The organism is Paraburkholderia silvatlantica, from assembly GCF_003096715.1.
Lineage (GTDB): Bacteria > Pseudomonadota > Gammaproteobacteria > Burkholderiales > Burkholderiaceae > Paraburkholderia > Paraburkholderia silvatlantica.
This window is the reverse complement of the sequence record NZ_QEOL01000001.1, coordinates 56,987-113,068: the sequence shown is the minus strand read 5'-3', so window position 1 is coordinate 113,068 and position 56,082 is coordinate 56,987. Positions and strand designations below refer to the sequence as shown.

Genomic DNA, 56,082 nt, shown 5'->3' with positions numbered 1-56,082 from the left:
GGCCGCGCAGCTCAACGCGCTTTCCGCCGCCCTCAACAACGACGTGATGCAAGACATGAACAAGGCCGTCGATCTCGACGGCAAGCCCGCCCGGCAAGTGGCGGCGGAGTTCCTGCGCACGCATACGCTCCCTTGAAGGAGGCCGCATGAACGTATTCGACTATCTCGCTTCGAACTGGCCCGAACTGCTGCAGCTCACGCTCCAGCATCTCTGCCTCGTGGGCGTCGCCGTGGGCTGCGCGATCATTGCGGGCGTGCCGCTCGGCGTGCTCATCAACCGCCACGACTGGCTTGCGGCGCCGCTGCTGGGATTGGCGACCATCATCCTCACGCTGCCCTCCATCGCGCTGTTCGGCCTGATGATCCCGGTGTTCTCGCGCTTCGGCCAGGGCATCGGCGCGGTGCCAGCCGTCACGGCGGTGTTTCTCTACTCGCTGCTGCCCATCATGCGCAACACCTACCTCGCGCTGCGCAACGTGGACGCGGGCATCAAGGAAGCCGGCACTGGCATTGGCATGACGTCGTGGCAACGACTGCGTCTAGTCGATTTGCCGCTGGCCGTGCCCGTGATTCTCGCGGGCGTGCGCATGGCGGTCGTGATGAACATCGGCGTGATGACCATTGCCGCCGTGATCGGCGCGGGCGGCCTCGGGACGCTGATCATTCGCGCCATCGGCCAGAGCAGCATGATGAAGCTGCTCGTGGGCGCCGTGCTCGTGAGCGTGCTCGCGATCGTCGCCGACCTGTTGCTGCAGATGCTGCAGCGCGCATTGACACCGAAAGGAGTACAGAAGACATGATCGAACTCGACCAACTCACGAAGACTTTCACGCAGAAAGACGGCCAGGCCGTGCGCGCCGTCGACTCGGTGAGCCTTTCGGTGGCCGAAGGCGAGATCTGCGTTTTCCTTGGCCCGTCGGGCTGCGGCAAGACCACCACGCTCAAGATGATCAACCGGCTGATCGAGCCGACCTCGGGCCGCGTGCTCATCAACGGCGAGGACACCACGGGCCTGAACGAAGTGGATCTGCGCCGCCACATCGGCTATGTGATCCAGCAGATCGGCCTCTTTCCGAACATGACAATCGAGGAGAACATCACGGTCGTGCCGCGCCTGCTCGGCTGGAACAAGAAGCGCTGCGCAGAGCGCGCGGCAGAACTGATGTCGATGGTCGCGCTCGACCCGAAGCTGTATTTGAAGCGCTATCCGCGCGAACTTTCGGGCGGGCAGCAGCAGCGTATCGGCGTGATTCGCGCGCTGGCCGCCGACCCGCCCGTGCTGCTCATGGACGAGCCTTTCGGCGCGGTCGATCCGATCAATCGCGAGACCATCCAGAACGAGTTCTTCCAGATGCAGCGGCAACTCAGGAAGACCGTCATCATGGTGAGCCACGATATCGACGAGGCGATCAAGCTGGGCGACCGCATCGCGGTGTTCCGCCGCGGCAGGCTCGTGCAGTACGACCATCCCGATACGCTGCTCGCGCGCCCGCATGACGACTTCGTCGCGCAGTTCGTGGGCCAGGACAGTACGCTCAAGCGCCTCTTGCTCGTGAAGGCCGGCGACGCTGCCACGCAGCCCGAAACCGCACGCGCCGAAACGCCGCTCTCGCACGCGTTCGCCGCGATGGACGAAAGCGATGCGCGCTACCTCACCGTGCTCGACGACGCGCAGCACGCGCTCGGCTTCGTGGCGCGGCGCGCCGCGCGCGGGGCCGAAGGCGTGTGCGGTGATCGCATCACGCCCTTCCCCGCGACGGTTTCCGTCGACGACAACCTGCGCATCGTGCTCTCGAAGATGTACCAGTTCCGTGCCTCGTGGATGCCGGTGCTCGACGCCGAGGGCGCCTACGTAGGCGAGATCACGCAGGATTCGATAGCCGACTATCTGAGTTCGGGCCGCTCGCGGCAGCAGACCGGACAGCCGCCGAGCGCGGTGCTGCGGCCGGCGGCCGCGACTGTGTGAGCGGGGGGTCACGCCAGAACGCGTGCTGGAGCGCAGTGCGCAATCCGACCACGACACTGCGCCCGCCCTCGGGCGCGATGTCGCGTACTACCTGAAGCTGAGGGCCTGGCGCTGCGCGAGCGCTTTCACGGCCTCTTATAATCGGAACTCGAAGCGGCGGCGGGCGTAGTCACCCGCCGCCTCGCATATCGATTTTCCGTACGCGAAGAGGAATGCCGCATGTATATCGCCATGAACCGCTTCAAGGTCGCGCCGGGCTCCGAGGCCGCATTCGAGGAAGTCTGGGCCACGCGCGACACGCACTTGAAGCAAGTACCCGGCTTCATCGAGTTTCATCTGCTCAAAGGCCCGCAGCGCGAAGACCATGTGCTCTATGCGAGCCACACGATCTGGGCGAGCCACGCACACTTCGACGACTGGACGCGCTCCGACGCATTTCGCGCGGCGCATCGAAACGCGGGCAATGCGGGCGGTGCAAACCGTCCGCTCTACTTGAGCCACCCTGAGTTCGAAGGCTTCGAGGTCGTGCAAACCGTGAAATAGAAGGCGCGCGCGAACTCATGAAGTGAATCGGTAAATCTGTGCACGCGCTGCGCCAAAGCTACACGCTCGCAGCGCGCACCACCGCGGTGCCCCGCGCATCCAGCCCCTCTCTCCTCGTCCTTCCCCTGCGCCGGGCCTTTTAGGCCCAAACCTTGCTTGATTCAAGCCCCCGCCCTCGCGCGCAACAGTGTTGGAGGCACGCCCCATCGCGTCCCCAACCGACCAGACCATGAAGAAGAAAACCGCTACCCGCATCGTAGAAGGACAGCCGTTCCCGCTCGGCGCCACCTGGAACGGTCGCGGCGTGAACTTCGCGCTCTTCTCGGCGAACGCTGCAAAGGTCGAGTTGTGTCTGTTCGACAAGAACGGCCTGCGCGAACTCGAACGCATCGCGTTGCCCGAATACACCGACGAGGTCTGGCACGTCTATCTGCCGGACCTCGAACCGGGTGCGATCTATGGGTACCGCGTGCATGGGCCGTACGAGCCGCAGGCGGGCCATCGCTTCAATCCGCACAAGCTGCTGCTCGATCCCTATGCGAAGGCGCACGTGGGCGCGCTGCGCTGGCATCCCGCCGTGTTCGGTTATACGATCGGCAGCCCCGACGGCGATCTTTCGTTCGACACGCGAGACAGTGCGCGTTATGTGCCGCGCTGCCGCGTGGTCGATCAGGGCTTTACCTGGCACCACCCGATGCGCGAGCGTGTGCCGCGCGAGCGCACGATCATCTACGAGACGCATGTGCGTGGCTTCACGATCCGCCATCCCGACGTACCGCCCGACGAGCGCGGCACCTTCGCCGGGCTCGCGCAAACGCCGGTGCTCGAATATATCCGCGGACTTGGCGTGACATCCGTGGAGCTACTGCCGATCCACACCTTCGTCAACGACTCGCACCTGCTCGAACGCGGCCTCACGAACTACTGGGGCTACAACACCATCGGCTTCTTCGCGCCGGACCCGCGCTACTCGGTGGGCGCGCACGGCTCGATCGACGAGTTCAAGAACATGGTGGACCGGCTGCATCAGGCGGGTCTCGAAGTCATACTCGACGTGGTTTACAACCACACCGCCGAAGGCAGCGAACTGGGTCCGACGCTCTCGTTTCGCGGAATCGACAATGCTTCGTACTACCGGCTACCCGAAGACAGGCGCTACTACATCAACGACACCGGCACGGGCAATACGCTCAATCTCTCTCACCCGCGCGTGCTGCAGATGGTCACGGACAGCCTGCGCTACTGGGTGCTGGAAATGGGCGTGGATGGTTTTCGCTTCGACCTCGCGACGATCCTCGGGCGCGAGCCCTACGGCTTCGACGAAGGCGGCGGTTTTCTCGACAGTTGCCGCCAGGACCCGATACTCGCGAGCGTGAAGCTGATTGCCGAGCCCTGGGATTGCGGACCGGGCGGCTACCAGGTGGGCGGATTCCCGCCCGGGTGGATGGAATGGAACGACCGCTTTCGCGACACCGCGCGCGCCTGGTGGAAAGGCGACGAGGGCAAGGCACCCGAACTCGCCACGCGCCTGTGCGCCTCGGGCGACAGCTTCAACCGGCGCGGGCGGCGGCCATGGTCGAGCGTGAACTTCGTCACCGCGCACGACGGCTTCACGCTGAACGATCTCGTTTCGTACAACGAGCGTCACAACGAAGCCAACGGCGAAGAGAACCGCGACGGCCACGGCGACAATCTCTCCTGGAACTGCGGCGCGGAAGGCCCGACCGACGACCCTGAGATCCGGGCGCTGCGCGAGCGCCAGAAGCGCAACTTCCTCGCCACGCTGCTACTCTCGCAGGGCACGCCCATGCTGCTCGCGGGCGACGAGTTCGGCCGCACGCAGCGCGGCAACAACAATGCGTATTGTCAGGACAACGAGGTGAGCTGGGTGGACTGGGAGGGCATTGACGACGCGGGGCGCGCGCTCGCCGACTTCGTGCGCAAGCTCACCGCGCTGCGCCATGCACTGCCGGTGCTGCGCCGGAACCGGTTTCTGATCGGCGAGCACAACGCCACGCTCGACGTCACCGACGTCGAATGGCTCTCGCCCGCCGGCGTGCCCCTCGCCCATGAGCAGTGGGACGATCCGGCCATGCGTTGCTTCGGCATGCTGATCGACGGACGCTCGCAAACGAGCGGTATCATGCGCCTCGCCTCGGATGCGACCATGCTCATCGTGCTCAACGCCTATCACGACGTGGTGGAATTCACGCTGCCTTCCGTGCCGGGCAACGATCAGTGGAGCTGCCTCATCGACACGAACATGCCCGTGCGCGACGAACTGCCCGAATTCGAAGCGGGCGATATTTACCAGGTGACGGGCCGTTCCCTGCTGCTGTTCGCGCTGCACGCGCGTGGCGCGACGCAGCGGGTGTTCGATCGCCTGGAGGAAGATCTCACCGGGTGAGCGGCAGGCTTTTCGCGGATTGGCGGGAAAGCCGCCAATCCGTTGCGCGATGTATGACGCGACTGACAGTTAGTTGCACGACTGAGTGCGAGGACGTCTGCACGATGAGGATTCCTTCGTCTGGTGCGCAAAACGATGCGCCGCTTAAACGTAGATCGACGCAACGGGCGCTTCGCCCACGCGCGCGTAGCCGCGATACATGCCTTCGGTGTTGAACGGCAGGACCACGTTGCCTTGTGCGTCCACGGCGATCAGGCCGCCACGGCCGTCGATGCGCGGCAATTGCTCCATCACGACATTCGTTGCTGCTTCGGAAAGCGAAACACCGCGATATTTCATCTGCGCCGCCACGTCATAAGCCGCGACCATGCGCATGAACATTTCGCCCGACCCCGTGGTGGACACCGCACAGGTAGCGTCGTCGGCATAGCAGCCGGCGCCGATCAGCGGCGCGTCGCCCACGCGGCCCACCTGCTTGTTCGTGATGCCCCCTGTCGAAGTCGCCGCCGCGAGATGGCCGTGCGCGTCGAGCGCCACCGCGCCCACGGTGCCGAATTTGCGGTTCGGGTCGATCGGCTCGTGCGGCAGGCTGTCTGCCGATGCGTTTGCCGCCGCCTTCGCTTCGAGCGTTGCGCCGTCGTGATCGAGCATCGCGCGTGCTTCGCCGCGTGCAAGCAGCCACTGGCGGTAGCGCGCATCGGTGTGGAAATAACCGGGATCGACGAATTCGAGACCCTGTGCCGCCGCAAACGCTTCCGCACCTTCGCCCGTGAAGAGCACGTGCTCGCTCTTTTCCAGCACGCGGCGCGCTGCCAGCACCGGATTGCGCACATGCTTCACGCAGCACACGGCGCCCGCTTCGAGCGTGCGGCCGTCCATGATCGAGGCGTCGAGTTCATGCGTGCCGGCGGACGTGAAGACCGCGCCGTGGCCCGCGTTGAAAAGCGGACAGTCTTCGAGCAGACGCACCGCTTGCTCGACAGCGTCTAGCGCGCTGCCGCCAGCGGCCAGGATGCGCTGGCCAGCCGCGAGAATGCCGCTCAGCGCGTCGAGATACCGGGTTTCGACTTCGGGCGCCATCGAGGCGCGCAGGATCGTGCCGGCGCCGCCGTGGATGGCAATGACTGCGTTCGATTTCATGACTTCGTTTTCGCTGGGGAAGATAGGGCGGCAGGCGCCTGCGCCGGGGCCGAGGTAAGCCACGGCAGCACCGATTCGGTGATGGCCGCCGCGGCGACGACGGAATCCTTCGCGCGCAACGCCACGGCATCGCACAGCGCTTCGATGACGGCCAGCACCGCGGCTTCCGAGTTCGCCGCGAGGCGACGCTCGGAGCGGATCAGCAGCGTGAGATCGGCGAAGCGCGCAAGCGGAGAGTCGATGCTGTCGGTGAGCGCGAGCACGCGCGCGCCCAGCTTCGCAGCGTGACGCGAGAGCTTGATCGTGTCGTCCACGTAGCGCGGAAACGCGATGCCGATCACGAGATCGTCCTTGTTCGCGCCGAGCAGCCTGCGCGCCGAATGCGTGGGCCCGCCGACCGACGCGAGCGCCCGCACGTTGTCGAGGTACGGCAGCAATGCGTTCTCCATGAGCCCGGCGAGAAACGCGCTCGTGCCCGAGCCGATCACGTAGACGCGGCGCGCCGAGAGGATCGCGTCGACGGCTGCGGCGGCCGCTTCGCTGTCGATCGACTGGCGCGACAAACGCAGGTTCGACTCGGCCTGCTCCAGCGAGGCGCCGAACAATTCGGCGCCGCTGGCCGGCGATTCCTGCGCGCTGCGCAGCCGCTCGACCGGCGCGAGCGTGGCCTCGAAGCCGCGCACGAGCGCCTCGCGAAACTGCGCATAGCCGTCGAACCCGAGTGCGCGCGCAAAGCGGTTGGCCGTGGCCACCGACGCGCCCACCGCAGCCGCCAGTTCGTCGATGCGCATGGTCGCGGCGTGAAACAGGTTCGCGAGCACGTATTCGGCCATGCGCCGGTGGCCCGGCGTGAGAACGGGCATCGCGGCGGTAATGCGCGCGACGATCCCGGCTTCGGGCGTTTCGTGCGTATCCGGCGTTGAGGGTGGGGTTGGCACGCGTGGGCAGGCGTTGGAACGGCAAAGCCGTAAATAAAATTACATGGTCGAATCTTAGTGAAAATTTATTTTCATCACGCCCCGCGTTTACCCTGTTCAAGCAAAACAAGGGGAAAATTGGCTTGACCTGGCACAACGAGGCGCCCGGCTGCGCGCCCCGGCCACGTTGCAGGATTTTGGAAGGAGAACCCGGCACAAGCCGGAAAGACGTGCCGCCCGCAGGCGAGATAAGGCGTGCGGCGGCGCGTGGAGCGTGGTGCTGCACTTGCCGCCGGCCAGGCACCGGCGGCAATCGAATCATGAAAACGGCGTGCGCGGCTTCACGACGCCGCCATCGCTTCAGCGCCCGGCGCCAACCGCCACGTATTGCGTCCCGCGCGCTTGGCTTCGTACATGGCCGCATCGGCAAGACCCAGCGGATCGTCGGCCAGCGCCCGGTTCCCGGCTTCGGCCGAGAGCACCGCGCTCGTCGCGTCCACCACACCGGCCGCGCCTGTCACGCCAGTCAGCACGACACCCACGCTCGCGCTCGTCTCGATCACGCGGCCCGCGACGACGAACGCCTTCGACACTTCACGGCAAATGGCCGCCGCGATGCGCTCGCCGGTACGCGCGTCGCGCACGCCGCGGCTTGCCACCACGAATTCGTCGCCGCCCAGGCGGCTCACCACGTCGCCCATGCGCACGGTGGCGGCGAGCCTGCGCGCGACCTCCCTGAGCAAAGCGTCGCCCACATCGTGGCCGTAGCGGTCGTTGATGGACTTGAAGCCATCCATGTCCACGAAGAAGAGCGCGAAAGGCCCACCGCTCGCACGCAGTTCGCGCAGCGTCTCCTGCAGCGCGCGCCGATTCGCGAGCCCCGTGAGCGGGTCGATCAGCGCGCCCTCGCGCAGGCGTTGCTCGGTGCGGCGCTGCTCGGTCACGTCGTGCGCCATCACGTAGAAGCCCGTCACCTTGCCTTCGCGCCTGGCCGGAATGTAGGTGGCCGACCACACGCGGTCGGTATCGGCCCGATAACGCACCTCGTCGCAGGTCACGCGCTCGCCCGCCAGCGCGCGCGCAAACAGCGGCTGCAACTGCTCGAAGACTTCGGGGCGAAGCGTCTCGCTCAGGCGGCGCCCGCGCAACGCTGCCGGCTCCGCGCCAAACACGCGCCTGAACGTCTCGTTGTTGAACTGGTAGCAAAGATCGCGATCGACCACGGCAATCAGCGCCGGCACGTTGTCGGTGATGGTCTGCAGCGCGTCGCGGCTGCGCCGCAGTTCCGCCGTGCGCTCGCGCACGCGCTCTTCGAGCTCGACGTGATAGTTGCGCAATGCCTCTTCGCTCTTCTTGCGGCTCGTAATGTCCTGCACCGCCGCGATGAAATGCAGCGGCGTGCCCGACACGTCGCGCACGAGCGACACCGCGAGACTGACCCACACGGTTTGGCCGTCGGGCCGCAGATAGCGCTTTTCGATAGCATACGTGGCCTGGCGCCCCGCGAGCAGTTCGGCCACTTGCGCGAGATCGGCGGCGATGTCGGCCGGGTGCGTGACCGATGCGAACGTGCGGCGGCGCAGCTCGCTCTCCTCGTAGCCGATGATCTGCGAGAACTTCTGGTTCACATCGAGAAAACGGCCGTCGAGATCGACCACGGCCTTACCGATCGGCGTTTGCTGAAACACGGTCCGAAAGCGCGCCTCGCTGATGGCGAGCGAACGGCGGTCGCGCTCGTGCACCGTTCGCGAGTGGTTCAGCTGCCGGCGCAATTCCAGCTCGCGTTCCACGAGGTGCGCGAAATCCGCGAGCATTGCGGACTGGGCGGCGTCGAACGCGCGCGGCTTTTCGTCTATCAGGCACAGCGTGCCGACCACCTGGCCGTCGGCGAGGCACAGCGGCGAGCCCGCGTAGAAACGGATGTTCGGTGCGCCCGTGACGAGCGGATTATCGAGAAAGCGTTCGTCGTCGAGCGCGTCCTCCACCACGAGCATGCGCTTGCTCAGCACGGCGTGCGCACAAAACGACACGCTGCGCGGCGTTTCGCACGCGGCCAGCCCACAGTGCGACTTGAACCATTGGCGGTCTTCGTCCACGAGCGAGATCAGCACGATCGGCATGTCGAACGCGAAGGCGGCGAGCCGCGAGATGCGATCGAACGCCTCTTCGGGATCGGTGTCGAGTATGTCGAGTTGCCGCAGCGCCCGAAGGCGGACGTCCTCATCCAGAGGAAGCGGAGCAGTGATCATCGTGTGGGAGGCCCGGCAGGGCGGATACGGTTGCGCGGCGCTTCCCGTACCGGCGCGCCTTGATCGGGGTTTACGGCCAGACCAGGCAAAAACTGAAGCACGGGAATGCGCGCACCACACGTGCCGCGCAAGGCTTGCGCGCCAGACATTTCCCCTGTGCGCAAATCGCAGCTTAAGCGTACGAACGTTCGGCATCGAATCGAGGGGCGCGACGCGGTACGCCGCTTGCTGTATCTGCCGCAGGCGGCCAGAACCGCCGCGGCATCGCCTGCCGCCTGACACGGGAATCGTCGGGGGTCTGGCCGGACTCAACGTTGTTCCCTTCCTGTTCGGAGACCATCATGCCCACCTTCACTCCTCCGCCCATGCCAACCGGCAATGGGGTGCGCATCGTCGGCAAGGGCCGCGTGAGCGCGGCGGGGCCTGGCCCCGACGTGATGGCCGCCAGCACGCTCGACAGCGACCGCGTGCTGAGTTCGGACGGCCAGGAAGTCGGCAAGATCAAGGAAATCATGCTCGACGTGCAGAGCGGCCGCGTAGCCTACGTGGTGATGTCGAGCGGCGGCTTTCTCGGCATTGGCGACAAGCTGCTCGCCATTCCATGGAGCGCGCTCATGCTCGACACGAGCCGCAAGTGCTTCCTGCTCAACGTGTCGTCCGAGCGCGTGAAGGAAGCGCCGGGCTTTGACCGCGACAGTTGGCCCTCGATGGCCGACGCGAGCTGGGGCAGCACGCTGCACGCGTATTACGGCGCCGAGCCGTACTGGGCCGCAGTCGAGCCGGTGACGCCGCGCCACTGAGCCGTAGTTCCAGCACACGCCTCCGAGCCGGCAAGCGGGCGCCCGGAGCCGCCCGCCCGATCCGGCAATGCGGCGAACTGGACGCGATATCGCGCCCTGCTCGCCGCATTGTCCGCCGCCCCCCGGTCATAGACTGATCTCGCAGTCGAAGGAACAACCGGGAACACCTTTGGGGGCGGCGATGCGGGTCACGAACTGGATTCTGGTGCTGGAATGCGCGTATATGGAGTTTTCCAGCTGGCGCGGCAAGAACGTGTATCGCCGTACGGTGGCGTACGACAGTGTGGTGTGGTGCTAACCCCTCCCGCAACCATCCAGGCCCCGACGATCGACGCAACGACAATCCTCCACTACAGTCGAAGACTTTACCGTCATCGCTGCTGGAATCGAGGATCCGAACATGCTGTTCCCCGCCGTCGCCACCGTCGCCTTGCTCATCGTCGTGTATGTCCACGCGAACATTCCGCGCTTCACCGAACGCGGCCCGAAGCGCATCGTCGCCCACGCCACGCTGTTGCTGGCTGGCCTGTGTTTCGGCGTGATCGGGGCGATGATGTCCGGCACGATCGCGCCGCCGTGGGCGGTGATCGCATGCGGCCTGGGCGTCGTGCATCTGCCGGCCCTCTGCGTGCTCGTGCTCAAGCGCCTCAGGCATTCGGGGCACAGTTAAAGCGAAACGCGCCCGCCTTCGTCAAGTCCGTGGCGCGCTGAGGCGCGCGCAATGATCCCGATCGACTGGGGAAAACCGCCATTGCACAACGGTTCCCGCGCTGAGCTTCAGTTCCTTCGCCCAGAGCCGTAAACATGTTCGGTGCTTTGCCGCCTCACGCGCGGAGCACGACCGTTTTTCTGCTACGTAGCCCCTCGCGTTCTGGAGCCCTCTTCGTGTTTGCACGACTCTCTATCTCTGTCCGTCTGCGCATCGCGGTCGGCGTGCTGGCCTTGCTGATCGTGGCAGCGGGCGTTTCCGGCCTTGCGGGCATGTCGCGCACCAATACGGCGCTCGGCTATGCCTACTCGAACCAGCTGGCCGCCGCCACCAACATCGGCAAGGCGAACCTGAATCTGACCATCGCGCGCACGACGCTCGACCGCATTCTCCTGCACCCCGACGCGCCCGATGTTCAGCCGTTGCTCGAAAAGGCGCAGAACTATCTCGCCACCTCGAACAGCGCCTGGGAGGTCTACCGCTCACTGCCGCACGCCCCCGAAGAACAAGCGCTCGCCGACGGCGTTCAGGCCGCCTTCACCGGCATGCTGGAGCAAGGCATCCAGCCGCTCATGGCCGCGGTCAGGCAAGGCGACCGCCAGGCTCAGGACGACATCGCGATGAAGCGCATTCCGCCGCTCTCGGTCGCGCTCACCAAGGCGTCGACTGCGCTCGAGGCATGGCAGAAGGCGCACGGCGAGCAGGCGTTCGACCGCGCGCAGGACCGCTATTCGTGGCTGCAGGCCGGCAGCATCGCGCTGATCGTGCTCGGCCTCGCGGTGGCAGGCGTGTGTGCCGTGGGACTGCACCGCGCGATCGCCGCACCGCTCGAAGACGTGCAGGGCGCGCTCCAGCGCATTGCAGACGGCGACCTGACCGCCAACCTCGAAACCCGTTCGAGCGACGAAATGGGGCGCCTCGTGACGAGCCTGAAGGCCATGCAGGACGCGCTCGCGCACACGGTGCGCAAGGTCAGCCACAGCTCCGAGTCCATCTCCACGGCGACGCGCCAGATTGCCGCCGGCAACGACGACCTGTCGCAGCGCACCGAAGAACAGGCGGCCTCGCTGCAGGAAACGGCCGCGAGCATGGAGCAGCTCACCGCCACGGTCAAGCAGAACGCCGAAAACGCGCGCACCGCGCAGACGCTGGCCAACAGCGCGCAGGAAGTCGCCGATCGCGGCTCGCAAGTGGTGAGCAACGCGGTGCAGACGATGGAGCGCATCGACGGCAGCTCGCAGAAGATCGCCGATATCACCGGGATCATCGAAGGCATTGCGTTCCAGACCAATATCCTCGCGCTCAATGCGGCGGTGGAAGCCGCGCGGGCGGGCGAACAGGGGCGCGGATTCGCCGTGGTCGCGAGCGAGGTGCGCTCGCTCGCGCAGCGTTCGGCGGCGGCCGCCAAGGAGATCAAGACGCTGATCGCCGAGTCGGTCGAGCACGTTTCGTCGGGTTCGGAGTATGTGCGCGCCGCCGGCGTGACGATGAACGAGATCGGCGAGTCCATCGGCCGCGTAACGACCATCATGCATGAGATCGCGAACGCGTCCGACGAGCAGCGCGACGGCATCGAGCAGGTCAATCTCGCGGTCTCGCAGATGGACCAGGTCTCGCAGCAGAACGCGGCGCTCGTGGAACAAGCGGCCGCGGCCGCCATGGCGCTCAGCGAGCAGGCCGACGCGCTGCACGACGCCGTTGGGGCTTTCAGGCTCGCGCGCTGAGCGCAGGACAGGCGCTACAGGCGATCGATCAAGGCGCTGCCGGCAAGAACCTGCCGCCTCAATTTCACGCGCTGTTCAGGAAGATCATGCCGTGGATGCTGGCAAGCGCCTGCTGCCATGCGGCGGTGTTGCGCGCGGCGTCGCCTTTCTCGATCAGCGGTTCGAGCATCGAAAGCAGGTTCGTCGGGCGTGAGGTGTCTTTCGGCGTGTTCACGTCGGAAACGAGCACACCTCGTTCGTACTTCGAATCACGCGTATTCTGCGCCGACGACTGAATCAGCGTGGCATTCAGCAATACGCCGCGCGCCGTCGCTATCCGCACCGCGCTTTGCGCGCTATCGTCGATGCGCACGTAATCGTAGTTCTGCGAATCTCTCGACGACGTGAGGACAGGCGCGCCCCCACCCTGCAGCGCCTGATGGTAGCTCGCACTCAAATGCGCCTGCTGGATCTGCGAGATCCTGCCCTCGCGCGCCGAGCCTTCGAGTTGCGTGCTCTGCGCGACCTGATAGGAGAATGAATCGACTTCGCCAGGGCGCATCGGATTGGGCGAAGTGCTCGTGTCCGTGATCGACGCACTGAAGTCGGCGAGACCCGTGAGCATGGCCTGATCCGACTGCTGCAGCGCCGGAGCGTACGCGGCTCCCGGCAACGTCTCGCCCGAAGGCGCGCCATAGTCCTCGTTCATTTGCGCGAAGCCGTCTTCGAACATCGACATCAGCGCGGCATTGCCGTGTCCGCGCGAATTCGCGTGGTCGAACTGCGCCAGATAGCTCGCTATCGATGCCGCGCGCTGCGCGCCGGTTCCCCAAAGTGCGGAATGACGCGTGTCGACCTTGACGTTCATCGCGCCGGCGGCGCTCGTTACGCTCAGGCTGCGCGCCGAACTGTCCTGCGAATAGCTGGCCGAAATATTTCCGTTGCGGTCGCCCGTCACGTTGTAGTGAAAATTCACCGACGCGAGCGCCGACGTGTCGAACTGCGCGAGACCGCTCACGTCGAGTTTGGGCGGCACGGCGCTCAGGCCGTCGATGGCCTGCTGGAAACCGTCCGAGAGTTTCGCCAGCGCGCTGCGTTCGCTCTCGCCAAGCGTGCCGCTGCTCTTGATGCTCACCGAGAGGCCGCCGTCTTCGCTGCCCAGCTCGATTTCGACCGTCACGCCGCTCTTCGTTCGAATCGTCAGACCGATCTGGCCGTTTGGACCATTCGATCCTTGCCCCACTGGCGCAAGGCCGCTTGCCGACGAAACGCTGACCGACTGCGCATAGTCGCCGCCCGTGGTCTTGAAGCGATCGAGCAACGCACTGCCAAGCCCGGCGAAATGGCCAGCCATCGTCTGCGCGGCGTAGTTGCCCATCATCGTGAGCGACACGATATCGCTGTTGTCGCCTGCCCAGCTCAACAGCGGCGCGGTGCCGGTGAGCGTGCCTTCTGGCGTATAGGTTTGGAGCACGGCAAGGCCGCTTGCCGAAGGGATGGTGACAACGGTCGAGGACGAGAGCGCCGCGAGACTGGACGCGACGCTGCCGGCCTCGGCGGCGGGACTGACGCTGCTCACGAGGGGCGCGAGCGCGAGGGTCGTGGCGGCATCCAGGGACGATAGCGTGGTCATGGCTCGATGCGTTCTTGTTGTTCGCCAGGCTGCACGCCCGGCCGTTCGCAAAAAGGCGCTGCACGCCGGCATGCCGGCGCGGCCAACTGCTCTATCGCTCTATCGTCACGTATTACGAAATCTTTAGATTAATCTTTCGCCTGCCCATACGGGCGCATGCGTATGCCCGGCCGTCTGCGGCTCAGCTTGCGCAGGCCAGTTCCCGCATCCGGCGCGACGCGTCGAAGTCCCGGGCCTGCATGGCAGCCGCAGCGCAGCCACGCTTTTCCAGCCGCTCGGCCAGCAGCCAGCAAAATGCGTCCAGCGCGGCCCTGCCGTGCGTCGCGACGAATTCGCGCATGACTTCGTGCACGGCGCCTTCCTGTGTCGCCGCCGAAAGCATGCTGGAAATATGCGACGCGCCGCGCGCGAGTTCGAGCGAATACGCCGCTTCGTAGTAGTACAGACCGCTTTGACGCGGCTTTTTGTGGGCCTTTCTCATGTTTCCCCCGTTTGCCTGGATCTCGCAGGCGCCTGCATCTTTGCAGGTGGCGCATGACGCGGCAATGAATCGGCAGTGCCGGGGGCCAAATCTGTCGCTATGTCTCAAATACTTGTTGTTTTGTCTCACACGCGGCTTGCACGATCCGGGTTTCTGCTCAACGCATCAAGGCCATCCAGTAGCGCCAGTCGTCCGCGCCGGATTCTTTCGCCAGTTCGGTATCGCCGTTGAGCGCCAGCATGCGTACCGCGCGCGGCGAAAGGCCAATCGAGCGGCGGAAGGCGCGCGTGAAATTCGCGGCATCGGTAAATCCGTGCGCGGCGGCAATATCGGCAATCGACATGCCGCGTCGCGCCGGGTCGGCGAGCAACGCGCGGCAGCGCCGCAGGCGGCGCTCGCGCACATAGGTCGCGAAACCGCCCTCCTGCTCGAAAAGCCGGTACAGCGTGGCGCGCGACATGCCGAATGCACGCGCAACCCCTTGCGCGCTCAATTGAGGATCGGTCAGGCGCTTCTCCACATACCGGCAGATCGACACGAACGCGCATTCCTGAACGGCCGGCATATGTTCCGGGCTCACGCTCGCGTTGAGCGCGCTGGCCGCGAGCTGAAGCGTGGCAGGCATGACGGCCTGGGCGTTGGCAAGCGTCATCTGCGGGGCGTGCCGGTAGAGCGCGCCCAGATGCTCGCGCAGCAGCGCGACCGTGGGATCGGCGCCGCGAATCACACGCATGCTCTGCTGGTCGGGTGCGCTCAGCAACGGCGCGAGCAGGCGCCGCGGCACCGCCAGATTGAGGAACTCGCTTGGTGTAGTTTCGGTCGCGAGCGGTTGGGCTGCGTCCACGATGAACATGTCGCCCGGTTGCGTACAGGCTTGCGGGCCGCCGTCGCGCACCCGGCAATGGCCGCCCAGATAGAACTGCAGAACATATTGGTCATGCCCGTCGCGCCCGATCTTCGCGTTCGAGCGGTCGTAGCGCTGCGCACCCGTGCGTATCGAGCCCAGCACCACGTCGCCGAACAGGTAGCCGCTCACGCTGGTTCCAAATCCCGCGTCGCGCGATTCGGCGGTCTGCGTGTCGAAGATGACGCTCACCGCCTCGCGCCACGCGGAAAACTGCTGGTCGCGAGGCAAGCCGCTGGTATCGAACGCGGAATGAGGCAGGGAATTTGGCGTTGGGCTCATGGGCCACCTCGGTATGCGAAACGGCTAGGGGATGGGCATCCTCCACTCGACTACTGCGCTATCGGTTGCGCGCGCAAATTCTTTAGGGTACGCGCGGCAGGGAATTCGACTGGCGCGTGCGCAAGCCGGTGCTTCAGGCCTGGCGTGACGGCGCGCTTACGCACTCAGGCGCGCACCACCGTCACGCCGGCCGCCTCGATCGGCGCGGTGAGCTTCGCGTCCGTCGAACGCTCGACGACGATGGCCTGCGCCATGCCGACCGGACCGATGCAGTACGGCGACGCGGCGTTGAGCTTGGCGGCCGACGCCAATACGACCGTTTCAGCCGCGCGCGCGGCCAGCGCGCGCTTGACACAGGATTCCTCGAAATCGCCGGTGCTCAGGCCGGCTTGCGCGTGCACGCCCGTCACGCCCATGAAGTACAGGTCTGCGTGAATGTGCGCGATCGCCTCCACGGCCGCCGCACCCACGGTGACCACCGAATGCTTGTAGAGCTTCCCGCCGATCAGTATGACCTCGACGGCGGGATGCTCCGCGAGCGCCACCGCGACGCCGGGGCTATGCGTGACGATGGTTGCCTGCAGATCGCGCGGCAGGCACTCGACCAGAAGCGCCGAGGTGGTGCCGCCGTCGACGATCGCCACCTGCCCCGGCGCAATCATGTCCGCGGCCTTTTGCGCAATGCGCCGCTTGGCCGCCACCTCCATGCCGCGCCGCTCGGCAATGGGCGCCACCGCCGGCGAAGCCGGCAGCGCGCCGCCGTGCACGCGCTGCAACAGGCCTGCGGCCGCCAGTTCGCGCAGGTCGCGCCGCACCGTGTCCTCGGAAACGCCGAATTGCGCGCTCAGTTCGCCGGCGAGCACCTGGCCGTCGCGCTTGAGCGCCGCGAGTATCGCTTTCTTTCGTTGATCTGTGAGCATGGCAATGGCACGAACCGGATGGCACGGAGTGACACGAGGTGACACAAGGTGACCCGGGATTGCACGAATTTTCTTGATTTTGCACGAAATTGCACGATACCATGAATGTCGAATGCCGACCAGGGGGAACGAGATGACAGCAACGAAAGACCGCGTGCGAATGATCGAAACCGCCGTGCTGTCGGACGACTGGTATGTGCTGCGCAAAGTGACCTTCGACTTCCTGCGCAGCAACGGCACGTGGCAACGCCAGAGCCGCGAGACCTACGATCGCGGCAACGGCGCGACCATCCTGCTGCACGACCCGCGCAGCGGCAATGTCGTGCTCACGCGGCAATTCCGCATGCCGACGTTCGTCAACGGGCACGACGGCATGATGATCGAGGCCCCGGGCGGGCTGCTCGACGACGCCGCGCCCGACGAGCGCATTCGCGCCGAAGTCGAGGAAGAGACGGGCTACCGCGTGCGCAACCTGCGCAAGGTGTTCGAGGCGTACATGAGCCCCGGCTCCGTGACCGAGAAGCTCTATTTCTACCTGGGCGAATACGACCCCGCCGAGCGGCCCGGCGCGGGCGGCGGAGTCGAGGAAGAAGGCGAGGACCTGGAAGTGATCGAAGTGCCGCTTGGCGAGGCGCTAAGGATGATCGAGCGCGGCGAGATCGTCGACGGCAAGACGATCATGCTGTTGCAACACGCGGCGTTGCGCGGCCTCGCGCGCTAACATACACGCTTCGCCCGCTTTCTTTCGACACCCATGTACATCGTTTCGCTGTTTTATACCGCTTCGCTCGAACGCATCGACGACGCCCTGCCCGCGCATCGCGCGTACCTCGACGCGCAGTTCGAAGCCGGCAATTTCATTGCCGCCGGCCCGAAGATGCCGCGCGACGGCGGCGTGATCATCGCTTCGCACATGCCGCGCGAGCGGCTCGACGCATTGCTCGCCGCCGATCCCTTCGCGCAACAGGGGGTCGCTACCTACGAAGTGACGGAATTCAAGGCTACGCGCCTCGCGCCCGGCCTCAATCTCCCGCGGCCCGAAACGCCGTGAATGTGGCCGCTGGGGGCCGGGCCTGTTCAGTTCGGCGAGCCCGCAACCGGCACCACCATGCCCGACCACACGATTTCCAGCTCCACTGCAATGGATCGCGCGAGCCCGTCGAGCCCCGGAAACAGCGACGCATTCGTGATGTTCATGCGGTAGAGCCACTTCATCGCGTCCATGCGGATGCGCTCGGGCAGCACGATCTTGTGCAGCAGTTCCTCGTGGCTCTCGTAGCCTTCCAGAATGGCCTGCAACGGCTTGTCGATCACGCCCGGCACGACAAACGTGCCCGACTGCGCGACGAGCCTGTCGTCCATCTCCGTGGGCTCGCCCGACCAGAGAATTTCGTTCGTGTTGCTAAAGAAGTAGCGTTCGAAGTTGTCGTGCGCGCGCGGGTCGATGACGTCGCGCGTGAGGGTGGGATTGGCCTTGGGCAGCGCGCGGCTGTTCCAGAGCGCGGGCGTGTTCAGCGCGTAGACGGCCGCGTCGCCGATTGCGCGTTCGAGCGCGAAAAAGGCAGCGACGAACGGGCTCTTGGTGAAATCGAGCAGCCGCGTGGGCGCGCCGTGGTGCTGCATGAGCGCGAGACAGCGCAGGTCGTCCTTGAGCAGGTCCGGATGCGCGAGAAAGTTATGCGCCTTGCGGCGAAACACGCGAATGGCGCGCTCCTCACGTTGGCGCCATTGCAGCCGGTCGCCCACGTAGTCGCGCATGTACCGCGTGAGCGAGCTTTCGAGGTGCCACTGCGCGTTCTGTTGGCCGCGAAACGCCCAGCCGTCGAGCTGCGTCGTCAGCGCCATGAACTGTTGCCAGTCTGTGAGTACCGTGGTCTGCATCGTGGTTCCGGTAGCGTTTGCGTTGCGTTTGCGTTTGCCTTTGCGTTGCGCTCGGTCGCGCGAAGCGCGCGCCCCCGCCGGGCACGCTAGCACATCGACAATGACAACATCGCGAAGGTTCCGCCACGCACCGCGTGCAAACTCAGGCGAAGGTACGCAGCATCGCGATCTGCTCGCGCCAGCGCGCCAGCACCTGCGCGCTCTCGTAGAGCCGGAACGTCACGCCGCTCAGCACCTCGGCATACTTCGCGCGATGCTCGGTGACGGATTCGATTTCCACACGAAATACGCTCAGTGCGAGTGCCGTTTGCCGCTGCGCCACGGCGTGCGAGCGCGCGCGAATCTCCAGCAGCGCGCCGTCGTGCACGAGCGAGAGCGTGAGGCGGCCGTCGCGCATGAGGTTGGCTGTGGTGCCGGACTGCGGCCAGATCGCGATGAGCAGCGTGGTGGCGTTCACGGCCAGGATCTCACCCGCGCTCAGCTGGGCGCCGTGCGGCCAGCCGTCCTCGCCGACGGTCGAAAGGCGAACCGCATCGGCAAGGCGCGCTTCGAGGTGCTCGCCGTCGAATTCGCGCACGAGCGCGGCGGGCAGTTGCGTGACGGGTTTGGGCCACATCGCGGGCTGCATCGCCTGCGGGGCCGGTTCGTTTTGCTGCATGGGGCGTTCCTTGCGGGAGTTGCGCGCGTCGAGTCTGCCGAAATTGGACCGTAGCGCCGCGCCGAAGTCAAATCGCCCCGCCTTTCATCGATCGTTCAACCCTTGGTCGCGCCGAACGTGAGCCCCGCCACGAAGTGCTTCTGCATCGCGATGCGCCGCTGCGTGCCCACCAGATGCTCGAACCGTAGCCGCGAGCGATCCAGCCGGCGGTCTTTGTGATGGGCGCATCGCCCGAGTTATGAAAGCGAATGCGAAAGCCGCTCGGGCTTTGCTGGTAGATATCCCACTGGTCACCGGTTTGCAGATCCTGAGCGACGATCGAAATCGCGGGCGTCTCCTTGAACGGCGCCGCCGAGGGCGAAAGGATAACGAAAGAATCAGCGTAAGAAACCGCACCCGGCGCAAAGAACCGATAAGCAAGCTTAAGGTTCCGCTCCAATCATCCGTTAAACACGATGGCGCTGCAGCTGTGCGCCGCCGCGAAAAACAGATCGAAGATGGCTGGAGAAAAACGAACGTGAAGCGAACAACGTTGAATCAGAAGGCCTGGAGCATCGTCGGGCTGCTGTGGATCTCGCTCGTCGTGCTGGTGTTGGCGAACGCCTTCATGACGCGCTCGGGCATGGTGGCGGACCGCAAGGCCCTCGTCGAGCAGGAGACGCAAACCGCATTGGGCGTGGTCTCGTACTACCAGAAGGAAGCGGCCGCCGGCCACATGAGCGCCGACGACGCGAAGCGCCTCGCCATCGCCACGCTGCGCGGCACGCGCTACGGCGACGACCAGAGCGGCTACTTCGGCATTTACGACAGCAACGCCCTGGCGCTGCTCGTGCCGCCCAAGCCGGAGATGGAAGGCAAGAGCCAGGCGAATTTGACGGACCCGCGCGGCACCCACGTGGCGCTCGAGATCGTCAAAAGCTCGTCCACGGGCGGCAACGGCTACAGCAGCTACTGGTGGCCAAAGCCCGGCAAGAGCGCGCCGGTCGAAAAGATCACGTATTCCGCCCTCGTACCAGGCTGGGACTGGCACCTCTTCACCGGCATCTATACCGACGACATCGACGACGCCTTCCGCAACGCGCTGATTCGCAACCTCATACTCGTGACATTGATCGGCGCAGCCGTGACGCTCGGCCTCACGTGGCTCATCCGCACGATCCTGCGCAGCCTCGGTGGCGAGCCGGAATACGCCTCGCAGATCTGCCAGCGCATCGCCGAAGGCGATCTCACCGCCCACGTGAATCTCGCGCCCGGCGACCAGCGCAGCCTGCTCCACTCGATGCAGCAGATGCAGCGCCAACTGGTCGAAACCGTGCAGCGCATCCAGACTTCGGCTGAATCGATCACGACTGGCGCCAAGGAAATCGCGGCGGGCAACCTGGACCTTTCCTCGCGTACCGAAGAGCAAGCCGCCTCGCTCGAGGAAACGGCCGCCAGCATCGAAGAGCTCACGACCACGGTCAAGCACAATACGGACAACGCGCGCCAGGGCAATACGCTCGCGGTGAACGCATCGGAAGTCGCCGCGCGCGGCGGCGAAGTCGTGCGCCGCGTGGTCGAAACGATGAACGAGATTTCGAGCAGCTCGCAGCGCGTGGAGCAGATCATCGGCGTGATCGACGGCATCGCTTTCCAGACCAACATCCTCGCGCTCAACGCGGCCGTGGAAGCGGCGCGCGCCGGCGACCAGGGCCGTGGCTTCGCCGTCGTGGCGGGCGAAGTGCGCAGCCTCGCGCAGCGCAGCGCGACGGCCGCCAAGGAGATCAAGGACCTGATCGGGCAGTCGGTGGCACAGGTGTCGGAAGGCACGAGGCTCGTCGATGAAGCGGGCAAGACCATCGACGAGGTGGTGGTTTCGGCGCGCCGCGTGGCCGACCTGATGGGCGAAATCGCAGCGGCTTCCGAGGAACAGCATACCGGCATCGAGCAGGTGAACCGCGCCGTCGCGCAGATGGACGAAGTGACGCAGCAGAACGCGGCGCTCGTGGAGGAAGCTTCGGCCGCGGCGCAGTCGATGGCGGCGCAGTCGAATGGCTTGCGCGATGTCGTGACGGTGTTCCGGGTCGGAGCGCAGGCCGAGCCGACGGTTACGTCTGCGGTGGCAGCGCCCGCTCAACGCGCGCGTGCCGTGCGCCCGGTCACACCGCTCACGCGCCCTGCCCCCTCGCCCGCGAAGGCCACGCAAAGCACGCCGGCCCGCAAGGCCGCGAACGCCGCACCCGCGGCACCCGCAAAGGCGGCATTGGCCAGCCCCGTGGCCGCCGCGTCCAACGAAACCGCAGACTGGGAAACGTTCTAAATGCCGGTTGGGATGTGATCACGCAAGGCGCCCGCCCTCACCGGGCGCGCCTTGCTGAGCCCGCCAGGCGGCAAACGTGATCAACCCGGGCGCAAGACCCGGATCGCCGATACGAGTCCAGCTCGTATAGGTATCGTCGAGTCCCGGCGCCGGCTGCGGCGTGGCGAACGCCACGCGCGACATGCCGGGCCGATACGCCTCGTTCGGCCAGTAAACCGGCATGACGCGGCGCGCCGCCATTTCCTTGCGCAACGCTTCGGGGCCGCCCTCGTCGGTCACGACATCGCATTGTGCCGCCCAGTCGTGGCTGTCCCATGCGAGAAACACACCGGCGTTGCCTTCGGCGTCGAAAGTGAGCACCGCATTTTGCTCGGGGCGCCAGTAGTACTCGACGATGCGCTCGCGCTGCGCGACTTCGTGCAGCACCTCGGCGATGCGCCGGTTCGCGTAAATCGCGCCCACGCCATGCACGCCGATATGGCCGCGCCGCGCGCAGAACTTGCGCCTGGCGTCTTCGATCGCGCCGCGCAGCTTGCGGGTCATGGCGGGATCGGACTTCTTCACGTAGAAGTCGATCAGCCCCGCGTTGAACGCCTCCACCGCGCGCGATTCGTCGGCCGTGGCCGTGAGCAGGATGCGCGTGCACGCAACGTCCTTCGCGGCGGCCAGGAATTCGAGGCCGGTCATCTCCGGCATTTCGTAGTCCACGACGAGCACGGCGATATCGCCAAAGCGCGCCGCGTCGGTCATCACGTCCTCGCCCAGTGCGTTGCCGCCGCGCTTCTCGAACTCCGACCATGCGGCGCCCGCTGCGGGATTGCGCGCACTCTGCCGCGCCTCGTGCGAAGCGACGAAGGCCAGCGCCTGGCTCGCGCTCGTGAAGCAGCGGTCCGTGCCCGCGCCTGGAAAGAGGCCGCGCAGCGCATAGAGGAAGTCGGGGCTGTCGTCCAGAAAAACGACGGAGACGGGGTGGTACACCGGCTGTCTGACGATGGAACTCATGCTGGATCTCGGTTAAGCACACTGCGCCTCATGCGGCGCACTCGACACCGGGAGCTGCACCGCGAGGAAAATATGTCGATTATGCGGCGTCTCGCCTGGACACAGCAACCCGAAGCCGCAGGTGCGCGGTCAATGGAGCACGCGCAAACGTTATCGCACCCAGCGAGCATGAAGCGCTTTGCGTATGTGGGGAGCACGGTATTGGACGAAGAGGAACACGAAGAGAATGATGCATGCCTCCTTTTCTCCGGAGGCACGCGCGGCTGCCGCCTGCAGTCCTTATCTGGAGTCATTCTGATGTACGCACGCGAATCCATTCCCGCCGTCCTGTCCCGTGGCACCGCCGGATTCTCCGACGAAATCATGGAAGCTACGCCGACCAAAACGTTCCATCACGTCATCGACATTTACCTGAAGGACTCGAACGCGTTCATGAACACGTATTTCGCCCGCTATTTCGAATGGCAAGGCATTTGCCGCGAACGCTGGTTTCACGAGTGCATTCACAACAATCTGCTCGCCTCGGGCGGCGTGTTCGTCACCAAGCGCGCGCACCAGGAATACGTGCAGGAAACCTTTCCGTTCCAGCGCGTGGATTGCTACCTCAACACCTTCCAGGTGCGTCAGTGCTCCGCGTATCTCGTGTTCCGCTTTTGCGTGGACGGACGGCCCGTTTCGCTCGGGTATCAGCAGATTCTCTTTGCCGGCACCGACAAGCGCATTCGCCGCTTTCCGCCGGGCATCGTCGAGCGCGTGAAGGAATACGAGCTGGTCCTGCCAACGGGTTCGAACTGAACGTCTTGAACCCGGCTGGCTGAACTAGCCCGCGAAATCCTGCCCCGCCGGAAAGCGGCGGGGCTTCGCCGGTGCGTCGTGCAGTGCGCGGTCGGCACCTGTGCCAGGCTCGGGCAGACGGATCGTGAAGGTGGTGTGAACGTGCGGCTCCGACTCGCAGGCGATCGTGCCGCCCAGCGCCTCGGCCACGCGGCGGCAGAACGTGAGGCCCATGCCCGCGCCGCGCCCGTGCGCCTTGGTCGAGTAGAACGGATCGAACACGCGCGGCAGGACGTCGGCGGGAATGCCGCAGCCGTTATCGATGAAACGCAGCACGCAAAAGCCCGCTTCGCTCGTCGCGCTGATCTCCACGTGGCCGACGTAGTCGCTCACCTTGTCGCTTCTTTCGGCCATTTCCGCGTGAATCGCGAAAAGCGCGTTCTTGAGCAGATTGAACAGCACGAACACGACGAGCGAATCGGAACCCGAGAAGCTCAGTCGCGCGTCGATGGGCGCCACTTCGACCATGTCGCGCTCGCCGGTGCGGAACGGAAAGCGCTCGAGCGCGGCATTCACACAGGAGCGCACCGGGTAGGTCTCGAAGCTGCGGCGGTCGAGCCGGTCGAGCGTGAACGAAGCCAGCGACATTTCGACCACCGTGCTCGTGCTGTCCACCTGACGGCGTATCGAGGTGGCGAGCGAGGACAGGCGTTCCGACTGCCCGGGATAGAGTCCGTCCACGCACAACTGGTGCTGCACGGCCAGCTGGTAGCCGCGCATGAGTTCGGGCAGCACGTTGCCGATTTCCTCGGCATGCATGCCGATGGCCGCGAGCGGCGTGGCGACCTCGTGCGCCACCGTGGCCGCGATGAGGTACGGGCGCATGAGGCCGTAACGCACGATCGTGACCGCGAGAATGCCGAGGCTGATCGCGATGAATACCGCGCCCACGGGATAGAACGCGAGCCCGTAGTTCACGGCGTAATCGGTGGCGGCGAGCGTGTAGAGGCCGAGGCTCACGAAGCACAGGTCGAGCAGCTTGCGGCGGTCGTGCGCATGCGTCTGGCCGCGCGCGGCATACAGCAGCCAGGCGCTGCGGCACGCGAGCAGCACGGTCTGCGCCACATGCACGGGATGCAGCACGCCCGCATTCGGATACTTGCCGAAGAAGAACGTGCCGTAGCCGTCCACGACGGCATCACTGAACAGCAGCAGTGCCGCGAGCATCACGCTGAGCAGGTACGAGGCGATGAGGAGCGGGCGTTCGCCGTGCCGCGCGCTCACTTCGATCACGAAGTGATAGAACGTGGTCGGCAGAAAGAGGATGAAGAAGTAGCCGACTTTGACGAGCACCGCAGACAGTTCGGGGTCGGACGTCTGGAACAGAAAGGCCCAGGTGCCCTGCCAGAAGAACGTCGTCGCGCACATCAGGGCGAACGGCACCGAGAGGCGCGTAAAGCCCTCAGTCAGGAGCACGTAGACGCCGAATCCGAGAAACAATGCGGACACGAACGCTGGCAGGATCGAATACATAGTCTGTCGCGTGGGTTTTTGTTCTTACCAACCAGGCTGGCGCGGCGCCTTCCCCGCAGCGTCCCCGTGCGCCCAAAGTGCGATTCGCGGGCCGGATCTCGCCGCCGGATGCACGACGCATGAAATGCGTGCCGATCGAACCGAATTTGCCGATTATCGCCGCTATTCCCGTGCCGCGGCGAAATTTCGCCGCTATCGCGCCGCCGTCATGCGCCGCGCATCCCCGCTGGCCCAATTTCGGTCGAATTGGCAGAAAACCACGGTATCCGTCGATTGAGGACAACCGTGGTGGCGCCCAGAATAGAACGCATCACTCACCCAGACGGAGCCCCAGATGACCCCGACCCTCGCCGATGTCGCCATCCCCGACAGCAAGCTCGCCCGCGAAATCACCGAACTCGTGCGCGACACCGAATCGCCGCTGCTGTTCCATCATTCGAGCCGCGTCTATTATTTCGGCGCACTGGCCGGCCGCCGGCTCGGCCTGACGTTCGACCGCGAACTGCTCTACGCCGGCGCAATGTTTCATGACATGGGCCTCACGCACGCGCACAGCAGCGAGCACGAGCGTTTCGAAGTGGACGGCGCGAATGCCGCGCGCGATTTCCTGCGCGGCCACGGCATCTCGCAGCAGGACATCGATCTCGTTTGGACCGCCATCGCGCTGCATACGACGCCGGGCATCCCGCAGCACATGCATCCGGTGATCGCGCTCGTCACGGCGGGCGTGGAAATGGACGTGCTCGGCATTGCCTACGACCGCTTCAGCGACACCGAGCGCGAGGCCGTGGTCCATGCGCACCCGCGCAGCGAGCACTTCAAGGAGGACATCATCCAGACGTTCCATGACGGCATCAAGCACAAGCCCGCCACCACCTTCGGCAACGTGAAGGCCGATGTGCTCGCCGACAAGGACCCGCATTTCCATGCCGGCAACTTCTGCAGCGTGATCCGCCATTCGGCCTGGCGCGGTTGAGTGCGGCGGCAGCGACAAGCTGCAATGGACGGCTCCCGGCGCGATGGATGGATCACGCATTTTCGGCACCAACGCGCAAGGGCTCACAGGAATCGAGGGCTTTCACCGCGAAGCCACCACGCTGCTCGCGGGCATCGTGCTCGCGCGCGCGATTCGATCCGTATCGGCTCTATGCTGCAAAGGAACGCGGTCGCAATCGCTTCGTTGCAGAGGATTCCAAATCGATCGATTCTGCGCGTTCTTGACGTGTACCCGGCGACCCCGCTGGCCACTCTCATGCGCCACGCATGAACGGCACCGCCGGCGCTTACGGCGCTCGCGCTCACGCACCGGCCGGACAGCATCGCGTCGCGGCCAGCGGAAAGACGCTACCATCGGCGGCGGCGCTTGACGAAGGCCGCACGGCCCCGTCGTTCGCGGCGCCAGAGCCCGACCGTACACCATGAGCAGCCGACTCACCGTCCTGACGACATTTTGTGTCGTGGCGTTCGCCGTCCTGGCAACGCTCACGGCGGCCGTGTACGCGTCGAACGCCATCAACGAACGCCAGTTGCGCCGGCAAGTGGACGTCTTTTCGAATCGCGCGCTGCAGCGCGCCGAACTGGTGAGCGCCGAAGCCGGGTCCGCGCTGCGCCAGCTCATGTCATACGCCGACGCGCCGTGCACGAACGACCACATGCAGCGGCTGCGGCAGGTCGAGGAACAGTTTCGATACATTCGCGAAGTGGCTTCGATCCATGACATGCGGCTGCGCTGCAGTTCGCTGCGCGGCGCCGTCGATATCGCGTTGCCGCCGCCCGAATGGGCCTATGCAGGCGGCTTCACCGCCTGGCATACCGAAGTCGGCAAGCGCGGCAACGAGCGGCAGATGCTCAACGTGCGCCTCGGCAATCACGTCGTGGTGATTGACCCGCGCTTCTACCTCGACATTGTGCCGCTCGACGACACCATCAAGCTGACCGTTCTCGAAACGCAGGACGGCGCCGTCATTGCGAACTGGCCGCACACCGACGATGCCCTCGTACGCGCGGCGCTCGAGCGCACCGGCAGCAGCGCGTATTTCGAAGGACGCTATTACGTCGTCGAGCGCTCGAGCCGTTATCCCATTGCGGTGGTCGCGTACGAGCCCGAGCAACGCATGCGCCGGGACCTCGCGGCGCAGCTTCGAACGCTTCTGCCGCCCGCGCTCGTCCTGAGCGCAATCGGCACGTGGCTCGTCATGCGCTGGCGCCGCAAGCTGCGCACGCCGCGCAACGCGCTTCTGCAGGGCATCCGGCAGCACCAGTTCGTGGCGTGGATGCAGCCGCTCGTCTCGCTGGAAAGCGGGCGCTGCGTCGGCGCGGAAGCGCTCGTGCGCTGGAAGCTCGAAGACGGCACCGTCGTCGCGCCGGACACGTTCATTCCGATGGCGGAATCGCTCGATCTCGTCGAGCCCATCACCGATCAGGTCATACGCTCCGTGTTCGAGGGCGTGGGCGCCACGCTCGCGCATCGCCGCGATCTGCACGTCTCGCTGAACCTCGCAGGCAAGGATCTCGCCGGCACACGCGTGCTCGAAACCCTCAAGGCCAGTCTCGCGAAATATGCGGTGCATCCCGAACAAATCTGGTTCGAAGCGGTCGAGCGCACGCTCATCGACACCGCCAGCTGCGCGCCCGTTCTCGACGCGTTTCGCGCGGCCGGCCACCGCGTTTTCATCGACGATTTCGGCACGGGATATTCTAGCCTCTCCTATCTGCAGGCATTGCCCGTGGATGGCATCAAGATCGACCGTTCGTTCATCCGCTCGCTGGCGCGCGGCGAAGAAATGAACAAGATCGTGCCGCACATCATCGAAATGGCGCGCAGCCTCGACCTGCTGATGGTCGCCGAGGGCGTGGAAACCGAGGCACAGGCGCAGTATCTGCGCGAGCGCGGCGTGCAGTTCGCGCAGGGCTGGCTTTATGCGAAGGCCATGCCCGCCGACGAATTCCTGCGCTATCTGGAGCGTGAAGCCGCGTGCACGCACAAGGCGTGAGCGTGGCGCGCGCTCAGGCGAGCGGACCCGGCGACGTGGCGTGCAACGACCCACCCGTCAAGTGCGGGAATGTCACGCCGCTGCGCGGCGCGGCCGCCTTGACGAGCACCGCGCTGTCGTAGCCGCGACCCGCAAAGCGCACGACATCGACGAGACTGAAGCCTTGTGCGCGATAGAACGCAATGAGGTGGGCAGCGGGGAACGGCGTGTCGAGCGCGAGCTGCGTGTAACCGCGCGCGGCCGCCCAACGCCCCGCGAACGCGAGCAGCGCGCGGCCGATACCGCGGCTTTGCCATTTTGGCTCGATACCGAACTGATGGACCGAAGCCACGCCGCGCTGGCGATAATGTTCGCACTGCGAATGGCTATCGTGACCTTCCACCGTGAGCGTGCCGATGATCCTGCCATTGCAGACGGCGACGAAGCAATCTCCAGCCAGCGCGCGTTCACGCGTGAGGCTTGCCGCCTGATCGGCACATGAGCAGTGCAATCCAAGCGACGCGAGCCGCGAGAACGCGCGATGCAGCAACCGCGTGAGCGCCTCCCATGAGTCGTGGCGCGGATCGAAGCGTCTGAGCACTAGCCGGCCGAGGCCGGGCTGTACGGTAGCGGTCTGCTCATCCGGGCGTTGGCTTGCACGCAAGATCGACATGGCGTCTCCTGTCGTTTCGATGCACCCAGTCTAGGGTTCGCCCGTAAGGGTCACAAGAAAAAATGTCGTAAAAACCAGGGCGATGTGCGTGAATGCCGTGCCGTACAAGCATTACCCTTGCGCCGCCATGCGCTCCACCACGGCGAGCACGATGCGCCTCGCCGAGTGGATATGCGCCACGGTCAAGGCGCGCGCGCTGCGCGCGTTGCGTGCAAGGCACGCTTCGAGGATGGCCTCGTGTTCGTGCTGGAACGAGGGCGTATCGGCAAGCAAGGTATTCTGCAGCCGCTCGTAGCGCTCCACTTGCGCGCGCAGTTCGCGAATGGCCGCCAGTTGACGGGCGTTCCCGCACGCGCCGTAAAGCAGTTCGTGAAACTCGCGGTTGAGTTCGCCCTGCTTCCGCGTGGCGGCCGCCTCGCCCAGCAGCCGGTGGACGAGTTCCGCGCGTGCGAGCGTTTCGTCGTCGATGCGCTTGACGCCGTGAAAGATCGCGTCGCCTTCGAGCAGCGCGCGCAAGCCGTAGATCTCCTCCACGTCCTGCGCCGTGAGCATGCGCACGACCGCACCACGATTGCGGAAAATCTCGACGAGCCCTTCGCGCGCGAGCCGCTGGATGGCTTCGCGCAACGGAATGCGGCTCACCTCGAAACGCTCCGCGAGATCGCGCTCGACAAGACGCTCACCGCTGCCCAGCTCGCCGCTGACGATCAGGTCGCGCAACCCGGACGCAACCGCATCCGCCGTGGAGTCGAATCTTGTTTCCATGCGTGTCATGCCCGGTTCACGGCCGGTTCTCATTTGGATCATTAGGAATAATGGTATACCAAAATTCCAGGTACGGTCATAATGACGTATCCCTTTTCGATGCAAAACGGAGAGTCAGCATGGCGCACGGCGAACACACCTACCGCGTTTCGGTGCAATGGACGGGCAATCGCGGCACGGGCACCTCGGCTTATCGGGATTACGACCGCGATCACGTGATCCGCGCAAACGGCAAGCCGGACATTCCGGGCTCGTCGGATCCGGCCTTTCGCGGCAACGCCGCGCGCTGGAATCCCGAGGATCTGCTTGTGGCTTCGGCTTCGGCGTGCCACAAGCTCTGGTATCTGCACCTGTGCGCCGAGGCGGGCATCGCGGTGCTCGCCTATGAAGACGAGGCCGAAGGCACGATGGCCGATACGCCGCAGCGCGGCGCCTTCACGAAGATCGTGTTGCGCCCGCGCGTGACGATCCGCGCGAGCGACAACCGCAGCCTCGCCGAGCGGTTGCATCATGCGGCGCACGAGCAGTGCTATATCGCCAATTCGGTGAATTTTCCCATTGTCTGCGAGCCTGCCATCGAACTGGCGGCATAGGCGCTTGTGACCGCCCGGTGCGGCTCGGCCTGCCGCGCCGCCTCCCAGCCATGCGATCAAAAGGTCTCGATCGCGACGGATCATCAAAACGATCGATAACGTTTCAGCGGTCGATCTTTCCCTTAAGTGACTCCAGCGACCCCAAATAAATCGCATGCGATTTAATCTTATACGCTTGACATGGCGGAATTTCTCGCCCACTATGCATCGCATGCGATTCGATATCACGCGACGCATACGACTCAACCCCGGATATCATCAAGGAGCGCCTCATGGCAACGATCGACAAAGTGCTGTTCTCGGGCAACACCCACACCACCATCAACCACGACCCCGCGGCGCAACGCGGCGAATTCGGCGTGGTCGACCTCGAGCTTTCGTCTTCAACCGGCGAAACGCTCGACATCGTCGGCACCGAACCGCATCCGCGCGCCGAACAGCTGTTTGCGGGCGCGTGGTCTGCCTGCTACATCTCCGCGCTCGGCATCGCGGCTTCGCTGAAGAAGGTCGCCTTGCCGCGGGACGCCGCGGTGGACATTCAGGTCGATATCGGTCAGACCGGCGCCGCCTGGTTCCTGGGCGCGCACTTCACGGTCAAGCTGCCGGGCGTCGAGCAAAACGTGGCCGAGGCCATCGCGCGCAGCGCCCATCAGATCTGCCCTTACTCGAAGGCCGTCCACGGCAACATCGACGTGAGCCTGACAGTCGTGACCGCGTAAGCGGCAAACGCAATGACTTCGTTCACCCGAACCCACTGAACCTCACCTAGCGAGATCCCATCATGAAAACCCGTCTCATCGCCACGCTTCTCATCGCCCTTTCGGCCAGCGCAGCCGCCCCCGCATTCGCGAGCGGCTACGGCCCGGCCCCGGCCTATCGCCCCGAAGTCGGCGCACCGGCGTCGCAACGCGGCCAGAGCGTGCAAACGCTCGCCGCGGAGCGCACCGAGGCCGGCAACGCAGCCACCGCGTACGGCGGTATGGCCGATGTCACCTCGGCTGCGGGCAGCCGCGTTGCCATGGAGCGAAACAGCCTCTTCGCCCACCATTAATTGCGTCACCGCGTTGTGGCCGTTTCGCCGGGCATCGCGATGGCGATGGGCGGCGAAACCGGTGTCGGCCTACGATATAATCGCAAGCGATTTATTCAGGTTTGCGAGCCATTGAGGCCTTCGTCTGAAGAGGATGACCATGAAACCGACGGACCACCCGGCGCCGGGCGCCAAGCCCGCGCCGCTCGCAGACTATCTTTGCTTCGCCGTGTACTCGACCAATCTGGCGTTCGGCAAGGCGTACAAGCCGATCCTGGACGAACTCGGGCTGACCTATCCGCAGTACATCGCGATCATCGCGCTCTGGGAGCAGGACAACCAGACGGTGAGCGGCCTGGGCGAGAAGCTCTTTCTCGAATCCAATACGCTCACCCCCATGCTGAAAAAGCTGGAAGCGATGGGATATGTGGAACGGCGCCGCGATCCGGAAGATGAGCGCCAGGTGCGTGTGAGCCTGACCGCCAGCGGCCGCAAGCTGCGCGAAAAGAGCCTGAGAATCGCGGACCTCACCGACGCGACCGGGCTGGGTCCCGACGAATTCATGAGATTGCAGAAGGCGATCGTGAACCTGCGCGCCAATCTGATTCGCTCGCTCGACACCGAATAGCCGCCGCACCGGCGCGCCTCGTTTTCGCGGGCCGGTTTCTGTCGCCAATAGTTAGGAATACGATACATACCTCGATTGCCGAGGCGCATACGCACGCCCTGATGCTTCCTGCTTGCCACGGCACGACATCTCTAACAGGAATTTGTATGTCAAACGATCTTCATCCCGCGCTTTCACGCCGGCGCTTCATCGGCGCCGCCGCCACGCTCGCTGCAGGTGTCGCAATGAGCCGGTTCGCCTTCGCAGAATCGAAGCCGGCGGCAAACGGCATCACGCAGATCGCGGCCGGCGATCCGTCTTCCATTCGTCCGCTTCGCGTTCAAGTGCCGGAAACGGCGCTGACCGACCTGCGACGCCGCATCGTCGCGACACAGTGGCCAGAGCGCGAAACCGTCGACGACGCGTCGCAAGGCGTGCAGCTCGCAACCATGCAAAGGCTCGCCAACTACTGGGCCAATGATTACGACTGGCGCAAGGTGGAAGCGAGACTCAACTCGCTGCCGCAATACGTCACGGAAATCGACGGGCTCGATATCCACTTCATCCATGTGCGCTCGAAGCACGAGAACGCGCTGCCGATCGTCGTCACACACGGCTGGCCCGGCTCGATCGTCGAGCAACTGAAGATCATCGAGCCGCTCACCAGTCCGACTGCGCATGGCGCAAGTGTGTCCGACGCGTTCCACGTCGTCATTCCCTCGCTTCCGGGCTACGGCTTTTCCGGCAAGCCGACGAAGACCGGCTGGGACCCGCAGCGTATCGCGCGCGCCTGGGCCGTGCTGATGGACCGGCTCGGCTACAAGCGCTACGCGGCGCAAGGGGGCGACTGGGGCAATGCCGTGACGGAACAACTGGCGCTGCTCAAGCCCGCAGGACTCGTGGGCATTCACACCAACATGCCCGCGACCGTGCCCGACGCGATCGCCAAATCGCTCAAGGACGGCACACCGCCGCCCGCCGGACTTTCGCCGCAGGAACAGCACGCGTATGGCCAGCTCGATTACTTTTACAAGCACGGTCTGGGCTACGCGCTCGAAATGGCGAATCGCCCGCAGACGCTCTACGGCATCCAGGATTCGCCAGTCGGCCTCGCTGCATGGATGCTGGACCACGATGCGAGCGGTCAGGCGCTGATCGCGCGCGTGTTCGAAGGCCAGCCCGAAGGTCTGACGAAGGACGATGTGCTCGACAACGTCACGCTCTATTGGCTGACGAAGACGGCGGTCTCGTCCGCGCGCCTGTATTGGGAAAACAAGCTCAACTTTTTCGAGCCCAAGCATGTGGAGCTGCCGGTTGGCGTGAGCGTCTTCCCCGACGAAATCTACGCCGCGCCCCAAAGCTGGGCGGAACGCGCCTACCCCAGGCTGATTCACTACAGTTGTCTTCCGAGAGGCGGCCATTTCGCAGCCTGGGAGCAGCCTGCCGCGTTCACGGAAGAAGTTCGCGCAACGTTCAGGATGTTGCGTCAGCAAGCCTGACGCGCTCCCTGCTCAAGCTCCCAGCAGCACGCCGCTGCGTATCGGCCGGGTGCCCGTCACGCGTCCGAGCGGCGCACCGGCCGTGACGAAGCGAATCGCCCGTCGCATGTAGAAAACACCTTCCGAGGTGCTCTTCACCGTCGTCGTCTCGCCCGTCATCGGGTCGACGATGTCGAAAAGCGGGTCGTTCTCGCGTATCCAGTCGCCGATCTTCGCGCGGTGCACGAGAATGCCGCTGCACGGCGCGTGGAATTGCGCGCTGCCGGCAAGCGGCGTGGCCGGCATCAGCAGTTCCGGCAGCGGCTTCGCCTCGCCGAGGAGCGCGCCGCGCCAGCGCAGGTAGTCGAGCAGCGCATCGGCGTCCTGCTGCGCGCTTTCCCACGATACGTCGCGCTGGCCGCGGCACTCGATCGTCACCGCGGCGGGTCCGGCGGGCACGGGCTGCGTGGCCGGCATCTGTTGCCGCAGTTGCCACCACAGCAGGCTATGCGCCTCGTCGAACGCCTGCGCGCCCGAGTCGGTGGCGAGCAGTTGCGCCCGCGAGCCGAGATAGCGGGCTAGCGGCTCGATATCGGGCCAGCCGGCCTCGCTCGTGTACACGTGCATGACCGCCTCGAGCGAACAATGCAGGTCGATGATGAGATCGGCGTCGTGCGAGAGCCTCAGCAGCGCCAACTGGAGCGAATCGAATTCCGTGAGCGGCGCCTGCGCGTCCAGCGCTTCGCGCATCAGTTGCCGGATCAGATCGCGGTTGCGCCCGGCGTGGGCGCCGAGCGTCTCCTTCGCGCGCGCGAGCAGCCTGGGAAACGCATGGAAATGACGATTGAAGTTCCTGCCGCTCGCGAGATCGAAGCGGCCGATGAACTGGCCAAGCACGTGCTGATTCAGACCCACGGGATTGGCGAGCGGCACGAGCACCACCTGCGCGGCGAGCGCGCCTTGCGCCTCGAGCTCCGCCAGTTGCGCGCGCAACAACACCGCCGTCAGCATGGCGGGCGTTTCGTCGGCGTGCAGCGACGCCTGAATATAAATCTTCTGGCGCGCGTCGGCGGGGCCAAAATGGAAACTGGTCAGTTCGCGGTGCGTGCCCGGCGTGGCGCTCAAAAGCGGAATGGTTTGCTGGTTCATGGATTCAATGCGGTTTCAAACGAGTGCGTGGCGGCGGCTCAGTTTCCGTACGGATCGAAGTCGAAATAGCGGCGCGCGATCTGCGCGTAGGTGCCGTCCTTCAGCATGCCCGCGATCGCGTCGTTCATCTGCGCCTGAAGCGCGGTTTCGTCCTTGCGCATGCCGATGCCGGTACCGCGGTCGCCCATCGAAATCGGGCCGCCGGCAAACGCAAAGCCGTTGCCCTGCGGCGTGCGCAGGAAGCCGTAGTCGGCTTCGACGTAACCCAGCAGCGCGGCGTCGAGCCGCCCGTTGACGAGGTCGGCGAACACTTCGTCCTGGCTCTTGTAGGTGACGACGTGCACGCCCGCGGGCGCCCAGTTCGCGAGCGCGTACGTCTCGAACTGCGTGCCCGCCTGCACGCCGACCGACTTGCCGGCCAGCGACTGCGCGGTGGCGTCGAACGGGGCGCCCTTGCGCGCGACGAGCCGCGACTTGAACTGGAACAGCTTCGACGTGAAGAGAATCTGCTGCTCGCGCTTCGCGGTGATCGCCATCGACGACATGATCGCGTCGATCTTGCGCGCCTGGAGCGCCGGGATCATGCCCGAGAACTCCAGTTCGACCCACTGGCAATGCGCGTGAATCCGGCGGCAGATCTCGTTGCCGAGATCGACGTCGAACCCTTTGAGCGAGCCGTCGGGCGCCTTGGCGTCCATGGGCGGATAGGTCGGATCGATGCCGAGACGCACGGTGTCGCCCTCGCGCGCGAAGGCATGGCTGCTAAGGGCCAGTGCAAGGGAAAGCAGGATCGACGGGATTTTTTTCATGATGAGCGCGGGGTGGGCGGCGGGAAGCGGGAGTCTCCTGAGCGTCCGATGGTAGGACGCTGCCGCGTTCTGGAAAAGTACTGATTCGTCTATCATGATCACTTCCACCGATCACAACGAATCGTCGCTCAATCGTCATCCATGAGTCTCACGCTTTCCCAGTTGCGCGTTTTCGTCGCCGTTGCCCAGCGCGGCAGTGTGCGGGCAGCTTCGCGCGCGCTCGGCGTGGCGCAAAGCGGCGTGACGCAGCAGTTGCAGAATCTCGAAGCCGAACTGGGCGGCGCGCTGCTCACGCGCACGAATCGCGGCGTGACGCTCACGGTGCTGGGGCAGCGGCTGCTGGTGCGGGCGGCATCGATTCTCGGCGAGTGCGAGCGCGCAAGCGCAGAGGCGCAGCAACTGCGCGGCGACTACGCGGGCGAAGTGGCGTTCGGCCTCACGACCGACCCGCTCATGGACGCGCTCGTGCCCGTGCTCGGCCAGTACAGCACGCGGTTTGCGCGTGTGGCGCTGCGTCTGCGCACGGGGACGTCGCGCATGATGATCTCGTGGATTCGCGAAGGCACGCTCGATTTCGCGCTCGCACTCGTTTCGGACCAGACCGACACGACCGATCTTTCGGTGACGGCGCTTTACCCATCGGATCCGGTGGTCGTCTGCCGCCGCGACCATCCGAAGGCGGGGGCGCGCTCGCTGCGCGCGCTCACGCAGTGCGACTGGCTCGCGACGCGCTCCCCCAATATCGCGGACGCCTTCGCTTCGAGCCGGCTCACGACGTTCTTCGCCGATCACGGCTTGCCGCCGCCGCGCATCGTCGCGACGGTGGAAGGGCTCTTCGAAACGCTGCACTGGGTCAGCGAGACGGATTGCCTCGCGCTGGAGTCGTCGGCGGTCGCCACGCGCGGGCCGTTTGCCGAGCGGCTCGCGCGCATCAGGATCGCCGAGCGGCCGGCGGCACAGCAGGTCTGTCTGCTGCAGCGCGCGGCCGTGCCGCTCACGCCTGCCGCGCAGGAACTCGCGACGATGCTGGCTTCGTATGCGCGGGCACGCCGGGCGCCCCGTTGAAGCGGCAGTTACGCGCCCGGTCCCTGTATATAGGCATTCAGCCCCGACGCCAGCGCCGCAAAAGTCACGGCGCAGCGCGCGCTCGTGCGCAAATCCTCATGCATGGCTACCCACGTATCGAGCGTCAGCGAGAATTCTTCGCGCAGAACGCGGACCAGCTTCGGGTCTCTTGCCGCCAATGGCGACTGGCACCCGCCGATCCCGAAGCCGGCGCGTATCGCGGCCAACTGGGCAAGGTCGCTGTCGGCCCGAAATGCAAAGTTATTGCGGTTGTAGGCGGCAAACCTGGGCTGAACCGAGCGAATGAATGCGTTCTCCTGATCGAAGCCAATGATCGTATGGTGCGACAACGCCTTCATCGACTTCGGCACGCCATGAAGCGCCAGATAGCGTTCGTGCGCGTGCAGCCCGACTTCGATCGCGCCAACGCGTTTGGCGACCAGTGCCTCCTGCGCGGGCCGGAACATGCGCACCGCAATGTCCGCTTCGCGACGCAGCAGGTCGTCCGCCTTGTTCGACAGCACAAGTTCGATTGACAACTCTGGATACTCGCTGCGCAGCGCCGCCAGTATCGGCGGCAGGACCTCGACACCGATCACTTCGCTCGCTGTCAGCCGCACCGTCCCGCGCACGCCCGATCCGTGACTGCTCGCCGCGCGGCGCAAGGCCGCCGTGGTCATCGCGAGGCCGACAGCGTACGGCCTCAGTTCATTGGCCGCGGCGGTCGGCGAAAACCCATCGGATGAGCGAGTAAACAGCGTGAGCCCCAGCACCGCTTCCAGACTTTCGATGTGGCGGCCAACGGTCGGCTGCGTGATGCCCAGCGCACGGGCAGCCGCCGAGAGCGAGCCGCTCTCCAGGACCTGCAGAAAACTCCGGTACCACTCCCAGTTCGGTTCTTTTTCGGCCATTCACCGTCCCCAATCCAGTTCTAACGCTATGCATAAATGTATAGCCTCTCGTCTATTTTCGGTAATTTTTTATTGATGCCAAACGGCGCAGAATGTCCCTCATCACAGCTCGCCCGCAAGGAGATCCAGCATGAACGTCGGCCCCATCACTCGACAGAACCGCGCCCTCGTGCTCGGCGCAAGCGGCGGAATCGGCAGCGAAGTCGCGCGCCAGTTGCAGGGCGCCGGCTGGCAGGTCCGCGCGCTGCGGCGCGGCGGCGCGCCGGCCATGGCGGCGGCCAGCGCCATCGAATGGCTCGACGGCGACGTGCTCTCGCGCGAAGCGGTGGTCCACGCGGCGCAGGGCTGCGCGGTGATCGTGCACGCCGTGAACCCGCCCGGCTACCGGCGCTGGGCGCAGGTCGTGCTGCCGATGATCGACAACACGCTCGCCGCCGCGGCTGCCGTGGGCGCGGCCGTCGTGCTGCCGGGCACGGTCTACAACTTCGGGCCCGACACCTTCCCGGTGCTGCGTGAAGACTCGCCGCAGCAGCCACTCACGCGCAAGGGCGCGATTCGCGTGGAACTGGAGCGGCGCATGCGGGCCGCGAGCGAGCACGGCGTGCGCTCGATCGTCGTGCGCGCGGGGGACTTTTTCGGGCCGCTCGTGGGCAACAGCTGGTTTGCGCAAGGGATCGTGAAGCCTGGCGAGCCTGTGCAGATCGTGCGTCAGCCGGGTACGCGCGGCGTGGGCCACGCGTGGTCGTACGTGCCCGACGTCGCGCGCACGATGCTCGAGCTGATCGAGCGCCGCGAAACGCTGCCCGCGTTCGCGACGTTCCACATGGCCGGCCACTGGGATGCCGATGGCTCGCAACTCGTCGACGCGATCTGCCGCGTCGCCCGGCGTCACGGACTGAAGCCGCAGATCAAGCCCTTCTCCTGGGCCCTCGCACGCGCCATCTCGCCGTTCGTGACGACGCTGCGTGAACTGATGGAGATGCGCTACTTGTGGAGCGAGCCGTTGCAGCTCGACAATGCCCGGCTCGTCCGCGAACTCGGGCGCGAGCCTCATACGCCGCTCGACGAAGCCGTCGAGGCGACGCTCATGGGCCTGAACTGCCTCGGCGCCGAAGGGCGCGCGCCAAAGGCCGCTTGATGCTTACGCCTTCATGCGCCGCGCGATTTGTCAGGGATGCTGAAATTCAGTGCGAATGCCGCGGCACGTCCGAGCCGCGGCAGCCCACCAGGAAGTCGAAATCGCAGCCCTCGTCGGCCTGCAGCACATGCTCGACATAAAGCTTGCGATAACCGCTGCGGTCGGCGGGAATCGGATGCTGATTCGCGGCCCATTCGTCGAGCCGCGCGACGATCGTCTCGTCGCTGATATCCACGCGCAGCACGCCCTTCTCGCAGTCGAGTTCGATCCAGTCGCCGTTGCGCACGATCGCGAGCGGCCCGCCCGCGCGCGCTTCAGGGGCCACGTGCAGCACCACCGTCCCATACGCCGTGCCGCTCATGCGCGCGTCCGACACGCGCACCATGTCGGTCACGCCCTGCGCGAGCAGCTTGGGCGGCAGGCCCATGTTGCCCACCTCGGCCATGCCCGGATACCCCTTGGGCCCGCAGTTCTTCATGACGAGCACGGAATCGGCCGTGACGTCGAGACCGGGGTCGCCAATGCGTGCCTTGTAGTCGTCGAAGTTCTCGAACACCACGGCGCGCCCGCGATGCTTCAACAGCTTCTGCGTGGCCGCCGATGGCTTGAGCACCGCGCCGTTCGGCGCGAGATTGCCGCGCAGCACGCACAGCCCGCCGTCCTGCACGAGCGGATTGTCGAGCGGGCGAATGACTTCGGCGTTGTGAATGGGTGCTTCGCGCACGTTCTCCCAGAGCGTCTTGCCGTTGGCCGTGAGCGCATCGGGATGCGGCAGCAGGTTCGCTTCACCGAGGCGCCGCAGCACCGCGGGCAAGCCACCCGCGTAATAGAACTCCTCCATCAGAAAGCGGCCCGAAGGCTGCAGGTCGACGAGGGTCGGCGTACCCCGCCCGATGCGCGTCCAGTCGTCGAGTTCGAGCGGCACGCCGATGCGCCCCGCGATCGCCTTCAGATGGATCGCCGCATTGGTCGACCCGCCAATCGCCGCGTTCGTGCGAATCGCGTTCTCGAACGCCTCTCGCGTGAGCAGTTTCGACAGACGCAAGTCTTCGAGCGCCATCTCCACGATGCGCATGCCCGACATATGCGCGAGCACGTAGCGGCGCGCGTCCACAGCCGGAATCGCGGCGTTGTGCGGCAGCGTGACGCCCAGCGCTTCGGCCATGCACGCCATGGTCGAAGCCGTGCCCATGGTGTTGCAGGTGCCCGCCGAGCGCGACATGCCCGCCTCCGCCGACATGAACTCGTGGATCGAGATCTTGCCCGCCTTCACCTGCTCGCTCAGTTGCCACACCACCGTGCCCGAGCCGATATCGCGCCCTTCGTGCTTGCCGTTGAGCATCGGGCCGCCCGTCACGGCAATGGCCGGCACGTCGCAACTCGCCGCGCCCATCAGCAATGCAGGCGTGGTCTTGTCGCAGCCCACGAGCAGGACGACCGCATCGACCGGATTGCCTCGTATGGATTCCTCAACGTCCATCGAAGCGAGGTTGCGCGTGAACATGGCCGTGGGCCGCAGGTTCGACTCGCCGTTCGAGAACACGGGAAACTCGACAGGAAATCCGCCGGCTTCGTAGATGCCACGCTTGACGTGCTCGGCGAGCTTGCGAAAGTGCGCGTTGCAGGGCGTGAGTTCCGACCACGTATTGCAAATGCCGATAATCGGCTTGCCGGCGAACTCGTGATCCGGGATCCCCTGATTCTTCATCCAGCTCCGGTACATGAAGCCGTTTTTATCGGCGGTGCCGAACCACGCGGCCGAGCGAAGCTTGGGCTTACGGGTGTTCATGGCTTTGCCCACTTAGTGAGAAAGTCCAATAAATAGCATGACTATATGAGTCAGGCTTATCGGGAAAACGCTAATCGAAACCGTTCATGACGTTGCATATAGTTTGTCTATTGTGGTCAGCAGGGGCGGCCAACGGGATACCGAAAGGATATAACCGGAGGCCAGGGATGGCGCGATACTTCTCGTGATACTGTCCGGCCGTGATGGACGCGGGTGTAGCGCCATGAATTAAAGAAATACAACGCACAGAGCTACATCGGAGACACGCATGAAACTGGCAACTCGCATGGTAAGCGGGCTGGTCGCTGCAGCGGCTGCTTTCTCGTTGGCGGCGGGCGTCGCCCACGCCGAAGACAAGCAGATCACGCTGGGTTTTGCGCAGGTCGGCGCGGAAAGCGCCTGGCGCACGGCCAACACGGTGTCGGTCAAACAGGCCGCCAAAGACGCCGGCATCAACCTCAAGTTCTCGGACGCCCAGCAGAAGCAGGAAAACCAGATCAAGGCGATCCGCTCGTATATCGCCCAGAAGGTGGACGTGATCGCGTTCTCGCCCGTGGTGGAATCGGGCTGGGAGCCGGTACTGCAGGAAGCCAAACGCGCGAAGATTCCCGTGATCCTCACGGACCGCAACATCGACGTGAAGGACCCGTCGCTCTACGTGACGATGATCGGTTCGGACTTCATGGAAGAAGGCCGCCGCGCGGGCAAGTGGCTTGAAGATCACTACAAGAACAACCCCGGCCCGATCAATATCGTCGAACTGCAGGGCACCGTGGGTTCCGCGCCGGCCAACGACCGTCACTCGGGTCTCATGGAAGTGATCAAGAACGATCCGAAGTTCAAGATCATCGCTTCGCAAAGCGGCGACTTCACACTCGCCGGCGGCAAGCAGGTCATGGAGGCGTTCGCGAAGACGTATGGAAACAAGATCAACGTGGTCTACGCGCATAACGACGACATGGCGCTCGGCGCGATCCAGGCCATGGAAGAAGCCGGCATGAAGCCGGGCAAGGACATCAGCGTCGTGTCGTTCGATGCCACCAAGGGCGGCTTCGAAGCGATGATCGCCGGCAAGATGAACGTGGATGTGGAATGCAGCCCGCTGCTCGGGCCTCAGCTCATGAGCGCCGTGAAGGACGTCGTGGCGGGCAAGCAGTTGCCCAAGCGCATCGTGACGAACGAAACGGTGTTCCCGATGGACGTAGCGGCGCAGGTGCTGCCGTCGCGCAAGTACTAAACTTCGCTGCAAGCAGCGCGGTGTGTTTCGTATCCCTTAATATTTAAGAGGCTTACTAAGCACGCCGCGCGCTCGATGGCCTCTTTCACGGTTGCCCATGAGCGTTTCCCCGATACTCGAAACCGTCGGTCTTACCCGAACCTTCCCCGGCGTGCGCGCGCTCGACCGGGTCGATTTTCGTCTGTACCCCGGCGAAATCCATACGCTGATGGGCCAGAACGGCGCCGGCAAGTCCACGCTCATCAACGTGCTGACCGGCGTGCACCAGCCCGAGGCCGGCGAGATACGTCTCGCGGGCGAGGCCGTGCACTTCCCGACGCCGCAGATGGCGGAAGCCGCCGGCATCCAGACGCTCTACCAGGAAGTCAATCTCTGCCCGAATCTCTCGGTTGCAGAGAACATTTTCGCGGGCCGCCAGCCGCGCAGGCGCGGCCTCGGCCTGATCGACTGGAAAACGATTCATCGCCGCGCGCAAGAAGCGCTCGCGGAGCTGAATCTCTCGCTCGACGTGACGCAATCGCTCGACACCTACCCCATCGCCATGCAGCAGATGGTGGCGATTGCGCGCGCAGTGTCCGTCGATGCGCGCATCCTGATTCTCGACGAGCCGACTTCCAGCCTCGACGAAGGCGAAGTCGCGCGCCTTTTCGAGGTGCTGCGCAAGCTCAAGGCGTCGGGCATCGCGATCCTGTTCGTCACGCATTTTCTCGAGCAGACCTACGCCATCTCCGATCGCATCACGGTGATGCGCAACGGCGAGCGCGAAGGCGAATATCTCGCCGCCGATCTGCCGGTGCAAACGCTGGTCGCGAAGATGGTGGGCCTGCAGAACGCGGGCGAGCGGCTCACGCAAGCCGAAGCCGCGCACGGCGAAACGGCTGCAACGGATACCGCGCCCTATCTTGCGGCCCAGGGCGTGGCGCGCCGCGGCGTGCTCAATCCGCTCGATCTGGAAGTGCAGCCGGGGCAGATTCTGGGCCTGGCCGGCCTGCTCGGCTCCGGCCGCACGGAGACCGCGCGGCTGCTCTTCGGCGCGGACAAAGCCGATGCAGGCACGGTGCACATCAACGGCAAAGCCGTCAAGCTCTCCTCGCCGCGCGACGCCGTGCGCCACGGCATGGCCTATTGCCCCGAAGACCGCAAAAAGGAAGGCATCGTCGCCGATCTGTCGATCCGCGAAAACATCGTGCTCGCGCTGCAGGCGCAACTCGGCTGGTGGCGCATGATCCGGCGCTCGCGCCAGCGCGAACTGGCCAACGAATATATCGAGCAGCTCGGCATCAAGGCACGCGACGCCGAGCAGCCTATCGGCCTGCTTTCGGGCGGCAACCAGCAGAAGGTGCTGCTCGCGCGCTGGCTCGCGACCAGGCCACGATTGCTGATACTCGACGAACCGACGCGCGGCATCGACGTGGCCGCCAAGTTCGAAATCATGGACCGCGTGCGCGCGCTCTGCGCGAAGGGCCTCGGCATCCTGTTCATTTCGTCGGAGATCAGCGAGGTGGTGCGCGTCTCCGACCGCATCGCCGTGCTGCGCGACCGGCGCAAGGTGGCCGAGCTTTCGGGCGCGGCGCGCTCGGAGCACGAAGTCTACGACCTCATTGCCGGAGACCGTCGATGACGCGCCCCGCCCTCCCCGCCTGGCTTTCGCTCGTCATCCGGCATCCGCTGGTGTGGCCCGCGGTGACGCTCATCGCGCTGTTCGTCGTCGATGTCGCGCATCGCGGCAACTTCCTCTCGATCACGATGCTGGGCGGCCACCTGTTCGGCGCGCCCATCGACATCCTCATGCGCGCCGCGCCGCTCGTCGTGGTGTCGCTCGGCATGACGCTCGTGATCGCCACGCGCGGCATCGACATTTCCGTGGGCGCCGTCGTGGCGATCGCCGGTGCGGCTGCCGCCACGGTGCTCGCCGCCGATCCTTCGCGCGTGGGTCTCGCGTTCGGCGCGGCGCTCGCGGTGGGCCTGCTCGCCGGCATCTGGAACGGGCTGCTCGTCGCGTTCGTCGGCATGCAGCCGATCATCGCCACGCTCATCCTGATGGTGGCGGGCCGCGGCGTGGCGCAGTTGCTCACGGGCGGCCAGATCATCCCCATCGGCGCGCCCGGTTATCTCTTCGCGGGCGGCGGCTATTTCGCGCTCATCCCGTGCGCCGTGTGGATCGCGCTCGCCGTGACTGTGCTCACTGCCCTCATCGTCAACCGCACGGCGCTCGGCCTCTTCATCCGCTCGATCGGCGTGAATCCGGTGGCCGCGCGGCTTGCGGGCCTGTCGTCGCAAGCCGTGGTGTTCGGCGCCTACGCGTTCTGCGGCGTGACCGCCGCGATTGCCGGCATTCTGATCAGCTCGAACGTGCGCAGCGCGGACGGCAACAACGCGGGCCTGCTGCTCGAACTCGACGCGATTCTCGCCGTGACGCTCGGCGGCACGTCGCTGCTGGGCGGGCGCTTCAGTCTCGCGGGCACGGTGCTCGGCGCGCTCATCATCCAGACGCTCACCTACACCACCTATTCGATCGGCGTGCCGCCCGAGGCCACGCTCGTCGTGAAGGCCGTGGTCGTGCTGCTCGTGTGCCTGATCCAGTCGCCCGCCGCGCGCACCTTCGCTTTTCAACAACTCAAACGCCTCGCTCTCGCGCGCCGCGCGCGCGCCTGAGCACGAAGCGCACCCATTCGGGGGAAGCCGAGCATGAACCGCCCAGCCCTGTCCTTTTCGAACACGCTCGCAGCGTGCCGGCGCGGCGCCACCCGCTTCGTCGATCCGCGCGTGCTGCCCATCGTGGTGACCGTCGTGCTCTTTGCCGTGCTGTTCGGCTTCGGCTCGGTCATGTACACGGGGTTCTTCTCGCTGCAGGTGGCCTTCGGGCTGCTGGTCGACAACGCGTTCCTGCTGATCGTCGCCATCGGCATGACGTTCGTGATCATCTCGGGCGGCATCGATCTTTCGGTGGGGGCCGTGGTTGCGCTCACGACGATCCTCTGCGCCGTGGGCACCGAGAAGCTGCACTGGCCCGTGCTCGTCGTCGTGCCGCTCGTTTTGCTCTGCGGCGCGCTCTATGGCGCGGCAATGGGCGCGCTGATCCACTTCTTCCGGCTGCAGCCCTTCATCATCACGCTCGCGGGCATGTTCCTCGCGCGCGGCACCTGCTTTCTCATCACCACCGAATCCATCCAGATCAACGACCCCGGTTTTCACGCGCTATCCGAATTCAGCATTCCAGTAGGCAGCGGCTCGCTCACCACGGGCTCGCTCACGGCCATCGCCATGCTCGCTGCGGGCATCGTCATCGCGCACTTCACGCGCTTTGGGCGCAACGTCTACGCGATCGGCGGCAACGAGCGCTCCGCGCTGCTCATGGGCCTGCCGGTGGCACGCACCAAGATCGGCGTCTACGCGCTCTCGGGCTTTTGCTCGGCGCTCGGCGGCGTGGTGTTTACGCTCTACGTGCTCTCGGGCTACGGGCTGCAGGCGCAAGGCATGGAACTCGACGCCATCGCCGCGACGGTGATCGGCGGCACGCTGCTCACGGGCGGCGTGGGCTATGTGATCGGCTCTGTGTTCGGCGTGGGCATTCTGGGCACGATCCAGACGCTCATTACCTTCGACGGCACGCTCAGCTCGTGGTGGACGCGCATCGTGATCGGCGCGCTGCTCTGCGCGTTCTGCCTCATGCAGCGCGCAACCGAGCGCCACGCCGCGCGCCGCAAATCGACCGGCACGGGACGCGGCGCCCCGCGCACCGCACGGGGGCAAGCCGCTACGCCGATGGATCAGGCAAGGCTCGCCAGCCCGCCGCCGCACATGCAGGAGGCGAAAGGCGGTGCGTAAGCCGCCTGTCATGGGCGACCCGCCGCTGCGCGAGGGCCTGTGGAGTAGTTAGGGGTATACATGGATTAGGAGGCCTCATCACGCTGCACTAAGATTTTTGCGGTACCGTCGGCGCCTGGCGAACACACGTTCGCTGCGGATGTCTCGCGCGTTCCCCCGGTACTGGCCAGTATCTGCACGCTTTTCGACGAAAGTCGACTACATCGACCACGATGACAAGACCGGAGGAAAACATGGCGCAGGATCGGGATGACGCAAAAGACGGTAAGAGCTTGATCGACACGGGCCGGCGTGGCCTGATGCAGGGTGCGGGCCTGGGTGCTGCGCTTTCGCTGCTCGGCGCGGTGGGCGGCGGCGGATTCATTTCCACGGCGCAGGCCGCCGAATCGGGCTTCCCTTCGCACAAGAAGTGGAAGATCGTGTTCGTCAACCACGTCACCACGAATCCGTTCTTCGTGCCTACGCAATACGGCATTCAGGACGCATGCTCGCTGCTCAACATGGACTACCAGTGGACCGGCTCGGCCACCTCCGACGCGGGCGAAATGGTGCGCGCCGTGAATGCGGCGATCGCCGCGAAGGCCGATGCGATCGCGGTGCCGATCGTCGACCCCACCGCCTTCGACAAGCCGATTCAGGCGGCGCTCGACGCGGGCATTCCGGTCTTCGCCTATAACGCCGACGCGCCGCGCGGCAAGAAGAACCCGCGCCTCGCCTATATCGGCCAGGACCTGTATCTCTCGGGCTACCAGATGGGCGAGCGCATCGTGAGCCTGATCGACAGCGGCCTCGTCGGCCTGTTCATCGCCACGCCCGGCCAGCTCAACATCCAGCCGCGTCTGGACGGCGCGAGCGACGCCATCAAGAAGTCCGGCAAGAAGATCGACATCCAGACCGTGGCCACGGGCGCGACCGTCAACGAAGAGCTTTCGAAGATCAAGTCGTTCTACCTGGGCCACCAGGACCTGAAAGGCATGTTCGCCGTGGATGCGGGCAGCACGCAGGGCGTCGCGCAGGTGATGAAGGAAAACAACCTGCCTTCGAAGGGCGTACACGGCGGCGGCTTCGACCTGCTGCCCACCACGGTTCAGCTCATTCACGAAGGCTTCCTCGACTTCACGATCGACCAGCAGCCGTACGTGCAGGGCTTCTATACGGTGATGCAGGCGTTCGTGACCCTCGCCTCCGGCGGTCTGGTCGGCCCGGCCGACACGAACACGGGTCTGAAGTTCGTGACGAAGGAAACCGTCGAGCCGTACCTGAACACCTCGACGCGTTTCGAAGGCAAGACCACCAAGCCGCAAATCGTGCCGATGAGCGGCGCGATCAAGTCTTGACGAACTGCACGCAACGAACTACGAGTGATGGACTCCGTGAACGAAACTGGCAAGGCTGAAGTCGCCGCGCGGGCTGCTGTCCGCCCGCGCGGGCAATGGCTCTCCGCGTGGGCGCCCGAGCTGCGCATCCTGCTCGTGGCGATGATCCTCGCGGCGTACTTCGAATTTTCCAACCGGGACTTCCTGCTCACCAACGCGAGTCTCGTCAACCTCTCGCAGTTCATCGCGCCGGTGGCGATCATCGCGTTCGGCGAAATCATGCTGATGATCGGCGGCGACATCGATCTGTCGGCGGGCATGGTGTTCGCCTTCGCGCCGTTCATGATGGTGTTCGCCAACGACGCGGGCGCGCCCATGTGGCTCGCCGTGATCGCGGGGCTCGTGGCCGCGGGCATCGTCGGCTTCGTGAACGGCGCCGTGACCGTGTGGCTGCGCCTGCCTTCGTTCGTCACGACGCTCGGCACGCTCTTCCTCATCAACGGCATCACGCTCACGATCTCGCGCGGCACGCCGGTGCAGACGCCGGGATCCCCCGAATTTGCGGCCTTCATGGGCGCCTGGGGCTATAGCGAGATCATCTGGACCGTGGCGATCGCGTTCGCGATGCATGTGCTGCTGCGGCATACGCGCTGGGGCCTGCATACGCAGGCGGCGGGTGCGAATCCGCTGGGCGCGAGCGAAGCCGGTATTCATGTGAACCGGCTGCGCCTCGGCAACTTCATCATTGCCGCCGTGCTCGCGGGCTTCACCGGCATTCTGGAAGGCTTTCGCATCACCTCGATCGACCCGCAGGCGGGCGGCAACCAGATCATGTTCCTCGCCGTGGCTTCGGCCGTGATCGGCGGCACGCCGCTCACGGGCGGCTCGGGCACGATCGTGGGCGGCCTGATCGGTGCGGCGGTGCTCGGCATTCTCAACGACGGCTTCACGCTCATCGGCATCAACGCGTTCACCTTCAACATCATTCTCGGCGCCGCGATTCTCGCCGCCATGGTCTTCAACATCCACGTCGGGCGCCTGCGCCGCAAAGGGAGCCGATGATGGACGAATCGCAAACCTCCCCCGGCGGCGCGAGCGCCACGGCCGACGCGCCGCTCGCCCTGCGGGCCGACAACATCGTCAAGCGCTTCGGCGCGGTGACGGCGCTCGACGGCGTTTCGCTCACGCTCGGCCGCGGCGAAATCCTCGGCATTCTCGGCGACAACGGCGCGGGCAAGTCCACGCTCGTGAAAATCCTCACGGGTTTTCACCAGCAAACGAGCGGCACGCTGCAGATCGACGGCAGCGAAACGCTGCTGCGCTCGGTGGACCATGCGCGCTCGCTCGGCATCGAATGCGTTTATCAGGACCTCGCGCTCGCCAATTCGCTGAGCATTTACCACAACATGTTCCTGAACCGCGAAATCGTGCGGCGCGGGCCCTTCAGACTGCTCGACCACAAGCAGATGCGCCAGCGCGCGGCGCAACTGCTCGACGACATCGGCGTGCACGTGCCCTCGGTGGACCTGCCTGTGGAGCGGCTCTCGGGTGGTCAGCGCCAGGCCATCGCGGTCGCGCGCGCCGTGCATTCGAACGCGAGAATCCTCCTGCTCGACGAGCCGCTCGCCGCAATGGGAGCGCGCGAAGCGGGTCTGATCATCGATCTCATCATGCGTTTGAAGGAAAAAGGCGGCCTATCGATTATCATGATCATGCACAACTATGCGCAGACGCTCGATATTGCGGATCGCATCATGTTGATGCAGCGAGGCCGCGTGACATACGAGCAGCACAGCGCCAATACATCGGTGGCTGAGCTGATGGATATCGTGCGGCGGGAATATCGGGCCATGCGCGCCAACAGCGCGTAGCGGGCCTGCAAACAGGGGGGACGCTCCGATCGGGTAGCCCCCGGCCGGACAATCATGGATTACCGCAATCTAGAGAAACGCAAGAGCATGCACGCGCGCATCGTGCAGGAGCTCGGCATGCAGATCGTAGGCGGCACGCTCGCCCCCGGGCAGCGCCTGCCTCCCGAGCCCACGCTGTGCGAGACCTACGGCGTGAGCCGCCCCGTGCTGCGCGAGGCCACGCGCGTGCTGGTCGCCAAGGGCCTCGTGGTTTCGAAGCCGCGCGTGGGCAGTGTCGTGCGGCCGCGCGAAGAATGGCACATGCTCGACCCCGACGTGCTGTACTGGACCGTCAACAGCATTCCGGAAGGCGAGTTCTTCCGCTCGCTCATGACCGTGCGGCAGATCATCGAGCCCGCCGCCGCCGCGCTCGCCGCGATTTCAGCAAACGACGAAGACCGCGCCCGCATTACCGCGGCCTACGCGCGCATGGAGCAGGCGCAGACCGCCGCCGACCTGCTCGAGCCCGATCTGGAATTCCACCGCGCGATCATGGCGGCCACGCATAACAACATGCTGGCGTACATCGGCAACATGCTCTCGCTCGCGCTTTCCGAGTCGATCAAGCTCACGAGCCGCCATCCCAACACGCATGCGCTTTCGTTGCCGCGCCACAAGGCGATTCTCACGGCGATCGAGCACGGCGATGCGCTCGCGGCGCGCCAGGCGAGCGTCGTTCAGCTCGATAATGCGCGCGCCGATGCCAACTCGATTCTGGGCGGGGCGGGCCTGGAGACTTGAGGCCCGCTGACTGACGCTCCGTTCGCCCGGGCCGCGTTGCGGCCCGGCGACACGCGCTTGCCTCACACCGCCCGCTTGCTGCGCCGGAACTGGTCGAACAGCACCGCGAGCAGCAGGATGCCGCCGCGAATCAGGTACTGATAGAACGTCGGCACATTCATGAGGCTCATGGCGTCCTGCACCGCGCCCATGATGAGCACGCCCACCAGCACGCCCGAAATGGTCGCCACGCCGCCCGTGAGCGACACGCCGCCCAGCACGCAAGCCGAGATCACGCCGAGTTCGAGGCCCACCGAAGTCTTCGGGTCGCCGAGGCTCATGCGCGAGGCCAGCATCACGCCCGCAAAACCCGTAATGAGCCCTTGCAGCACGAACACCGTGATCTTGATGCGCGTGACCGGCAAGCCGGCAAGCCGCGCCGCTTCGCTGTTGCCGCCCACCGCGAGCACGTTCTTGCCGAACACGGTTTTCTTGAGCAGGAAGCCGAACACCACGAAGCCGATGATGTTGCTCCAGATCGGGTACGAAATGCCCAGGAACGAACCGCCGCCCAGATCGAAGAAGCGCTCTTCCGAGATCATCACGGCGTCGCCGTTCGAGGTGAGGAACGCGAGGCCGCGCACCGCCTCCATCATCGCGAGCGTGGCGATCAGCGAGTTGATCTTGAAGCGCGCGATCAGCACGCCGTTCACGAGCCCCACCGCGCCGCCCGCGAGCACGCCGGCCGCAATGCCGAGCATCACGCTATGTGACTGCGTGATGACGGTGGAGGCCACCACACCCGAAAACGCGACGATCGAGGCGACCGAAAGATCGACCTCGCCGAGCGCGAGCACGAACATCATCGTGACGGCGATCGAGCCGATCAGCGTGACGGAGAGCAGCAGACCCTGAATGTTGCGGGTCGTGAGGAAGTCGGGCACCGTTGCGGATAGCACCGCGAACAGCACCACGAACACCACCACGATGCCCGATTTGTTGATCATGTCCCACGCCCGCGCGCGCTGGGGGGTAATCGGCGCGGCGGCTTCGTTGACGGTAGGCGTGCCCTGTGGCTGCATGGCTTCACTCATTTCTGGTTCATCGTTTCGGATCGGTCGCGGGCGTCGCTTGACGCCGTTTTCAGACGCGACCGGCAAGGCAAAATAAACAGGCTTCAGCGCGGCAGCGCCATCTTGATCAGTTCGTCGGGCGAGGCTTCGGCCTTCGGCAGGCTGCCCGCAATCCGGCCTTCGCGCATGACGATGATGCGGTCCGACACACCGATCACTTCGGCCAGGTCGCTCGACACCATGATGACGGTCTTGCCCGCTTCCGCAAGCTCGTACAGCAGGTTGTAGATCTCGGCGCGCGCGCCCACGTCGATACCGCGCGTGGGCTCGTCCATCAGGAACACCTCGATGCGCTCGGCGAGCCAGCGCGAAAGAATCACCTTCTGCTGGTTGCCGCCCGACAGCGTGCCGATGGCCGTGTCGCCATTGCGCGTCTTGATCGCGAGTTTCCTGATGTAGTCCTGCGCAAGATCGCGCTCGCGCCGCGCGTCGAGCAGGAAGCGCGCGGGGCTGAAGTGACGGCGCGCGCTGATGTTGAGATTGTCGGCCACCGAGGCGATCGCGACGATGCCTTCCTGCTTGCGGTCCTCGGGGCATAGCGCGAGGCCCGCGCGCACGGCGTCGCGCGGGCTGGCGAAATTGACGCGCTGGCCGTCGAGCTCGACGTGGCCGGCGCTCGCGCGCGTCGCGCCGTAAATCAGCTTCATGAGTTCCGAGCGACCCGCGCCCACGAGCCCGAAGAAGCCGACGATCTCGCCGCGCCGCGCCGTGAACGACACCGGCTCGACGAGGCCGGGACCCAGCAGGCCCTTCGCTTCGAGCAGCACGTCACCCGCTGCGCGCGGACGATAGCCGTACACGTCCTCGATCGAGCGGCCCACCATCGCCGCAATCAGGCGATTGCGATCGAGATCGGCCACCGAATCGAACGTCTCGATGCGCTTGCCGTCGCGGAACACCGTCACGCGGTCGCAGAGCTCATAGACTTCGTCCATGCGGTGGGTGACATAGATGATCGCCCGGCCATCCGCACGCAGCGCGTTGATGATGCGAAACAGGTTCTCCGTTTCGCGCGCCGAGAGCGAGCTGGTCGGTTCGTCGAAGGCGATCACGCGCGCGTCGCGCATGAGCGCCTTGCCGATTTCGATCATCTGACGCTGGCCGATGGAGAGATGCTTCACCGGCGTGCGCGGATCGATGCGCTCGCCCAGCCGCTTGAGTTCATCCATCGCGCGCTTGACGAGCGTGCCTTCGTCGAGCACGCCGAGGCGGTTGGGCAACTGCCCGAGCATCAGGTTTTCCGCCACCGTCAGCTCGGGCACGAGATGCAGTTCCTGATAGATGATCGCGATACCCGCTTCGAGCGCCGCCTTCGTGGTCGTGAAGCGGTGCTCCACGCCATTCAGCTTGAGCGTGCCTTCCTGCGGCTGGTTCACGCCCGAGAGCACCTTCAGCAGCGTGGATTTACCCGCGCCGTTCTCGCCCATCAAGCCGTGCACTTCGCCGGCACGCACTTGCAGCGCCACGCGATCGAGCGCGCGCACGCCCGGAAAGCTCACGGTCATGCCGTCGAGTTCCAGATACGCGCGAGTCCCCTGTTGAGCGCCCTTCACCGCGTTCGCGTTCGCTTGCACGTTCGCATCAGTCATGGTTTCAGTCATTGCATCCCTGCCCTTTGCTTCGCCTCAGTCTTCTACGCAGTCCTTAGATACCCAGCTCGGCGCGCACGGCCGTCCAGTTGTCGCGCGTCATCAGCTTGCCGGTGGTCTGCGTGTCGGCGGCGGGCTGCTTGCCGTCGCGGATCCAGTCGACGAGGTTCTCGGCGCTTTCCTTGCCGTGATTCGTCGAACTCACGGCGATGGTGCCGTAGAAGCCCGTAGGCTGCTTCTTCTGGAACTCGGCGAACGCTTCGCCTGCACCGTTGATACCCACGCCGATCACGTCAGCCGAAGGGATGTGCAGCTGTTCGGTCGCGCGCACGGCGCCCAGCACGCTTTCTTCGTTGAGCGCGAACACCACCCACTTCTTGATGTTCGGATGCTGGGCGAGCACCGGCGACGCCGCATTGAAGCCGCCTTCGTCGTCGGTGGTCTTTTGCGGGGCGTCGAAGATGTTTTCCTTCTTGAAGCCGCCCGCCAGCAGCGATTGCGTCGCACCGTCCGTGCGCAGCTTCGCCGTGGGCAGTTCATAGTCGGTAATGCGCAGCGCGCCCACTTCTTCCGGCTTCCAGCCGCGACGCTTCATTTCTTCGGCGATCGCCTGGCCAACCTGATTGCCGATCTTGAACGCCGACATGCCAAGGTGCGGCACGTTGGCGAGCGGCTTGCCCGACGAGTCGACGAGCTGGTCGTCCACCGTGACGAACTTCATGTTGTAGCGCCTGGCGCGCGCCTGGATTGCCGGCCCGAGCCGCACGTCCGGCGCGCAGATCACGAAGCCTTGTGCGCCTTGCGCGCCGAGGTTGTCGATGGCGGCGAGCACCTTCTCGCCGTCCGGCGTGCCGATGTTCACCACCGAGAAGTTCTCCTTCTGGCCGAGCGCCGTAGCGGCCTTCTGCTCGTTGATGAACCATGCCTGTTCCGGCATCTTCACGAGAAAGCCGATCTTCACGGGCGAGTCGGCGTGCGCCGCTACGTTCATGCCGAGCGGGGCGATGCACATCGCCGCGAATGCGGCACGAAGGGTCAAACGGCGGATCTTGCTGGTCATGCTCCTGTCTCCTCAGGTGTGGTGGTGTACTGCGTGTGTAATGCGTGTGTGTAAGGCTGGAAAGAAGCGCTTGAAAGAAGCGTCTTCAATGGCCGAAGGCCTCGACTTCGACGTGCCTGCCAAGCAGAAACGCGTCCGCCACGAGGCGCAGCGGGCGCACGTCCACGTCGTCGGTGCCGTGTGCGATCAACCAGTGAAAGCGCTCATAGAGCGCCGCATATTCCCGTTCCGCATCGAGCGCGACCGGCTCGCCCGCGATCGTGAGGCGCTTGCCGCCTTCGGCGATCGAGAGCAGGCCGTCCGTGGTTTCCGCATCGATTTCCCATTGCTCGACCGGACCGTGGCGCCAGTCGAACTCGGCGCGCACGGGCACGCCATCGGTGTCGATGCAGTCGAGTTGCGCCGCGATCGGCGTTGCACAGTCGGCCGGCACTTGCAGCGTCGCGCCCTGCAGCAGCACTTCGCGCGGCAGGATGCGCGTGACGATGGAAAGCGCGTTGATGCCCGGATCGAACACGCCGAGGCCGCCCGGCTCCCAGATCCACTGCTGACCCGGGTGCCAGCGGCGCACGTCTTCCTTCCAGCGCACGTGCACGGCGCGAATCGTGCGCTCGGCGAGCCACGCGCGCGCGGGCTCGACAGCGCTCGCGCAGCGCGAATGCCACGTGGTGAACAGCGTGCGCCCGCGCTTTTGCGCGAGTTCGCGCAGCGCCTCGACTTCGCTCACGCTCGCGCCGGGCGGCTTCTCGAGCATGACGTGCTTGCCCGCTTCCAGTGCGGCGCGCGCCTGCGCGTAGCGCACCTGCGGCGGCGCGCACAGCGAGACGGCGTCGAGATCGGACTCGGCCGCCAGCAGCGCACCGATGTCCTTGTAATTGCGCACGTTCTCCACGTGCGCGTTGCGGCTCGCGCTCGCGACGAGTTCGAAGCCCGGATTGCCCGCAATGGCGGGCAGATGCTGGTCGCGCGCAATCTTGCCGACGCCGGCGATGCCCAACGTATAGGACGCTTTCATGACGTATCTCCGCCCCTTCTTTTCAGGGAGATTTTTTATTCTGCATGACGAATGATTTATTGACCCCAGCGCAGCACGAGCGGATCGAGGCGGCGCGCAATGTCGATCAGCTCGGCGCGCGTCGCGGGATGCATCGCGGGCAGCGGGTGCCGCGGCAGTTCGCACTCGATCACGCCGCCTTCCTTCATCAGCGACTTGCAGGCGAGCAGGCCGGCCTGGCGGTTTTCGTGATTGATGAGCGGCAGCCACTTCTGGTAAAGCGCGAATGCGTCGTCGGCGCGGCCTTCGCGGTGGGCTTCGATAATCGGCCGAATGCCGTCCGGGAACCCGCCGCCCGTCATCGAGCCGGTCGCACCGGCGTTCAGGTCCGCGAGCAAGGTGATGGCTTCTTCGCCGTCCCACGGGCCTTCGACGGCCTCCCCTGCCAGCTTGATCAGTTCGCGCAGCTTGTTCGCCGCGCCCGGCGTTTCGATCTTGAAGTACGAGACCTGTTCGATCTCCCGGGCCATGCGCGCGAGGAACGCGGCGGAAAGCGCCGTGCCGCTCGCGGGCGCGTCCTGAATCATGACTGGAATGTCGATCGCATCGGACACGCGCGCGTAGAAGTCGTAAATCTGCTGCTCGGGCACGCGGAAGGTCGCGCCGTGATACGGCGGCATGAGCATCACCATCGCCGCGCCCTGCTCCTGCGCGCGCTTGCTGCGTGCGGCGGCAACCGGCGTGCCGTAGTGCGTGGTCGTCACGATCACGGGCACGCGGCCCGCCACGTGCTCGAGCACGGTGCGCGTGATGCGTTCGCGCTCGTCGTCGGAGAGCGAGAACTGCTCCGAGAAGTTGGCGAGAATGCACAGGCCGTCCGAGCCTGCGTCGATCATGAAGTCGACGGCGCGCTTCTGGCTTGCCAGATCCAGTTCGCCCGTTTCGGTGAACGTGGTCGGCACGACGGGGAAAATGCCCCGGTAGCGGGGCGTACGGCTCGTAGTCATGTCTTCAGTCCTGCTTGAGAAAAGGTGTCAGGCCGCGCCTTCACGATTCGCCCGCCAGTTCTCCCGTGCTGCGGCGAGGCGTGCGCAGCACCGCGCGCACGGCGAACGTCACGAGCACCGCGAACACCAGCGTGGCCGCGAGAAAGTAAAGCCCGGCCGCCAGGCTGCCCGTCGCGTCCTTGATGAGCCCGATGCCATAGGGGCCGAGATAGCCGCCGAGATTCGCGAGCGAGTTGATCGTCGCGATCCCCACGGCCGCGCTCGCGCCGGTGAGGAACTCGCCGGGCAGCGCCCAGACCACGGCCTGAATCGAGTAGATCGAAAACGCGGTCAGGCAGATGAACAGCAGTTGCAGCGCCGGCGCGTGGAACCACGCGCTCGCGGCCATCGTCAGCGCCGCGACGCCCGAGACCACGACGATGTGGCCGTAGCGTTCGCGATGCTTGTCCGAATGGCGCGGCACGATCAGCAAGCCCGCGACCGCGAACAGATACGGCACCGCGGAAAGCAGGCCCGCCGTGGAATCGCTCACGCCGAACGCCTTGATAATGGTAGGCAACCAGAGCGACAAACCATAGATGCACAGCGGAAACGGCAGGAACAGCAGCGCAAGCAGCAGCACGCGGCGATCCTTGAGCGCGCCAAACGGGTTGCGATGCGTGTCGAGCCGGTAGGCGCGCCGGTCGGCGGCGAGTTCGCGCTCGATCCAGCGGCGCTCGGTGCCGTCGAGCCAGCGCGCGTGCGCGGGCGATTCGGGCAACAGACGCAGTGTGGGGATGCACAGCAGCACGGCGGGCAGGCCGCTCACGACGAAGAGCGTCTGCCAGTTCGACATGCCGAAAAAGCCGTGCGTTTCGAGCAGCGCGCCCGCAATCGGCCCGGTGACGATGCCCGCGATGGGCTGCGCGAGCACCAGCAGGCCGATCACGCGCGCGCGGTGGCGCATGGGAAACCACTGCGTGAGGAAATACAGAATGCCGGGGTAGAGACCGGCCTCCGCCGCGCCCAGCAAAAAGCGCAGCGCGTAGAAGCTCTTCGGGCCGCTCACGAGCGCCATCAGCATCGTGATCACGCCCCACGTGAAGAGGATGCGCGCGAACCACACGCGCGCGCCGAAGCGCGCGAGCGCGAGATTGCTCGGCACTTCGCATAGGAAATAGCCGATGAAGAAGAGGCCGGCGCCGAGGCCGTAGGCGGCGTCGGACAGGCCCACGGCCGCGTTCATGTGCAGCTTCGCGAAGCCGACCACGGTGCGATCGACGTACGCCACCACATAGATCAGCGCGAGAAAAGGCAGCAGCCGGCGCGCGATATGGCCGACGATGTGCTTTTCCTCGCTGCCGGCGCTTGCCCGTGCAGCGGGGCTTTCGTGTTGCAGCACCTGCGGGTTCGTCATCGTGTCTCCAACCTCGTTCTTTCTCTTGACCGGTCTGCCCTTCGTCTCTGCCCCGCTCAGGGCGCCGGCGCGCCCTGACTCATTGCATCAAACGCTCAATGCGAATGCCGCG

Annotated in this window: 55 protein-coding genes (2 of these 55 only partly in view); 30 read left to right on the top strand and 25 right to left on the bottom strand. The window is 65.4% G+C overall.

Features of this window, described 5'->3' with window-relative positions:
- The 5 genes from C7411_RS00510 to glgX form a co-directional block, all read left to right on the top strand.
- A protein-coding gene (locus C7411_RS00510; RefSeq protein ID WP_110382941.1) for a glycine betaine ABC transporter substrate-binding protein crosses the window boundary here: on the top strand, window positions 1-136 show its 3' portion. 785 nt of this gene lie to the left of the window's left edge; 136 of the gene's 921 nt are visible here — the last part of the coding sequence; its start codon lies beyond the left edge, outside the window; the stop codon is at window positions 134-136.
- A gap of 10 nt (window positions 137-146) precedes the next feature.
- On the top strand, window positions 147-800 hold the full coding sequence (locus C7411_RS00505; RefSeq protein ID WP_110382629.1) for an ABC transporter permease: 654 nt from the start codon (window positions 147-149) through the stop codon (window positions 798-800).
- Window positions 797-1,966 carry an osmoprotectant ABC transporter ATP-binding protein OsmV gene (locus C7411_RS00500; RefSeq protein WP_110382628.1) on the top strand — a complete coding sequence of 390 codons (1,170 nt, stop codon included), beginning with the start codon at window positions 797-799 and terminating at the stop codon, window positions 1,964-1,966. The genes C7411_RS00505 and C7411_RS00500 overlap by 4 nt, the downstream gene beginning before the upstream one ends.
- 219 nt (window positions 1,967-2,185) lie before the next feature.
- Window positions 2,186-2,509: a heme-degrading protein HmuQ gene (gene hmuQ, locus C7411_RS00495; protein WP_110382627.1), complete on the top strand. Its 324-nt coding sequence runs from the start codon at window positions 2,186-2,188 to the stop codon at window positions 2,507-2,509.
- Window positions 2,510-2,738: 229 nt separating this feature from the next.
- Entirely contained in the window at window positions 2,739-4,916 is a 2,178-nt protein-coding gene (gene glgX, locus C7411_RS00490) for a glycogen debranching protein GlgX (RefSeq protein ID WP_110382626.1), read from the top strand.
- A gap of 144 nt (window positions 4,917-5,060) precedes the next feature.
- On the opposite strand, the gene C7411_RS00485 is transcribed toward glgX, so the two are convergent.
- The 3 genes from C7411_RS00485 to C7411_RS00475 form a co-directional block, all read right to left on the bottom strand.
- A complete protein-coding gene (locus tag C7411_RS00485; RefSeq protein ID WP_110382625.1) occupies window positions 5,061-6,056 on the bottom strand; it encodes an isoaspartyl peptidase/L-asparaginase family protein in 996 nt (331 codons plus the stop codon).
- On the bottom strand, window positions 6,053-6,994 hold the full coding sequence (locus tag C7411_RS00480) for a MurR/RpiR family transcriptional regulator (protein WP_243412989.1): 942 nt from the start codon (window positions 6,992-6,994) through the stop codon (window positions 6,053-6,055). The genes C7411_RS00485 and C7411_RS00480 overlap by 4 nt, the downstream gene beginning before the upstream one ends.
- Before the next feature lie 320 nt (window positions 6,995-7,314).
- A complete protein-coding gene (locus C7411_RS00475; RefSeq protein ID WP_165822720.1) occupies window positions 7,315-9,222 on the bottom strand; it encodes a PAS domain S-box protein in 1,908 nt (635 codons plus the stop codon).
- A 341-nt stretch (window positions 9,223-9,563) separates the two neighbouring features.
- Here C7411_RS00475 and C7411_RS00470 point away from each other — a divergent pair, with 341 nt between their 5' ends.
- The 3 genes from C7411_RS00470 to C7411_RS00460 all read left to right on the top strand — a co-directional run bounded on the left by C7411_RS00470 (window position 9,564) and on the right by C7411_RS00460 (window position 12,455).
- Window positions 9,564-10,022 carry a PRC-barrel domain-containing protein gene (locus C7411_RS00470; protein ID WP_243412988.1) on the top strand — a complete coding sequence of 153 codons (459 nt, stop codon included), beginning with the start codon at window positions 9,564-9,566 and terminating at the stop codon, window positions 10,020-10,022.
- A 400-nt stretch (window positions 10,023-10,422) separates the two neighbouring features.
- Window positions 10,423-10,692, top strand: coding sequence for a hypothetical protein (locus C7411_RS00465; RefSeq protein WP_110382622.1), 270 nt, complete (start codon window positions 10,423-10,425; stop codon window positions 10,690-10,692).
- A 215-nt stretch (window positions 10,693-10,907) separates the two neighbouring features.
- Window positions 10,908-12,455, top strand: coding sequence for a methyl-accepting chemotaxis protein (locus C7411_RS00460; protein ID WP_243412987.1), 1,548 nt, complete (start codon window positions 10,908-10,910; stop codon window positions 12,453-12,455).
- 64 nt (window positions 12,456-12,519) lie between these two features.
- On the opposite strand, the gene C7411_RS00455 is transcribed toward C7411_RS00460, so the two are convergent.
- The 4 genes from C7411_RS00455 to C7411_RS00440 form a co-directional block, all read right to left on the bottom strand.
- Entirely contained in the window at window positions 12,520-14,067 is a 1,548-nt protein-coding gene (locus C7411_RS00455; RefSeq protein ID WP_110382620.1) for a hypothetical protein, read from the bottom strand.
- Between the two features lie 181 nt (window positions 14,068-14,248).
- Window positions 14,249-14,548: a hypothetical protein gene (locus C7411_RS00450; protein ID WP_110382619.1), complete on the bottom strand. Its 300-nt coding sequence runs from the start codon at window positions 14,546-14,548 to the stop codon at window positions 14,249-14,251.
- Window positions 14,549-14,705: 157 nt separating this feature from the next.
- The gene (locus C7411_RS00445) at window positions 14,706-15,734 is read right to left on the bottom strand and encodes a helix-turn-helix domain-containing protein (protein WP_110382618.1); all 1,029 of its coding nucleotides are present in this window, start codon (window positions 15,732-15,734) and stop codon (window positions 14,706-14,708) included.
- 164 nt (window positions 15,735-15,898) lie between these two features.
- Complete coding sequence (locus C7411_RS00440) at window positions 15,899-16,654, bottom strand: DeoR/GlpR family DNA-binding transcription regulator (RefSeq protein ID WP_110382617.1); 756 nt, start codon at window positions 16,652-16,654, stop codon at window positions 15,899-15,901.
- A 133-nt stretch (window positions 16,655-16,787) separates the two neighbouring features.
- Between C7411_RS00440 and C7411_RS00435 the strand changes: the two genes are divergently transcribed.
- Window positions 16,788-17,375 carry an NUDIX domain-containing protein gene (locus C7411_RS00435; protein WP_110382616.1) on the top strand — a complete coding sequence of 196 codons (588 nt, stop codon included), beginning with the start codon at window positions 16,788-16,790 and terminating at the stop codon, window positions 17,373-17,375.
- A gap of 33 nt (window positions 17,376-17,408) precedes the next feature.
- Window positions 17,409-17,705: a YciI family protein gene (locus C7411_RS00430; RefSeq protein WP_110382615.1), complete on the top strand. Its 297-nt coding sequence runs from the start codon at window positions 17,409-17,411 to the stop codon at window positions 17,703-17,705.
- Between the two features lie 26 nt (window positions 17,706-17,731).
- Here C7411_RS00430 and C7411_RS00425 read toward each other — a convergent pair whose 3' ends face one another.
- The 3 genes from C7411_RS00425 to C7411_RS36855 form a co-directional block, all read right to left on the bottom strand.
- Entirely contained in the window at window positions 17,732-18,535 is an 804-nt protein-coding gene (locus C7411_RS00425; RefSeq protein WP_042259512.1) for an FRG domain-containing protein, read from the bottom strand.
- Window positions 18,536-18,677: 142 nt separating this feature from the next.
- Window positions 18,678-19,193 carry a pyridoxamine 5'-phosphate oxidase family protein gene (locus C7411_RS00420; RefSeq protein ID WP_207786516.1) on the bottom strand — a complete coding sequence of 172 codons (516 nt, stop codon included), beginning with the start codon at window positions 19,191-19,193 and terminating at the stop codon, window positions 18,678-18,680.
- A gap of 67 nt (window positions 19,194-19,260) precedes the next feature.
- Window positions 19,261-19,632 (bottom strand): hypothetical protein, encoded by a 372-nt coding sequence (locus C7411_RS36855; protein ID WP_133253597.1) that lies wholly within the window; start codon window positions 19,630-19,632, stop codon window positions 19,261-19,263.
- A gap of 78 nt (window positions 19,633-19,710) precedes the next feature.
- Here C7411_RS36855 and C7411_RS00415 point away from each other — a divergent pair, with 78 nt between their 5' ends.
- The gene (locus C7411_RS00415; RefSeq protein WP_110382939.1) at window positions 19,711-21,492 is read left to right on the top strand and encodes a methyl-accepting chemotaxis protein; all 1,782 of its coding nucleotides are present in this window, start codon (window positions 19,711-19,713) and stop codon (window positions 21,490-21,492) included.
- 18 nt (window positions 21,493-21,510) lie between these two features.
- On the opposite strand, the gene C7411_RS00410 is transcribed toward C7411_RS00415, so the two are convergent.
- Window positions 21,511-22,494, bottom strand: coding sequence for a response regulator (locus C7411_RS00410; protein WP_110382614.1), 984 nt, complete (start codon window positions 22,492-22,494; stop codon window positions 21,511-21,513).
- Between the two features lie 297 nt (window positions 22,495-22,791).
- On the opposite strand from C7411_RS00410, the gene C7411_RS00405 reads away from it, so the two are divergent.
- Window positions 22,792-23,289, top strand: coding sequence for an acyl-CoA thioesterase (locus C7411_RS00405; RefSeq protein ID WP_110382613.1), 498 nt, complete (start codon window positions 22,792-22,794; stop codon window positions 23,287-23,289).
- A 24-nt stretch (window positions 23,290-23,313) separates the two neighbouring features.
- On the opposite strand, the gene C7411_RS00400 is transcribed toward C7411_RS00405, so the two are convergent.
- A complete protein-coding gene (locus C7411_RS00400; protein WP_110382612.1) occupies window positions 23,314-24,801 on the bottom strand; it encodes a sensor histidine kinase in 1,488 nt (495 codons plus the stop codon).
- A 124-nt stretch (window positions 24,802-24,925) separates the two neighbouring features.
- Here C7411_RS00400 and C7411_RS37250 point away from each other — a divergent pair, with 124 nt between their 5' ends.
- The 3 genes from C7411_RS37250 (at window position 24,926) to C7411_RS00390 (ending at window position 27,794) form a co-directional block, all read left to right on the top strand.
- Window positions 24,926-25,078, top strand: a complete 153-nt coding sequence (locus tag C7411_RS37250; protein WP_165822719.1) for a hypothetical protein — start codon at window positions 24,926-24,928, stop codon at window positions 25,076-25,078.
- 57 nt (window positions 25,079-25,135) lie between these two features.
- Window positions 25,136-25,777, top strand: coding sequence for an HD domain-containing protein (locus C7411_RS00395; RefSeq protein WP_110382611.1), 642 nt, complete (start codon window positions 25,136-25,138; stop codon window positions 25,775-25,777).
- Between the two features lie 442 nt (window positions 25,778-26,219).
- Entirely contained in the window at window positions 26,220-27,794 is a 1,575-nt protein-coding gene (locus C7411_RS00390; RefSeq protein ID WP_110382610.1) for an EAL domain-containing protein, read from the top strand.
- Window positions 27,795-27,807: 13 nt separating this feature from the next.
- Here the strand turns inward: C7411_RS00390 and C7411_RS00385 are convergent, their stop codons facing one another.
- On the bottom strand, window positions 27,808-28,446 hold the full coding sequence (locus tag C7411_RS00385) for a GNAT family N-acetyltransferase (protein WP_110382609.1): 639 nt from the start codon (window positions 28,444-28,446) through the stop codon (window positions 27,808-27,810).
- A gap of 111 nt (window positions 28,447-28,557) precedes the next feature.
- On the bottom strand, window positions 28,558-29,211 hold the full coding sequence (locus C7411_RS00380; protein WP_181431291.1) for a GntR family transcriptional regulator: 654 nt from the start codon (window positions 29,209-29,211) through the stop codon (window positions 28,558-28,560).
- Between the two features lie 119 nt (window positions 29,212-29,330).
- Between C7411_RS00380 and C7411_RS00375 the strand changes: the two genes are divergently transcribed.
- The 5 genes from C7411_RS00375 to C7411_RS00355 all read left to right on the top strand — a co-directional run bounded on the left by C7411_RS00375 (window position 29,331) and on the right by C7411_RS00355 (window position 32,940).
- Window positions 29,331-29,804: an OsmC family protein gene (locus tag C7411_RS00375; protein WP_110382607.1), complete on the top strand. Its 474-nt coding sequence runs from the start codon at window positions 29,331-29,333 to the stop codon at window positions 29,802-29,804.
- Between the two features lie 272 nt (window positions 29,805-30,076).
- Window positions 30,077-30,523: an Ohr family peroxiredoxin gene (locus tag C7411_RS00370; RefSeq protein ID WP_110382606.1), complete on the top strand. Its 447-nt coding sequence runs from the start codon at window positions 30,077-30,079 to the stop codon at window positions 30,521-30,523.
- A 62-nt stretch (window positions 30,524-30,585) separates the two neighbouring features.
- Window positions 30,586-30,855, top strand: coding sequence for a hypothetical protein (locus C7411_RS00365; protein WP_110382605.1), 270 nt, complete (start codon window positions 30,586-30,588; stop codon window positions 30,853-30,855).
- Between the two features lie 139 nt (window positions 30,856-30,994).
- Window positions 30,995-31,462, top strand: a complete 468-nt coding sequence (locus C7411_RS00360; protein ID WP_110382938.1) for a MarR family winged helix-turn-helix transcriptional regulator — start codon at window positions 30,995-30,997, stop codon at window positions 31,460-31,462.
- A 146-nt stretch (window positions 31,463-31,608) separates the two neighbouring features.
- Entirely contained in the window at window positions 31,609-32,940 is a 1,332-nt protein-coding gene (locus tag C7411_RS00355) for an epoxide hydrolase family protein (RefSeq protein ID WP_110382604.1), read from the top strand.
- Between the two features lie 12 nt (window positions 32,941-32,952).
- On the opposite strand, the gene C7411_RS00350 is transcribed toward C7411_RS00355, so the two are convergent.
- Both C7411_RS00350 and C7411_RS00345 read right to left on the bottom strand, forming a co-directional pair.
- Window positions 32,953-34,068: a succinylglutamate desuccinylase/aspartoacylase family protein gene (locus tag C7411_RS00350; protein WP_110382603.1), complete on the bottom strand. Its 1,116-nt coding sequence runs from the start codon at window positions 34,066-34,068 to the stop codon at window positions 32,953-32,955.
- A 38-nt stretch (window positions 34,069-34,106) separates the two neighbouring features.
- Window positions 34,107-34,877, bottom strand: coding sequence for a transporter substrate-binding domain-containing protein (locus tag C7411_RS00345; protein WP_110382602.1), 771 nt, complete (start codon window positions 34,875-34,877; stop codon window positions 34,107-34,109).
- 141 nt (window positions 34,878-35,018) lie between these two features.
- Between C7411_RS00345 and C7411_RS00340 the strand changes: the two genes are divergently transcribed.
- Window positions 35,019-35,942 carry a LysR family transcriptional regulator gene (locus tag C7411_RS00340; protein ID WP_110382601.1) on the top strand — a complete coding sequence of 308 codons (924 nt, stop codon included), beginning with the start codon at window positions 35,019-35,021 and terminating at the stop codon, window positions 35,940-35,942.
- Window positions 35,943-35,950: 8 nt separating this feature from the next.
- Here the strand turns inward: C7411_RS00340 and C7411_RS00335 are convergent, their stop codons facing one another.
- Window positions 35,951-36,853: a LysR family transcriptional regulator gene (locus tag C7411_RS00335; protein WP_110382600.1), complete on the bottom strand. Its 903-nt coding sequence runs from the start codon at window positions 36,851-36,853 to the stop codon at window positions 35,951-35,953.
- 130 nt (window positions 36,854-36,983) lie between these two features.
- On the opposite strand from C7411_RS00335, the gene C7411_RS00330 reads away from it, so the two are divergent.
- Window positions 36,984-37,991 (top strand): NAD-dependent epimerase/dehydratase family protein, encoded by a 1,008-nt coding sequence (locus C7411_RS00330; protein WP_110382599.1) that lies wholly within the window; start codon window positions 36,984-36,986, stop codon window positions 37,989-37,991.
- A gap of 46 nt (window positions 37,992-38,037) precedes the next feature.
- On the opposite strand, the gene C7411_RS00325 is transcribed toward C7411_RS00330, so the two are convergent.
- The gene (locus C7411_RS00325; RefSeq protein WP_110382598.1) at window positions 38,038-39,780 is read right to left on the bottom strand and encodes an IlvD/Edd family dehydratase; all 1,743 of its coding nucleotides are present in this window, start codon (window positions 39,778-39,780) and stop codon (window positions 38,038-38,040) included.
- 286 nt (window positions 39,781-40,066) lie between these two features.
- Between C7411_RS00325 and C7411_RS00320 the strand changes: the two genes are divergently transcribed.
- From C7411_RS00320 to C7411_RS00285, 8 genes are all read left to right on the top strand, one after another.
- Window positions 40,067-41,017 (top strand): ABC transporter substrate-binding protein, encoded by a 951-nt coding sequence (locus C7411_RS00320; RefSeq protein WP_245639612.1) that lies wholly within the window; start codon window positions 40,067-40,069, stop codon window positions 41,015-41,017.
- Window positions 41,018-41,114: 97 nt separating this feature from the next.
- Complete coding sequence (locus C7411_RS00315; protein WP_110382597.1) at window positions 41,115-42,638, top strand: sugar ABC transporter ATP-binding protein; 1,524 nt, start codon at window positions 41,115-41,117, stop codon at window positions 42,636-42,638.
- Window positions 42,635-43,672 carry an ABC transporter permease gene (locus tag C7411_RS00310; RefSeq protein WP_110382596.1) on the top strand — a complete coding sequence of 346 codons (1,038 nt, stop codon included), beginning with the start codon at window positions 42,635-42,637 and terminating at the stop codon, window positions 43,670-43,672. Before C7411_RS00315 ends, C7411_RS00310 begins: the two co-directional genes overlap by 4 nt.
- Window positions 43,673-43,705: 33 nt before the next feature.
- Window positions 43,706-44,845 carry a galactofuranose ABC transporter, permease protein YjfF gene (gene yjfF / locus C7411_RS00305; protein ID WP_110382595.1) on the top strand — a complete coding sequence of 380 codons (1,140 nt, stop codon included), beginning with the start codon at window positions 43,706-43,708 and terminating at the stop codon, window positions 44,843-44,845.
- 233 nt (window positions 44,846-45,078) lie between these two features.
- Window positions 45,079-46,182, top strand: a complete 1,104-nt coding sequence (locus tag C7411_RS00300; RefSeq protein WP_110382594.1) for a sugar ABC transporter substrate-binding protein — start codon at window positions 45,079-45,081, stop codon at window positions 46,180-46,182.
- Window positions 46,183-46,209: 27 nt separating this feature from the next.
- Window positions 46,210-47,223 (top strand): ABC transporter permease, encoded by a 1,014-nt coding sequence (locus tag C7411_RS00295; RefSeq protein WP_110382593.1) that lies wholly within the window; start codon window positions 46,210-46,212, stop codon window positions 47,221-47,223.
- The gene (locus tag C7411_RS00290) at window positions 47,223-48,032 is read left to right on the top strand and encodes an ATP-binding cassette domain-containing protein (RefSeq protein WP_110382592.1); all 810 of its coding nucleotides are present in this window, start codon (window positions 47,223-47,225) and stop codon (window positions 48,030-48,032) included. The genes C7411_RS00295 and C7411_RS00290 overlap by 1 nt, the downstream gene beginning before the upstream one ends.
- Window positions 48,033-48,086: 54 nt before the next feature.
- Window positions 48,087-48,812: a FadR/GntR family transcriptional regulator gene (locus C7411_RS00285; RefSeq protein ID WP_110382591.1), complete on the top strand. Its 726-nt coding sequence runs from the start codon at window positions 48,087-48,089 to the stop codon at window positions 48,810-48,812.
- A gap of 62 nt (window positions 48,813-48,874) precedes the next feature.
- Here the strand turns inward: C7411_RS00285 and araH are convergent, their stop codons facing one another.
- The 7 genes from araH to C7411_RS00250 all read right to left on the bottom strand — a co-directional run.
- Entirely contained in the window at window positions 48,875-49,885 is a 1,011-nt protein-coding gene (gene araH, locus C7411_RS00280) for an L-arabinose ABC transporter permease AraH (RefSeq protein ID WP_110382590.1), read from the bottom strand.
- A gap of 83 nt (window positions 49,886-49,968) precedes the next feature.
- Entirely contained in the window at window positions 49,969-51,513 is a 1,545-nt protein-coding gene (gene araG, locus C7411_RS00275) for an L-arabinose ABC transporter ATP-binding protein AraG (RefSeq protein WP_373682553.1), read from the bottom strand.
- A gap of 55 nt (window positions 51,514-51,568) precedes the next feature.
- Window positions 51,569-52,573, bottom strand: a complete 1,005-nt coding sequence (locus C7411_RS00270) for an arabinose ABC transporter substrate-binding protein (RefSeq protein ID WP_110382588.1) — start codon at window positions 52,571-52,573, stop codon at window positions 51,569-51,571.
- 85 nt (window positions 52,574-52,658) lie between these two features.
- A complete protein-coding gene (locus tag C7411_RS00265; protein WP_110382587.1) occupies window positions 52,659-53,588 on the bottom strand; it encodes a Gfo/Idh/MocA family protein in 930 nt (309 codons plus the stop codon).
- A 56-nt stretch (window positions 53,589-53,644) separates the two neighbouring features.
- Window positions 53,645-54,574: a dihydrodipicolinate synthase family protein gene (locus C7411_RS00260; protein WP_110382586.1), complete on the bottom strand. Its 930-nt coding sequence runs from the start codon at window positions 54,572-54,574 to the stop codon at window positions 53,645-53,647.
- Window positions 54,575-54,614: 40 nt separating this feature from the next.
- A complete protein-coding gene (locus tag C7411_RS00255; protein WP_110382585.1) occupies window positions 54,615-55,970 on the bottom strand; it encodes an MFS transporter in 1,356 nt (451 codons plus the stop codon).
- Window positions 55,971-56,065: 95 nt separating this feature from the next.
- On the bottom strand, window positions 56,066-56,082 hold the 3' end of the coding sequence (locus tag C7411_RS00250) for an IlvD/Edd family dehydratase (RefSeq protein ID WP_110382584.1). It continues 1,735 nt past the right edge of the window; the window shows 17 of its 1,752 coding nt (coding positions 1,736-1,752); its start codon lies off the right edge, out of view — the gene reads right to left on this strand; the stop codon is at window positions 56,066-56,068.

Bases quoted from the DNA above. Each gene is read 5' to 3' on its own strand.
- C7411_RS00470 (WP_243412988.1), top strand. From the start codon at position 9,564: ATGCCCACCTTCACTCCTCCGCCCATGCCAACCGGCAATGGGGTGCGC.
- C7411_RS00425 (WP_042259512.1), bottom strand. From the start codon at position 18,535: ATGCAGACCACGGTACTCACAGACTGGCAACAGTTCATGGCGCTGACG.
- C7411_RS00260 (WP_110382586.1), bottom strand. From the start codon at position 54,574: ATGACTACGAGCCGTACGCCCCGCTACCGGGGCATTTTCCCCGTCGTG.
- C7411_RS00310 (WP_110382596.1), top strand. From the start codon at position 42,635: ATGACGCGCCCCGCCCTCCCCGCCTGGCTTTCGCTCGTCATCCGGCAT.
- C7411_RS00285 (WP_110382591.1), top strand. From the start codon at position 48,087: ATGGATTACCGCAATCTAGAGAAACGCAAGAGCATGCACGCGCGCATC.
- C7411_RS00360 (WP_110382938.1), top strand. From the start codon at position 30,995: ATGAAACCGACGGACCACCCGGCGCCGGGCGCCAAGCCCGCGCCGCTC.
- araG (WP_373682553.1), bottom strand. From the start codon at position 51,513: ATGACTGATGCGAACGTGCAAGCGAACGCGAACGCGGTGAAGGGCGCT.
- C7411_RS37250 (WP_165822719.1), top strand. From the start codon at position 24,926: ATGCGTGCCGATCGAACCGAATTTGCCGATTATCGCCGCTATTCCCGT.
- C7411_RS00315 (WP_110382597.1), top strand. From the start codon at position 41,115: ATGAGCGTTTCCCCGATACTCGAAACCGTCGGTCTTACCCGAACCTTC.
- C7411_RS00300 (WP_110382594.1), top strand. From the start codon at position 45,079: ATGGCGCAGGATCGGGATGACGCAAAAGACGGTAAGAGCTTGATCGAC.
- C7411_RS00455 (WP_110382620.1), bottom strand. From the start codon at position 14,067: ATGACCACGCTATCGTCCCTGGATGCCGCCACGACCCTCGCGCTCGCG.
- C7411_RS00465 (WP_110382622.1), top strand. From the start codon at position 10,423: ATGCTGTTCCCCGCCGTCGCCACCGTCGCCTTGCTCATCGTCGTGTAT.
- C7411_RS00295 (WP_110382593.1), top strand. From the start codon at position 46,210: ATGGACTCCGTGAACGAAACTGGCAAGGCTGAAGTCGCCGCGCGGGCT.
- C7411_RS00485 (WP_110382625.1), bottom strand. From the start codon at position 6,056: ATGAAATCGAACGCAGTCATTGCCATCCACGGCGGCGCCGGCACGATC.
- C7411_RS00340 (WP_110382601.1), top strand. From the start codon at position 35,019: ATGAGTCTCACGCTTTCCCAGTTGCGCGTTTTCGTCGCCGTTGCCCAG.
- C7411_RS00430 (WP_110382615.1), top strand. From the start codon at position 17,409: ATGTACATCGTTTCGCTGTTTTATACCGCTTCGCTCGAACGCATCGAC.
- C7411_RS00350 (WP_110382603.1), bottom strand. From the start codon at position 34,068: ATGAACCAGCAAACCATTCCGCTTTTGAGCGCCACGCCGGGCACGCAC.
- C7411_RS00365 (WP_110382605.1), top strand. From the start codon at position 30,586: ATGAAAACCCGTCTCATCGCCACGCTTCTCATCGCCCTTTCGGCCAGC.
- C7411_RS00325 (WP_110382598.1), bottom strand. From the start codon at position 39,780: ATGAACACCCGTAAGCCCAAGCTTCGCTCGGCCGCGTGGTTCGGCACC.
- C7411_RS00445 (WP_110382618.1), bottom strand. From the start codon at position 15,734: ATGAGCCCAACGCCAAATTCCCTGCCTCATTCCGCGTTCGATACCAGC.
- glgX (WP_110382626.1), top strand. From the start codon at position 2,739: ATGAAGAAGAAAACCGCTACCCGCATCGTAGAAGGACAGCCGTTCCCG.
- C7411_RS00405 (WP_110382613.1), top strand. From the start codon at position 22,792: ATGTACGCACGCGAATCCATTCCCGCCGTCCTGTCCCGTGGCACCGCC.
- C7411_RS00505 (WP_110382629.1), top strand. From the start codon at position 147: ATGAACGTATTCGACTATCTCGCTTCGAACTGGCCCGAACTGCTGCAG.
- C7411_RS00255 (WP_110382585.1), bottom strand. From the start codon at position 55,970: ATGACGAACCCGCAGGTGCTGCAACACGAAAGCCCCGCTGCACGGGCA.
- C7411_RS00385 (WP_110382609.1), bottom strand. From the start codon at position 28,446: ATGTCGATCTTGCGTGCAAGCCAACGCCCGGATGAGCAGACCGCTACC.
- C7411_RS00265 (WP_110382587.1), bottom strand. From the start codon at position 53,588: ATGAAAGCGTCCTATACGTTGGGCATCGCCGGCGTCGGCAAGATTGCG.
- C7411_RS00450 (WP_110382619.1), bottom strand. From the start codon at position 14,548: ATGAGAAAGGCCCACAAAAAGCCGCGTCAAAGCGGTCTGTACTACTAC.
- C7411_RS00435 (WP_110382616.1), top strand. From the start codon at position 16,788: ATGACAGCAACGAAAGACCGCGTGCGAATGATCGAAACCGCCGTGCTG.
- C7411_RS00270 (WP_110382588.1), bottom strand. From the start codon at position 52,573: ATGACCAGCAAGATCCGCCGTTTGACCCTTCGTGCCGCATTCGCGGCG.
- C7411_RS00410 (WP_110382614.1), bottom strand. From the start codon at position 22,494: ATGAGTTCCATCGTCAGACAGCCGGTGTACCACCCCGTCTCCGTCGTT.
- C7411_RS00500 (WP_110382628.1), top strand. From the start codon at position 797: ATGATCGAACTCGACCAACTCACGAAGACTTTCACGCAGAAAGACGGC.
- C7411_RS00330 (WP_110382599.1), top strand. From the start codon at position 36,984: ATGAACGTCGGCCCCATCACTCGACAGAACCGCGCCCTCGTGCTCGGC.
- C7411_RS00355 (WP_110382604.1), top strand. From the start codon at position 31,609: ATGTCAAACGATCTTCATCCCGCGCTTTCACGCCGGCGCTTCATCGGC.
- C7411_RS00370 (WP_110382606.1), top strand. From the start codon at position 30,077: ATGGCAACGATCGACAAAGTGCTGTTCTCGGGCAACACCCACACCACC.
- C7411_RS00290 (WP_110382592.1), top strand. From the start codon at position 47,223: ATGGACGAATCGCAAACCTCCCCCGGCGGCGCGAGCGCCACGGCCGAC.
- C7411_RS00380 (WP_181431291.1), bottom strand. From the start codon at position 29,211: ATGGAAACAAGATTCGACTCCACGGCGGATGCGGTTGCGTCCGGGTTG.
- C7411_RS00335 (WP_110382600.1), bottom strand. From the start codon at position 36,853: ATGGCCGAAAAAGAACCGAACTGGGAGTGGTACCGGAGTTTTCTGCAG.
- C7411_RS00320 (WP_245639612.1), top strand. From the start codon at position 40,067: ATGGTAAGCGGGCTGGTCGCTGCAGCGGCTGCTTTCTCGTTGGCGGCG.
- C7411_RS00345 (WP_110382602.1), bottom strand. From the start codon at position 34,877: ATGAAAAAAATCCCGTCGATCCTGCTTTCCCTTGCACTGGCCCTTAGC.
- C7411_RS00395 (WP_110382611.1), top strand. From the start codon at position 25,136: ATGACCCCGACCCTCGCCGATGTCGCCATCCCCGACAGCAAGCTCGCC.
- C7411_RS00375 (WP_110382607.1), top strand. From the start codon at position 29,331: ATGGCGCACGGCGAACACACCTACCGCGTTTCGGTGCAATGGACGGGC.
- yjfF (WP_110382595.1), top strand. From the start codon at position 43,706: ATGAACCGCCCAGCCCTGTCCTTTTCGAACACGCTCGCAGCGTGCCGG.
- hmuQ (WP_110382627.1), top strand. From the start codon at position 2,186: ATGTATATCGCCATGAACCGCTTCAAGGTCGCGCCGGGCTCCGAGGCC.
- C7411_RS00400 (WP_110382612.1), bottom strand. From the start codon at position 24,801: ATGTATTCGATCCTGCCAGCGTTCGTGTCCGCATTGTTTCTCGGATTC.
- C7411_RS00390 (WP_110382610.1), top strand. From the start codon at position 26,220: ATGAGCAGCCGACTCACCGTCCTGACGACATTTTGTGTCGTGGCGTTC.
- C7411_RS00475 (WP_165822720.1), bottom strand. From the start codon at position 9,222: ATGATCACTGCTCCGCTTCCTCTGGATGAGGACGTCCGCCTTCGGGCG.
- C7411_RS00420 (WP_207786516.1), bottom strand. From the start codon at position 19,193: ATGCAGCAAAACGAACCGGCCCCGCAGGCGATGCAGCCCGCGATGTGG.
- C7411_RS00440 (WP_110382617.1), bottom strand. From the start codon at position 16,654: ATGCTCACAGATCAACGAAAGAAAGCGATACTCGCGGCGCTCAAGCGC.
- araH (WP_110382590.1), bottom strand. From the start codon at position 49,885: ATGAGTGAAGCCATGCAGCCACAGGGCACGCCTACCGTCAACGAAGCC.